Annotated in this window: 16 protein-coding genes; 3 read left to right on the forward strand and 13 right to left on the reverse strand. The window is 70.6% G+C overall.

All coding sequences use genetic code 11. The annotated features are described in order from the left end of the window. Window positions 1–181 precede the first annotated feature (181 nt). The 4 genes from glsA to G6O54_RS27635 all read right to left on the reverse strand — a co-directional run bounded on the left by glsA (window position 182) and on the right by G6O54_RS27635 (window position 4,072). On the reverse strand, window positions 182–1,216 hold the full coding sequence (gene glsA, locus G6O54_RS27620; protein WP_205679061.1) for a glutaminase A: 1,035 nt from the start codon (window positions 1,214–1,216) through the stop codon (window positions 182–184). Window positions 1,217–1,335: 119 nt separating this feature from the next. Beyond that, window positions 1,336–2,103 (reverse strand): MinD/ParA family ATP-binding protein, encoded by a 768-nt coding sequence (locus G6O54_RS27625; protein WP_165230698.1) that lies wholly within the window; start codon window positions 2,101–2,103, stop codon window positions 1,336–1,338. A gap of 72 nt (window positions 2,104–2,175) precedes the next feature. Then, complete coding sequence (locus tag G6O54_RS27630; protein WP_165230701.1) at window positions 2,176–2,727, reverse strand: FHA domain-containing protein; 552 nt, start codon at window positions 2,725–2,727, stop codon at window positions 2,176–2,178. A gap of 286 nt (window positions 2,728–3,013) precedes the next feature. Further along, a complete protein-coding gene (locus G6O54_RS27635; RefSeq protein ID WP_165230704.1) occupies window positions 3,014–4,072 on the reverse strand; it encodes a bile acid:sodium symporter family protein in 1,059 nt (352 codons plus the stop codon). Between the two features lie 198 nt (window positions 4,073–4,270). Here G6O54_RS27635 and G6O54_RS27640 point away from each other — a divergent pair, with 198 nt between their 5' ends. Beyond that, window positions 4,271–5,158: a hypothetical protein gene (locus tag G6O54_RS27640; protein ID WP_165230707.1), complete on the forward strand. Its 888-nt coding sequence runs from the start codon at window positions 4,271–4,273 to the stop codon at window positions 5,156–5,158. Between the two features lie 117 nt (window positions 5,159–5,275). Here the strand turns inward: G6O54_RS27640 and G6O54_RS38575 are convergent, their stop codons facing one another. From G6O54_RS38575 to G6O54_RS27655, 3 genes are all read right to left on the reverse strand, one after another. Continuing rightward, window positions 5,276–9,238 (reverse strand): hypothetical protein, encoded by a 3,963-nt coding sequence (locus G6O54_RS38575; protein WP_165230710.1) that lies wholly within the window; start codon window positions 9,236–9,238, stop codon window positions 5,276–5,278. 100 nt (window positions 9,239–9,338) lie between these two features. Further along, the gene (locus G6O54_RS27650) at window positions 9,339–9,887 is read right to left on the reverse strand and encodes a KdsC family phosphatase (RefSeq protein ID WP_165230713.1); all 549 of its coding nucleotides are present in this window, start codon (window positions 9,885–9,887) and stop codon (window positions 9,339–9,341) included. Between the two features lie 4 nt (window positions 9,888–9,891). Then, on the reverse strand, window positions 9,892–10,914 hold the full coding sequence (locus G6O54_RS27655; RefSeq protein WP_165230716.1) for a KpsF/GutQ family sugar-phosphate isomerase: 1,023 nt from the start codon (window positions 10,912–10,914) through the stop codon (window positions 9,892–9,894). Between the two features lie 548 nt (window positions 10,915–11,462). Between G6O54_RS27655 and G6O54_RS27660 the strand changes: the two genes are divergently transcribed. Next, window positions 11,463–12,284 (forward strand): PEP-CTERM sorting domain-containing protein, encoded by an 822-nt coding sequence (locus G6O54_RS27660; RefSeq protein ID WP_165230719.1) that lies wholly within the window; start codon window positions 11,463–11,465, stop codon window positions 12,282–12,284. 77 nt (window positions 12,285–12,361) lie between these two features. Here G6O54_RS27660 and G6O54_RS27665 read toward each other — a convergent pair whose 3' ends face one another. Beyond that, window positions 12,362–13,273, reverse strand: a complete 912-nt coding sequence (locus G6O54_RS27665; protein WP_165230722.1) for a hypothetical protein — start codon at window positions 13,271–13,273, stop codon at window positions 12,362–12,364. Between the two features lie 282 nt (window positions 13,274–13,555). On the opposite strand from G6O54_RS27665, the gene G6O54_RS27670 reads away from it, so the two are divergent. Then, window positions 13,556–15,127, forward strand: a complete 1,572-nt coding sequence (locus G6O54_RS27670) for a hypothetical protein (RefSeq protein ID WP_165230725.1) — start codon at window positions 13,556–13,558, stop codon at window positions 15,125–15,127. 199 nt (window positions 15,128–15,326) lie between these two features. On the opposite strand, the gene G6O54_RS27675 is transcribed toward G6O54_RS27670, so the two are convergent. The 5 genes from G6O54_RS27675 to G6O54_RS27695 form a co-directional block, all read right to left on the reverse strand. Continuing rightward, entirely contained in the window at window positions 15,327–15,695 is a 369-nt protein-coding gene (locus tag G6O54_RS27675) for a ribosome-binding factor A (RefSeq protein WP_165230728.1), read from the reverse strand. Between the two features lie 509 nt (window positions 15,696–16,204). Further along, window positions 16,205–17,878, reverse strand: coding sequence for an alkaline phosphatase family protein (locus G6O54_RS27680; RefSeq protein WP_250847122.1), 1,674 nt, complete (start codon window positions 17,876–17,878; stop codon window positions 16,205–16,207). A gap of 1,255 nt (window positions 17,879–19,133) precedes the next feature. Then, window positions 19,134–19,862, reverse strand: coding sequence for a hypothetical protein (locus G6O54_RS27685; RefSeq protein ID WP_165230734.1), 729 nt, complete (start codon window positions 19,860–19,862; stop codon window positions 19,134–19,136). 444 nt (window positions 19,863–20,306) lie between these two features. Next, on the reverse strand, window positions 20,307–21,089 hold the full coding sequence (locus tag G6O54_RS39100; protein ID WP_165230737.1) for an IS66 family transposase: 783 nt from the start codon (window positions 21,087–21,089) through the stop codon (window positions 20,307–20,309). Window positions 21,090–21,292: 203 nt separating this feature from the next. Beyond that, complete coding sequence (locus tag G6O54_RS27695) at window positions 21,293–48,913, reverse strand: beta-sandwich domain-containing protein (protein ID WP_165230739.1); 27,621 nt, start codon at window positions 48,911–48,913, stop codon at window positions 21,293–21,295. Between the last annotated feature and the right edge of the window lie 21 nt (window positions 48,914–48,934).

Raw genomic sequence — 48,934 nt, forward strand, 5'->3', positions numbered from 1 at the left:
TCGCTCCCAGCCCGGCGCAAGCCGAGGCTTGCCGACGGGCCTCGTTCCCGCGCAACAAATCCCGGACAAGACGCCCGGGTCGTCCGGGCCAACTTTTCATCGCGCCAGGACGAGGCTCCTCTGGACAAGCTTCTCCCCGCACCCGCGTGAAAGCTCCGGGGGTCTGGGAGCCGGCGTGGGGTCAGGTCCCGCGTCGGGGGGGATGGCACTCGTCGTGGAACGAGGGGCCGCTGAACCGGGCCTCGAAGGCGTGGAGCCCGAATTTCCGGGACAGGTCCTGGCAGACGCGGATGCCGCGGACGCTGTTCCCCTTCGGGTCCAGGAGGGGCGAATAGACGCCGATGCCCGCGACCCCGGGGACCACGGCGACGATCCCGCCGGAGACGCCGCTCTTGGCGGGCAGGCCGGTCCGATAGGCCCATTCGCCCGCGAAGTCGTACATCCCGCAGGAGAGCATGATGCTCAGAACGTCCTTGACGTACTGCGGCTCGAGCGCGGTCTCCCCGGTCAACGGGTTCTGGCCGCCGTTGGCCAGCGTCGCCCCCATGATCGCCAGGTCCCGGCAGGTGACCAGGATGGAGCATTGCTGGAAGTAAAGCTCCAGGGACTCCTCGAAGCGGTCGCCGACCATGCCGAAGTTGCGCATCAGGTGGGCGATCGCGCGGTTGCGATGGCCGGTGATCCGCTCGGAGAGGAAGACGGCGTTGTCGATGTGGATGTCGCGGCCGGTGAAGCGGCGGAACATCGCGAGCAGCCGCTTGAACCGCTCGCCGGCGTCCGCCCCCTCGATCAGGTCCGTGGTCGCGATCGCCCCGGCGTTGACCATCGGGTTGAAGGGCCGGTTCGTCGCCTCGTCGAGGACGATGGAGTTGAACGCCTCGCCGGTGGGCTCGACGCCGACCCTCCGGAGGACCTGGTCGCGGCCGTGATCCTGGATCGCCATGCCGAAGACGAACGGCTTGGAGATCGACTGGATGCTGAAGGGGCGGCCGGAGTCGCCGATCTCGAAGACCAGGCCGTCCGCGGTGGCCACGCTGATCCCGAACCACGAGGGGTCGGCCAGGGCCAGCTCGGGGATGTAGGTCGCGACCGCGCCGTCGAACAGGCCCGCATAGCTGCGGTGCAGCTCCTGGAGGGTTCTCCGGAAGGGGGCCGCGGCGGCCCGCATCTTGCCGATCAGGGGGTCGATCGCATCGGGGTCGGACTCGGCGTGCATGATGGACCCGCTCCTCTCTTCACATCCGGCCGCGGTGCGGCCGTATCTTCCCTCGAATCTGGACTCGGCCGCGGGATTTCGGTTCGTCTCGGCATGGCTCGCGCGGACAGCGGGATCGGTCAGCCCAGCATGCGGGCGGCGACCTGGGCCAGCCCCTGGGTGATCGAGTGGGTCGGGTGGCGGACGGCGAAGATGCTCTCGCTGGCCAGTCGTGCCATGTCGGCGTCCAGGGGGAGCATCCCGATGACCGGAGCCCTGAACGCCGACTCGGCCTGGACCCGGAGCCGATCCCAGTCGACGCCCGGGGGCACCTTGTTGATCAGGAGCTGGAGCGAGGCGACGTCGAGCTGCCTGGCCAGCTCGACCGTGACCGCGGTCCCCTGGAAGTCCTGGTTGTCCGGCCGCATGATCAGGAGCACGAAGTCGGCGATGGCGATCGAGAGCAGCGTCTCCTCGTTCACCCCCGGATGGGTGTCGATGAGGAGGAGATCCAAGTCCAGGGTGGCGATCAGCTCCCGGAGCCCATCGGTGAGCAGCCCGATGTCATATCCCTCGCGGAGGATCCTCGAGATCTCGCCGGGCTTGACGCTCGAGGGGATCAGGAAGATCCGCGTCCGGGGCTGGGCCAGGGCCACCTCGCCGAGCGCGGCGGTGACGTCGTGGGCCGCGTCACCCACCTTGCACCGCCCCCAGAGATAGTCGTTGAGCGAGTGCCTGACCTGATTCACGTTGAGCCCGAAGATCACGTGGATCCCGGGCGAATGGATGTCGGTGTCGATGACGCCGATCCGCTTCCCCGCCCCGGCCAGGAGCGCGGCGAGGCTCGCCGTGACGTTCGATTTCCCCGTGCCGCCACGGAACGAGTGGATCGCGATGATCTTCCCCATTCGCAGACTCCTCGCCCCAGATCGTCCTGTCCCGTCCCGTACTCAATCGCCGCCGCCGCGCCCCGCCGGGCTTCACCTCGCCCGGCCCGGAGGGCCCGCGGGGCCATCCGTCCCCGACGATCCCAGGATCGGGAGCTCCCGCGTCGTCGTCTCGTGCACCGACCGCCGCAACCGGCCCAACTCGGCCTTCAGCTTCTTGAAGTAGGGATCGCCGATGATCTCGTCGACCTCCTGCATCATCCGCCCCTCGTCCAGCTTCATCGACGCGGCTCCGGGGGCCTCGTGCGCGAGGGTCGTCGCATTCGCCTCGCCGACCGCCGCGTCGGAGAACTTCACGTACGGGCCCGCCGGTCCGAGCCGGAAGATCAGGCCGTCGAGCAGCTTCAGGGTCCGGAACTTCCGCGAGCTGCAGAGGATCCCCTGTTCGGATATCGAGGTCACATACCAATCACCCGAATCGAAGTGAATATACGCATGGGCCCTCGAGACATAGGGAGTCGACAGCACGACGTCGTTGTCCCAGGACCGGCCGATCCGCACCAGATGCCCCTGTTCGAACGCCCAGTATTGCAAGGGATGCGATTGCGGCGACTCCAGGAGGTACAGCGCGATGTGTTGGTTCATGCGTTCGAACTCTCACCCGCGACCCCGATTCGGCCAGGCGGCCCCGTCTGCCGCGCAGACCATCCTCCACGCCGGCATCGAGCCTGAGAATCGATCTGCGATACCACGCCGGTGCCTCGATCCGTGCAGTGGGTGCGCGAGCCTTGGGCGGCGAGAGCCTCCGCCTTCGCTGGAGGCCGCGATTCTCCCCGACGAGAATGACCTGGACGGCCGGAATTTGCAACTGGTATGCCAGCATCAATCGACCGCCCCGGGGGAGCCTGGGCCTGGTCGGACCCCGGTCCGTCTACACCCCCTGCGGATCGCGGGTCGAGGCGGTCGTCACCTTCGCCCCGGGGATCTCCGGTGGCGGCGGGGGCTCTCGCCGCGACCAGCGGCCGGCGAGGACGCCGCAGACGACCAGTTGGAGCGGGTGGTAGATCATGATCGGCAGCAGGATCAGGCCGAGGTCGGGGTTGAGCCCGAAGATCAGCGACGCCATCGGCACCCCCGAGGCCATCGTCTTCTTCGACCCGCAGAAGACCGCGGCGATCCGGTCCGCCTCGTCGAAGCGGAGCAGCCGGCAGGTGGCGGAGGTGGCCGTCAGGGCGATCGCCAGCAGCACCCCCGCCCCGGCAAGCGTGCCGAGGATCTCGCCCCAGCCTTGCTCGGTCCAGACGCCGCGCATCATCGAGTCGCAGAACGACGTGTAGACCAGCAGCAGGACGGTGCCGCGATCCACCCGGTTGATCGCCGGCTTGTGCCGCGCGGCCCAGCCGCCGAACCAGGGCCGCACGAGCTGGCCGGCGATCAGCGGCAGGATCAGCCAGAGCACCAGGTCCAGGATGACTCCGCCCAGCGGGAGTCCGCCCCCTTCGGTCTCCAGGTAGCCCGAGATCCAGAGCGGCGTGACGACCACGCCCAGGAGCGACGAGAGCGTCGCGTTGAAGACGGCCGCCGCCACGTTGCCCCGGGCCGCGGCCGTCAGGGCGACCGATGAGGAGACCGTCGACGGCAGCGCGCAGAGGTAGAAGAACCCCAGCCGCAGCCCTTCCGGCATGTGGCCCCCGACCGCGGCCAGGAGCCCGATCCCGAGCAGCGGGAAGAGCAGGAACGTACACGCCTGGACGGTCGCGTGGAGCGGCCATCGCAGCGTCCCCGCCCGGAGCGCGGCGAACGGCAGCGCCAGGCCGTGGAGGAAGAACACGAGCGACACGCCGAGCTTGGTGAGCAGCTCCGGGTGCATCCAGCCCCCGTCCGCCCCCGGCTCCGGGAAGAGCCAGGCGAGCCCGACGGCCGCGGCCATGCCGACCAGGAACCAGTCGACGCGGCGGGCGACGGCCGAGGCGAATCGTGCGAATGTCATGGTCGATCCCGATCCTCCCGGCCCGCGATCCGGCCGACCATTCGACGCGACGGCGCCCCGCCGACGCCCCGCGACGTCTCGACCCGAGAGACCATCGTACGGCTGGAGACGCCGCGACGGGAATGTCGATGTTCTGAAACGAAGGGTCCGCAAGACGGACCGGGATGGCGAGTGCTCCGCGATGATGCGAGGGGGGCCGTGCACGACTACGACAGGAGCAGCAAGTGGCTGATCCAGCACCACGGCGGCGCCATCCTCCGGCTGGCCGGCGTGAGCGGCATCGTGCGATGGAAGGCCCTCCAGTCCGAGGTCGTCCAGCCCCGTGCCCTGCCCGACAGCCTGATCGCGGCGACCCTGGCCGGTGAAAGCGATCCCCGGATCTTCGTCCTGGAGATGGCGACGTATCCCGAGCCGCGGGTCGTCGAGCAGGCGATCCGCGACGCGGCCCTGGTCTACCTGGACCGCGGCGAGCTGCCCGAAGTCGTCGTCGTGGTCCTGAGCCCGAAGGGCCGCTACCGGGTGCCCCGCGAGGCGGAGGTCGTCAGCGGCTGGGGCCGGACGATCTGGAATCTCCGCTGGCATGTCGTCGAGCTCTGGACGATCCCGGCCGAGGACCTGCTAGCGGTGCCGGAGGTGGGCGCGGTTCCCTGGGCGTTGCTCGGACACATCGACGGTCCGCCCGAGCCGTTCTTCCGCCGCTGCCGCGAGCGGATCGATCTCGAGGCGCCAGCCGACGAGCACGAGAACCTGCTGGCGGTCTCGCAGATCCTGGCGCGGCTGCGATATGATGACGAGCGGCTCTTCCGGTTGCTTGGTGGAGAACAGGCCATGCTCGAGCTACCGTTCCTGGACAAGTTCAAGGAAAAATGGGTACGCGAGGCGACCCATGAGAACCAGGTCCGCAACATCGTGGATTTCCTGACGGCCCGGTTCGGCTCAAGGGCGTCCTCGCTCCGATCGAAGCTGGCCGCGATCGATGACGAGGCGAAGCTGAGCGAGCTCGTGAAGGTCGCGGCGGTTTGCGAGAGCCTCAAGGACTTCCGAACCCATCTCCCCACCCCTTCCGGTCCGGGCAAGAAATCCTGAGAGTGGTCGTCTCGGAAAGCGCCCGAGTTCACCTCGACGACCGCGGTGCCATGGCCAGACGTCCCGCCTCCGCCCTCTCGGGCCGAGCCGGGCGTCTCTCGCCGACGGGCCGACCGCTCAGCGGCCGGTGAAGCCCCGCCGCTCGGGGTTGCTCTGCGGGAGCCGGTAGACCGGCTTCTTGGGCTTGGCGGGCTTGGCGTTGGGATCCGGCGGGGCGACCGGAGTCGGACGGGTGCCCGTCTTGCCGTCGACGAGCTGCATGTCCCGCGGGCCGATCAGGGCGACGTCGCCGGTCTTCGGGTTCACCCGGAGGGCCTGGGCGCCGGCCGGCGAGAACGACTGGCCGGTGCCGTCCTGCTTGACGATGACGACCTGGCGGCCCTCCTCGCCGGTGGCGTAGATCAGGTCATTCTGCGAATCATACGTGATCTGGTCGGCCTGGATGGTCGAGTCCACGGTCCGGGCGTAGGCGTTCTCCCAGGCCTTGAGGAAGTTCCGGGCCGGGGCGTTGGCCGGCGAGCCCGGCGGAGGCGGCTCGGTGACGACCCGCATCGTCTGCGAGGTCAGGAAGTAGGCGTCGTCGGGGAGCCGGTCGAAGTCGAGCGGGATCAGCTCATTGCGGACCCTGGCCCGGGCGGCTTGGATGTCGCCGAAGAACTCGGCGTGACGGGTCGCCACCTGGTCGTCGGACTTGCCGGTGCCGAAGCGGCCCTTCATCTCCTTGGTGAACTCGATCTTGGTCAGGACCAGCGGGCTGACGGCGGCCTTGTCGTCCTGGGCGGGCTTCGCACCCTGGGCGGGCTTCGCGCCGGCGGCGGCGGCCCGGTTCGCCGGGGCGGGCCTGGCGCCGGGCTTGTCGCCGGCCGGGCGAACGGTGTGGCCGCCGGCGATCACGCCCCCGCCGGCGGGCGCGGGCTGGAAGGCGGACTTGTTCTCTCGCTCGTGGAGCAGGACGATCCCCTTGCCGGGCACCTGGAAGTCGCCGGTGCGGCGGTCGTAGAGGATCCGATCGCCGGAGATCTTCTGGCGGCTCAGGAGGATGGGCCGGTTCTCGTCCACCTTGCGGCTGACGGCGACGGCCTTGCCCTGCATGTCGATGAAGGCGAGGTCCGGCTTCGGCTGCTTCTCCGCGGCGTCGTCGCCCCCCTGCCCCGGCCCGCCGACCGCGTCCTGTCCGGCCGACTGCTTCAGCTTGCCGATCTCGGCCAGGGGGATGGGCTGGTCCGTGTACGTGGTCATGACGTCGTCGCAGCGGAGCTCTCCGTCTTCCATCAGGGCCCGCACGTCCTTGAAGAACCTGGCCCTCGCCGCCGGTCGGTTCTCGGCGTCGACGGTGCGGCCCTGGAAGAGCATCTTCTCGCCCCAGGTGATGATCAGCGGGACCTTGTCGGGGAGGACCTTGCCCGCCCGCATCCGGACCTTCGGCGGCGCCTGGGCCTTGTTCGCAGCCTCGCTGCCGTCGCCGGGCTCGCTCCGATCGGTGAGCATGCCGCGGTCGGTGAGCTGGATCAGCTTGCCCGCGCCGTAGACCCATGCCTCGTCGGTGACCTGGTTGACGCCGATGACGTTCCCCTCCACGGTCATGTCCTCGGTGATGACCAGGGCGCGGGGGCGGATGATCGCCTGGTCGCGGGCCTCCTTCGGGGTTCGCGGGTCCTCGTGGTAGAGGTTGAAGATGGCGCGGCCCGGGCCCTGGTTGCGGAGGATCAGGCACTCGCCGCGGGCGTCGGAGGCCTTCACCTTGCCCGGCGCCGGATCCTGGTGGAGGCGGACGCCGCCGAACATCCGGACGTCGCGGATCTCCTGGCCGGAGCCGGACCCGCCGGGGACGCCGATCCCGGACGTCGAGGCCGTGGTCGTGGCGGCCGCCGTGGCCGTGGACTTCGAGGCGTCCGCGGGGGCGTCGGGATCGAGCAGGACCTTGGCCTCGACGGTGTCGGCGATGGCGGTCATCGGGGGATCGGCGGGCTTGGCGGCATCCGCCTTCGGGGCGTCCTTGGCGGCGGGGTGGCCCGCGTCGGCGACGATCGTGTCCCGGGGCGCGGCGGAGCTCGGCGGCGCGGAGCCGCCCGACGGCGGCGGGGTCGTGCCCCGATCGTTGCGGATCGTCGGCCGGGTGAGCTCGTCGAAATCGACGTCGAGCCGCTTGCGGGCGGTGAGGAATCGGGACGGGGCGATCAGCCGGGCATTGCCGAGCGCGAGCAGGTGCTGGATCCGGAAGCCGGGGGACGACGCCGCGGCGGTCCCGCTCCCCTGCCCGGCCGCCCCGGCCGCATTCGGGGCCGCCGGCTTGGGGATCAGGCTGGCCACGATCGTGTCGGTCGCGTCGAGCGACGACTGCCGGAGCCGATCCTCGATGAAGGGTCGCCCCTTGACGATGATCTCGCGACGGGCGATCAGCTTGTCCGGTCCGAGCAGGTTCTTGATCTCCAGGCTGTCCTGCCAGCGCATGGTCCGCTCGGGGGGCGTATCCCCGACGACCACCTGCCCGGCTGCCGGGTACGGACGCGTCTCCAGGTAGCCGGGGCCGCGGGCGAAGAGGTTGGACGCCTCCATGCCGCCGGCCCCGTTGTCCCGGAGGGTGGCGTCCACCGCCCAGATCCGCGTGATCGACTGGGGCGTCCGCTTGACGCGGCCGTCCGCGGCCTTCGCGGTTTCCACGGCGTAGTCGATCTTCTCCACCTTCAGCCTGGAGGAGCCGGCGGCACCGGCTTCGGTCTTGCCGGGGCTGTCGCCGCGGAAGTAGGTCAGGCCCTCCTGGTCCGGTGCGGCGACCTTGTGGATCAGCTCGTTGCAGAGGATCTTCGCCCCCTGGGAGGGCAAATACAGCCAGACCGCGTGTCCGGTCGCCTTGACGCGTCGGAGCGTGAGGTCTCCGAAGACGCCGTCCTCGGTCCCGCCCCCGTCCTGCTGAGGGGCCGAGGCGGCGGGCGATCCGCCGGCCGGCTTCGCGGGCGGTGCTCCGGCGGCGGCCGCCTTCTCGGCCTGGACGAGGGTGAGGTCCAGGTTGTCCGAGTGCATCCGATCGGGCTCATCCGCGGGCTTGCCTCGGGTCACGGTGACGTTACGGCTGAAGTTGACGAGCGTGGGCCCCTGGGGCGACGGCGGGCCGACCTTCACCGCGGTGACCGGCCGGGGCATCTCCACCCGCATCGGCCCGTCGGAGCGGATGTCGAGCGGCGTGGGTTCCGCCGCGGGCCTGGCCGCCTTGCCGGCGGGGTCGACCTTGACCGTCGCCTCGATTTGGCCGGGTTCGCCCTTCTTGGCCTCGGGGGCGGCCGGCATGACGCCGGTCTTGCTGACGTCCGTGAAGCTGACGTGCGGGTTCTTGAAGAGCCAGGCGGTCTGCGGTCCGTCGAAGCCGGTGGAGCGGGCCGTCGCGTTCGCGGCCGGGATCTTGGGCCGCAGGAGGATCTTCAGGCCGCCGTCCGCGCCCCCTTCGCTGGTGACGCGGGTGTCCCGGTCCACGATCAGGACGTCGGACTGGCTGGTGACCTGGAGCTTGTCGTCGTCGTAGTCCACGTGCGTGAGCGGGCCGATGAGCAGGTCGTCGCCGAGGTCGCCGGGCGTGCCCCGGTCGTCGCGAATGAGGACGTTCCCCTCCAGCCGGGCGAACTTGACCACCATCGCCTCGGAGTCCGCCTTGTTGTTGAATCCCAGCGGCTGGTTGAGTTCCAGCCGGGCGTGATCGGCGAGCACCGTCTTGGTGCTCTTGCCGTCGGCGGCCTTGAGGATGATGGCCATCGGCGTCAGGTCGATCCGCTTGCCGTTGTACTTGACGCCATCCTCTTCCATGACGCGTTTGTAATGTTGGGAGAAGATCCAGAAGCCTCGGCCCGCATAATAGTAGCGAAGGCCCAGGTCGTCCGCGGTCGTCCAGTGGCCCGGCCCGAAGGCCTCGAGGGCCAACCGGATGGCCTCCTTCTGGGACTTCGACGCCTGGAGGACGAAGGGGACCTCCTTGATCTTGCGGGCGGCGGTGAGCCGGCCCGCGACCAGGTCGAAGGCGCGCGAATAGCCCGAATAGGCCACCAGGAGGATGGCGAACACCGTCGTCAGCTTGAAGAGTTTCTTGAGCACGTGACGGGTTCCAGGTCCGCGACGGCGGCCGCCGAGAGGCGGGGCGCCCACTGTTCATCCTGTGATTCCGGCCGGGGCCATCCCCGGTGATCGCTTCGGCCTACGTGGCTGGTGCCTCGTAATTTTCGCAAAGGTCGTGCCACAGCCCTTGCGCCTTGAGGATCGTCTCCACCACCTCCCGGACGGCGCCCCGGCCGCCGGGGACTGCCGTGACCACCTGGGCGGACTCGCGGACCTCGGCGATGGCGTCGGCCGGGCAGGCCGCCAGGCCGGCGGCCCTCAGGACCGGCAGGTCGATCAGGTCGTCCCCGACGTAGCAGACCTGGCGGGCCTCGAGGCCGAACCGATCGAGCAATTCCCGGAAGGCCCGGCCCTTGTCGGCCAGCCCCTGGGCAACATGACCAATCTTCAGCTCGATCGCCCGCCGCTCCACCACCCGCGCCGCCCTCCCGGAGAGGATCGCCGACCGCTTGCCCGCGCGGTGCCAGAGCGCGAAGCCCAGGCCGTCGCGGACGTGGAAATGCTTGGATTCGATCCCGTCGTCGTCGATCGCGATGACGCCGTCGGTGAGGACGCCATCGACGTCGACCGCCAGGAGGTCGATGCTCGCGCAGCGGTCGGCCAGCTCGGCCGGGGACGCCTGGGCCATGCGGTCACTCCTCGAAGTCGGCCGGGACCAGGCCGATCAGGTCGGTGACGTCGATCAGGCCGACGAGGTGATTGCCCCGGTCCACGACCGGCAGCTCGCTGATCTTGTGCGACTGCATCAGCTCGACGGCCTCGCTCAGCATGGCGCCGACGCGGACCCGCTTGGGGTCGACCGTCATGATCTCCGCGATCGGCCGGTCGAGGACGGCCTCCCGCCGCTTCTCGAAGATCCGGGCGAGGTCGCTGTCGGTGAAGATGCCCAGCAGGTGGCCCTCCTCGTCCTCGATCAGGAGCGCCCCGGAGCGCCTCCGGGGGCCGGCCAGGCGGATGAAGACGTCGCGGGCGGTCTCCTCGGGCCGGGCCCGGCGGATCATCCGCCCGGTCCGCATGACGTCCTCGACCCGCGAGAGCTGCCGCCCGAGGCTGCCGCCGGGGTGGTAGACCGCGAAGTCCTCCGGGCTGAAGTCCCGCATCCGGCTGACCAGGAGCGCCAGGGCGTCTCCCACGGCCATGAGCGCCGTGCTGCTGGCGGACGGGGCCAGGCCCAGCGGGCAGGCCTCCTCGATCCGGCCGATCGCGACGCAGCAGTCCGACGCCTCGCCCAGCGAGCTGCTCGCCCGCTCCGTGATCGCCACCAGCGTTGCGCCCAGCTTCCGGACGGCGGGTAGGATTCGAAGCAGCTCCTCGGTCTCGCCGCTCTGCGAGAGCGCGATCACCACGTCGTCGGCGCGGATCCGCCCGAGGTCGCCGTGGATCGCCTCGCCCGGGTGGAGCGGATACGCCCGCGTGCCCGTCGAGGCCAGGGTCGCGGCCAGCTTCGTCCCGACGTGCCCGGCCTTCCCCATCCCCGTGACGATCACGTTCCCGGGGCATCGGTAGACCAGGCCCGCCGCCCGTGCGATCGACGGGCCGAGCCGTTCGCGGACCCGTTCCAGGGCCTCCGCCTCGATCCTCAGGACATTGCGAGCGAAGGCGACGCCCTCGGCTTCGGTCTCGAAGCCCAGCGTCGCGTCGGTGATCATCGCCATCGCGGGCCTCCCTGCCCTGATAGGCTGCCAAACGTACCGGCCCCCCCGACCGGAACCGCCGGCGCCGGGACCATAGCCCATCCCCCGGAAACCGTCAACGGAAACCCCATCCTCCACGACCCTCCCGACGACCCGGAGCCCGCCACCCCGCCACGATGTCTGACTGCTTCTATCGGCAGGTCCCTGTCCTGGGTTTGGAGGTATTGAGAAAACTGTGAGAGGCAGGGTGTTTTGCGACTATGAGCAAACGATTCGCTCTGGGGTGAATGTGCGGGCTATGGCTCGCCGATCAGGTCGAGATCGGCGACCCTCGCCGGGGTCGGCGCCGGGATGGCTCCCCTTGCCGACGCTCCAATCCTCGCAATCGCCGGAAAGGCGGTTACCTTTCCGGCCGTTTCGCATGATTACAGGTAGATCGCGATTCGTGAACGCAGCGGGCACGTGGCCGCGGCGGTCTTACCCTGCGCGCGGAATGGGTCCCCGGACGGCCGTTGCAGCGGGGCCGGGTCTCCCCTCAGGACCGACACATCTTCCAGGAGTCAGACAACATGAGGACGAGCGGAAGCGGGATCATGACCGTGGGTTCTCTCGCCGGCCATGTCGGGATGGCGGGGCGGATCCGGAGCCTCCTTGGGGGGGCCGGCCGCGGATGGATGCTCGGGGTCGCGTTGCTCCTCGGGCTGCCGGCGGCGGTCGTCCAGGCCGACCAGACCAGCTTCACGGTCGGCATCCAGGCCGATTTCGAGTTCAAGCTCCTGGGGAACACGATGCTGAACCCGGGGAAGGACGACACGCCGTTCATGGCGTTCCGCGCCATCGGCAACCTGACGTTCGATCTCGCCGCGTCGATCGACGATCCGTCGGCGACGACCGTGGCCTTCACGGACGTGAAGGGCGTGCTCCAGGGCGTCCCGCCGTCGCCGGGAAACACGCTCCCGTTCACGCTCAGCCCGAACCTCGAGTTCCTGGGCGGCGAGCTGACGAACATCCAGCGAGACGGCACGGGCCACGTGGTCTCCGCCGACGTCACCGACCTGGAGATGCGATGGTACATGACCAGCACCAACCCGGCCTTCCCGGTGACGCTCTACACGAAGGTGGGACTCCCCTTCGGCGCGACGAACGTTTCGGTCCCGTTCGCCTATGGGACCTTGCTCGCGGGCCCGGAGCCCTTCGACGGCTATCTCGCCCTGGGCGGCGACCCGGCCAATGACCCGCTGGTCGCGGTCGGCCGGAATCGGACGCTCACGGTCATCCCCGAGCCCTCGTCGCTCACGCTACTCGGCCTGGGACTGACGGGGGCCACCTTCTTCGCCAGGAGGCGGACGGGCCGCCACGCGCCCGCAGATCGGATTGGGCGCCGCCGCTGACCGGCGGGATACCGGGCCGGCGAGCCCCCGGGGGACATGCCGATGGGGGCTCGCCTTGCCTGGACTGAAGGGATGGCTCAGGTGATGTTGGACCAGAAGTCCGGGTCGAGGCTGATGATCACCACGGTCGAGCCGTCCGAGTAGACCATGGTGTTGCTGGGAGGCGTGGCGTACTCGGAGGGGAGATAGCCCTGCAACTCGGTGCTGGTCATGCCCGTGATCGTGACCAGGTACGTCGTATCCACGTCGATCTCGGTGGAGGTGAGGATCCAGGACGGACTCTCCGTCACCGAGATCGAGTCCTTGCCCAGGCCGCCATCGACGTCGGTGTGCGCGACCAGGTTCGCGTTGACGCTCACGAAGATACTGTCGTCTCCCTCACGGCCGTCGATCACGATCGACTTGACCTTGGATGCGTCGAAGACCGAGAGCGGGAACCCGCCGACCCCCTCGACCCAGATCGTGCCGAAGAGCTCGTCGACGTTGATCCTGTCGGCCTGCGAGGTCCCGTTGATCCTCAACACGCCCTGGTTGTCCAGAGTGACCGAGCCGTAGGCGATGTCGCTGCCGCTGGAGTACTCCACGCGGTCCTTGCCGGTGCCGCCGTCGACGCTCGTGATCGATTTCAGGTTCGACTCGACCCGCACCGTGTCGTCGCCCGCCATGCCCTTGATCGAGATCGCCTTCACTCGCTGGGCGTCGAACGTCCCGACCCCGCGGACCACGATCTGAGGGTTCAGCACGTCATCACTGCCGAATGGCGTCTGCTGCCGGTAGACCTCGATCGTGTCGCTCCCGGAGGTGCCCTTGACCGTGAGCGTCCCCGCCGCGTCGAGCGCGGCCGAGATGCCGGCGGCCAGCAGCAGGCGATCGTCGAGCCGATCCAGGCCGGGCCGGGCATGGCGCGTCGTCCTCGAGACGCGAGCGACCTGGCGTCGATCATCGTTCGGTCGATTGTTGATGCGTCCCAGGAGGCTGCGAAGGATCATCGGGCTCCCCTTTCAGGTCGTCTGCACCCGGACCCCGGGCGGATCTCCACGCGATCACCGCCGCGACGAGTCCTGCGTGATTGGCTCCCGTTCCCTTTACTGCCCGGCGCCGCGGAAACTTACACGGGATTTTCGCGGGACCGTTTCGCGATCGGGGCCGCGACGAGACCGGCCGATCTCAAGAGTGAGAATCCGCGCGTGGCCCTTGCCGCCGCGACCCGGTAGGATTGGAGACGTCGCATGTCCGGGCACGTCACCATCGACACTGGGAGGGCGAGGGCGATGAACACACGGGGTTCGCGTCGGGAGTTCCTGGGCGAGGTCGGTCGGGGGATGCTCGTCGCGAGCGTTGGGCTCGGCACGGCCGCGGAGCTGGGCCTTGCCGCCGCCCGTGGCGCGGAGGACGGCGGCGGGCCGATCAGCTTCGGCGGGCTCGAGCCGCTCGTCGGCCTGATGCAGGAGACGGAGGTCGGCAGGCTGGTGCCGATGCTCGTCGAGCGGCTTCGCGCCGGGACCGAGCTCAAGCAGCTCGTCGCCGCCGCGGCGCTGGCCAACGCGCGGACGTTCGGCGGCGAGGATTACGTCGGCTTCCACACCCTGATGGCCCTCGCTCCCGCCTATCACATGGCGAGGGAGCTGCCCGAGGGCGAGCGCGCCCTGCCGGTCCTGAAGGTCCTCTACCGCAACACGAACCGCATCCACGAGCACGGAGGGGGCTCCTCGGCGGTCCTGCACGAGGTCGCGCCGGGGACGCTCTCGAGCGGGCAGGACCAGGGGGAGGCGCTCCGCGAGGCCGTGCGTCGGAAGGACATGGACGGGGCGGAGAGGACCTTCGCCGCCATCGCGGCCGGTCCGCCCGACGACGCGTTCAACAGCCTGCTCGTCGCCGTCGAGGACGAGACCGAGGTCCACCGCGTGGTGCTCCCCTATCGCGCCTGGGAGCTGCTCGACGTGGTGGGCCGGGATCAGGCCCACACGATGCTCCGCCAGTCGGTCCGCTACTGCGTCAAGAGCGAGCGGAGCCGGAATCCGGCCGCCGGCGCCGACGAGCCGCGGAGCTTGCTGCCGCGGCTCTTCGACCGGCACAAGCTCCCGCGGTCGTCCCCCGGGACGACCAAGCCCGGCGACGCGTGGGTCGAGTCGATGTGCCGGACGATCTTCGAATCGAGCCCGTCCGCGGCCGCCGACGCCGTGGCCGCGGCGCTCGCCGAGGGGATCGACCCGGCGGACGTGGGCGAGGCGATCGCCCTGGCCGCCAATCAGCTCGTGCTCCGCGACGCGGGCCGCCCCGAGCGCTGGGCCGCGCCTGGCAAGCCGCCGGGGAGCGTCCACGGCGACTCCGTGGGCGTCCACGCCAGCGACGCGGTCAACGCCTGGCGGAACATGGGCCGGGCCGTCAACCCGAGGAACGCCGCCGCCTGCCTGATCCTGGCCGGCTACGAGGTCGCGCGTGACCGCCAGCAGGCCCGAGGCGCCGAGTTCCTGAAGTGGGCCCCGCGGCCGCTCGGCGAGTTCCTCGACGCGGTCAAGGTGACCGACCCGAAGGCGCTGCTCGCGGAGGCCGAGGCCGCGATCCGGGCGAACCAGCAGGAGATCGCGTCGGCCCTCGTGCACCGCTACGGCGCGCTCGGACACGACCCCGAGCCGGTCTTCGCGCTGATGCGGAAGTACGCGATCAGCGAGGACGGCGCCCTCCACGCCGAGAAGTACTACAACACGGTCCGCGAGGAATTCAGCTCGACGCGCCCGGCCTTCCGCTGGCGGCAGCTCGTCGCGCTGGCCCGAGTGACCGCCAGCGAGTGCGGCCGGCCCGCGCCCGGCGTCGCCCAGGCGAGGGAGCTGCTCAGGGTCTGAGCCGGCGGCCGGGCGGCGTGACGCCTTTCGCGGTTCATCGCGGCGGTCCTCCGGCCATCCGAGCCATGGGCAAGAATGCGGCCCTTCGATGGCCAGGTGGTCTCGACCTGGCGGAGCGTCGATGAGTCACGGCCGTCTCTCGGGTCGAACCCGATGCCCGGCCCATCGCGCGATGGGCCGGGCATGGGCGGCCGGCCGATCAGCTCGCGGCCGGGACGATCCGGTAGACGAGCATCGGCGCTCGCTTGCGGGTGATGGCGCCGGCGACCTCGCTCCGGAGGTGGCCGGCGGCCTTCGCCAGGTGGTCGTGGATCCGCCGCGGGTCCATCGGCGGGGTGTCCTCGGCCGGCTCGTCCAGGGCGACCGTCACCAGCAGCCTCGAGACGTCCGGCGCGGGCTCCACGTCGACGACGCGGAGGCCCTGCAGGAGCGGGTCGGCACACTCCGCCAGGATCTCGTCCAGGGTCTCCGCCACCTGGTGGCAGAGCTGCAGGGCCTTGCGCCCGGGGAGCTCGGCGCCGTCCGAGACGGGCGACGTCCGATTGTGTGAAGACGTATGGTGGTTCATGATTTTCTCACGAAGTTAGATGTCGTGCCAGGGGGCCGTTGGTCGCGGGCGTGCGGGCGCAGGCCCGCCGCGGCGGCCGGGCGCCCCGGATGGAGACCACCGCGGCCGGCCGGGTTGACGCCCAATCGAGCGGGAGAGCCTGGCACCGCGACGGGCCGGCGCACGGGAGCCGTCGCCGGACGTTCCGCATACGGATCCGCATCGCGATGCACGGCGTCGCCATGCATCGAATCGCGACGCGGCCTGACGCATTCGGATCAGTCGGGCACCGCCCGGCGCGGGCGGGGACCGGGGATCAGCCCCGGAACGTCCCAGGAACGGGGTTAAGGCTCGACGACTCGATCGGGTGGGGAGTACTCGTCATCGTCGGCCTCCTTCGCGATGCATGAGGATGTGGCACGCCCGGGGCGACGAGCGCCGCCGCGGGGCACGATTCATGCTGCTCCAATCATAGACGCGCGCCGGGCGGCGATCAACCCGGCCTTGCGTCCGGTTTGCGGGCCCGCAGGTCAGAGGTAGCCCAGGTTGGTCAACCGCTCCCGGATGCGAGCCTCGTCGTCGTCGCCGTAGGCCGCCGCGGGGACGGGCTCGGCCGGGGCCGCGGCCTCATCATCCTCGTCGATGATAGGGGCCGGGGCATGAGACGGGTCCAGGACCTCTTCCAGGACGCGACCGTCCATGTCCGCCGGGACGGGGACGCCCAGGAGGCGGAGGACCGTGGGGGCGATGTCCAGGAGGTCCGCACCGGCGGGCGCGGCGCCGGGTCGGAAGGCCGGCCCGTGGCCGATGAAGATCCCCTCCATCCGGTGGTCCCCCGTCGGGCCGAAGGCCGGCGAGATCACCTTGTTGGTGGTGAAGTCGTGGAGGCCGATCGTCCGGTACTTCCAGTCGCGGAGCACCACCGTCAGGTCCGGCGCGAGGTGGGCATGGGGGCCGTCGTAGAGCTCCTCGCTCTCGTAGACCCGCTCGACGAGCGGCTCGCCGGTCTCCGGATGGGGGATCTCCTTGAGCGCGGCAACGATCTCGCGCCGCAGCGCGGGGGCGTCCGACTTCGCGACGCAGCCCTTCGGCTGACGCCCTTCCAGGTTCAGGAAGATCTGGCCGAAGTTCCCCTGGGCGAAGGCCCGCGTCCGCGACCAGTCGATGTGGCGGCGGGACAGGAAGGCCGATTCGCCCAGGCGGTCGAGCGCATTGGACTGCTTGCCCCGGAACCGGCTGACCCGGAAGTTCGCCATCCCGAGCTTGCTCATCAGCGCGAAGATCCCGGCCGGCGTCACGCCCCGCCTGTAGAACCAGCGCTTCTGCCTGACGTAGAGGCTGTCTTCCAGCGCGATGAACCCGTTCTCGAGCAGCCAGACGTTGAAGTTGACGTACCACTCGATCGGGCCGAAGCCGTGGTCGCTCATGAGCAGGAGCGAGGCGTCCGGCGGCAGCGCCTCGCGGACCTTGCCGATGCCGCGGTCGAGCGTCTGCCAGAACGCCAGGAGCTTCGGCCGCAGGGCCTTCAGCTCGGCCTCGCGGCCGCGGGCGGCGCGATGCGCGGTGTCCCAGACGTGCCAGAGCTCATGGCCGAACCGATCGGTGGCCATGAGGTCGAAGAGGAAGAGGTCCCATTCGCACCGCCTCGCCAGGAACTCGACCGTCTTCAAGTGCTGGTCCAGGAACGCGGTGAGGTCGTCCAGGACGGCCGCCTCGTTGCCGCCCTCGTGGACGCTCGTGGACCACGCCCGATACGGGCCCACCGCCTCCTGGAGCTCGTCGAAGAGGGCCGGGTCGCTCGAGAAGTCGGGGGCATTCTCGGGGCTGAGGAAGTCCCCCAGGTAGAAGCCCGGGAAGTCCTTCGCCGGCCGGGGCGGATAGCTCATGGGGACGCCGCCGGCCACCGTCTTCTTGCCGTGCCGCGCGGCCGTCTCCCAGATCAATTCGGTCCGGATCGATCGCGACGAGTTCACCCGGACCTGCATCGGGTCGTGGCCGTAGTCGAGGAACTCGTAGACCCCATGCTTCCCCGAGTTCCGGCCGGTCATCACCCCCGTCCAGGCGACCGGGCTGAGCGGCGGGAAGACCGAGCCCAGGATCCCCGCCGGCCCCTCCGCCCGCATCGCGGCCAGGTTCGGCAAGATCCCCTCGTCCATGAGCGGGCCGAGGATGTCCCAGGTCGCCCCGTCCAGCCCAAGCACCATCACCTTCATCGAAGATCAACCCTTTCGCCGCCGTCCCTGGATCCGGCCGACATGTCCCTCTGATTCTCGCCCCATCCTAGCCGATCCCGCCATTTTCCCGCGACCGCAAGTCCCCTCGAGAATCCGAACACACCAGCATACCCGAAGGATCTCCGTCGCGCATCCGCCGCAACAGTCGGCCGTCGTCTCACTCCCAGGAATCCCGGGTGCAATCCCTATACCGCGAGGATTCTCCAGATTCCCTCGGGCCCAGAGTCATTCGAAATTGCTTGGAGTCTTGCTGTGATTGCTCGATCTTTCGGCAAAATCGGATTTCGCTCAAGAAACCGACAGGCATGCCACACAAATGAGCCAGAACTGGGGTCTGGGCGTCTTCTGTAGAGCGTATCGAAAAATCTCCGCGTTTCTTAATCTCTTTGAGAATAAGATCTTACTGTCATTGATAATGCCCCTGTGGGGCCAGTTCTCGAGAGTGGCACCGCGTGTGCTTTAGGAGGATTCCGTCGAGGTGAGAGACGAAGATGAGAGTAAGGGGAAACCCACTAGCTTAAATTTTCGGCTTATGTTGCCTCAAAAGGGATCACGAGCAAGCGTCGTTCTCCCTGGCTGTGCCCGGGCCCCTCGGGGGGGCCCGGGCTTTTTTTTGCGCGCCGTGATTGATTGGCGACCCTCTTGCCTGTGCGGCCACCATTCCCATAGATTGCCGCCCATCACCGACGCCCACCTCGCCAATCTGGGGCGCGATGAGCTGGTGGCCCTGATCCTCAAGCAGGCCGCGGCGATCGAGGCGCTTCGCGCCGAGGTCGAATCCCTGAAGCGATCCGGCAAGCGGCAGGCCGCCCCGTTGTCCAAAGGGGGCGCGCGTCAAGGACCCCAAACGGCCGCAAGCCCGGTCAGGGGATGTTGAAGACTCGCGAGGCCCCGGCACCGGGCCAGCTCAAGAACGAGACTTCCGAGAAGATCGGCATCAAAAGCAAGCGCCTCGCCGCCGCTTGCAAGAGTTGCAATGGGGTTCTGGTCGCAGTTACGCCCATGGCCCCGCCCCCACCGGGGCATCTCCCTGTGGTGCCTCCCGTTGTGCTGGGCATTCTTCGAGTTCGTTCAGGACGTCCGGGCTCGCGGGAAGAGGCGGAGGGGGCCAAGATCGGCCAGCTATTGGCCCCCCCGGGATTCCATCTTGAGCCTCGAGGTTCTCCGCGCGATGTTGGACGGCAAGGCCAGGGCCGCGCAGGTTGCCGGACCACGACTCGCACACTTACGGACGTCGGCGTCGCACGGCGAAGGAGCCGAGGAAGACCGCCCCGATCGATGCGGAAACGAGGGCCGAGGGCTCGGGGATGGCCAGGGCCACCCCGGTCACACCCATCGAGAAATCGGCCGGGTAGCCCACGTAATTCTGGGCGGGGTCGAAGTAGATCGAGTCGAACGTGCTAGTCAGGTACGAGTTGTCATCGTCTCCGGGAGGGGCACCGATCGAGTTCGCGCCGCTCGTCGTCGTGATGAAGGAGACGGGATTATCCTCAACGACGGGCGCCACGGTCAGCCAGTAAGTCCCCGAGGTCAGGCTGATGCCCAGGCCCGTCACCGAAACCAGGTATTCATCCAGGCCGAAGCCGCTCCGTCCGGTCGCTGCGAGCGTGGCGTCGTTGGTGCCGGAAGCAATCAAGGTGCCGCCGTCCCCAGAGCTTACGCCCGAACGGATCTCCCAGTAGGCGGACGTCGATGTCGTCGTCGTCATCAGGTTATTGGAGAAGACCCCCTGGATCAGCCAGGTCTGCCCGACGGGGATGATGAAATCCTCGTAGACCAGAGAATACAGAGAGGAGCTGTACAGTCCATTGTTGAGCGCATTGGATTCATTGAAATCTCCATTGTACCACAGGATCGAGTCGGCGTGAGTGGACCTCACGGTAGCCGACACGCCAGCGAGCGCAACAGCGACCACGAGGAACCTTCGAATTGCGGCGCGCAACGACAGCATCATGAGAAACTCCAGGAGCCTGCAGGGATTGGATGAGCACGGCGCAACGACCGACCTGCGTCGGCGGGAGTCGATCCCCGGACTTTCGGATTCAGGAATTTGGGGCTCGCCTTCGCCCTCGGCAGGTCTTCAAGCTCATGCGTCGAGTCGTCGAAACGCACGAAGAACCGCGATAGGTATAAAAGGTAGGTTGGGCTGCATGGCATGGTCAATACGATTCTGCTGGCTTGAGCTGAGCGTTGAAAATGAGAGACCGCTGATGACTTGGTTATCTGTAGTTCCAGAAATGTGGACGAGATACATCACGGAGTGATGCGCATTTGAATCAGTGTGTTTACCATTCTGATCGGCTCCTGAAGAATCTCATCCCGATAGGTCACAACGGTCGAGCTGGCGCGTTGCCTCTTCCCGATCCGGACCTTGCTGCCCGGCATCGAATGACGCAAGTCACAGTAGTACTCGTGTTTTCGAAGTGGAGTGTCGGCGGACGGGGGCTGTTGCATTCGGCCGAGCCCGGGGTTGACAATTCAGGCATGGGCTGGATAGCACTTCGATTCCGTGCAAGGCCCACCAACCCTGCGCGTTACGCCTCTGCGGTCGCCACGGTCGCACCACCGGAACGTAATTGAATGGCGCCCGGGCGGCTTCAGGCCGTCTGGGGGGTGGCGGGATGGACGAGGCGGACGATGGCGTCGAGCAGGGCGGGGCTGGCGCGATGAAAGGTTGGTATTGACTGCCCCACACCCGGGATGCGGACGTGACGGTTTCTGTTGCGCCTGACGCGGCCCGCGATGCCGCTGGGAGCCAGGCCGCGGCGCGATCGCCAGCCGGCGCCTGGCTCGGCAGGAGCCGGCTGAGGCATGCCGACAGGCCTCGTTCCCGCGCAACAAATCCTGGACAAGACACCCGGGTCGTCCAGGCCAACTCCTCATCGCGCCGGGCGGGGCCGGCGAGGGTCCGCGCCAGGCTGGTGATGACGCTCGTCCGGGCCTCGAAGGCCCGCGTGTCGGTGGCGGCCTTCGTGCGGTGCGATACCTTCCGCGCGATCACCGCCGGCCGCAAGGCCCGCTCGGCGCGGTCGTTCGTCGGCTCGATCGACGGACCGTCCAGGAACCGCTGCAGCGACCCCTCGGCGTGGTATCGGCCCAGCCCGACGAGCAATCGTTGATTGCCGGGGGCGGTCAAGTCCCGATCCCTCGGGTGCCAGCCGGAACCGTCGACTTCGTACACCCTGGCCAGGCCTCGGGATGCGACAATCCCGAAGGTCGACCATGGCGGGCCGCTGGCTCACCGCGGGTCAGAGACGCCGAGCGCAGCGGCGATCCGCCGCGGAGGCCATCCCTGGCGCCTCAACTCAACTCCACCGCCCGGATCCGCCGCCATCGGCCCGCGCCGGGCCGATGGGCGCGAAAGGTCGGGGTATCGGACATCGATCAGCCATCGCGGCGTCGGGGGCGCCTCTTCGAGAAGCCAGGGATGGCCCACCAGTCGTTCGCCTCGTCGTGGAACAATTGCCCGACGACCGAGCCATCGAGCTGGGAGGCTTCCTCATTCGCCTGTGTCCAGATGATACGGACCGACTCGGCTCGGGCGGACCCCGCGGCGATGATCCGCTTCGGCGACCTGGAGGTGATCAGCGTCGACCGGGGAGGAACAGCCGTGGACCCACCCCCGATGGCGCGTTCGCTGGGGGAGGAGAGTGCGGCGTCGATGGCCGATGCGGAGAGGGCCATCGTCGGGATGGCTTCCGTTCCTGTGGCCATCGCCGCGAAGCTCGTCAGGTTGATCGGGAGCGGCCCGGCCTCCCGGTGAGTCGGCGAGGCCGCCGCGTGGAGCGTTGGGTTCGACCACGCCGTGCGGCCGCCCAGGTCAACGCTCTCGACGCTGCTGCGTCCGGTCCCGGTCCCGATCGCCGCCCCGTCGTGCCGGGCCGACCTGGCTGCGAAGATGCTCAGCGCGGCGTTCCGGAAGTCCTCCAGCGACCAGCCGGATGCCAGGGAGGCATCCTCCAGAGGGCCGACCTTCGGGCCCTCGTACTGAGTGGCGGCGCCCCGGTACGAGGCGAGATCGGGCACCAGCCGCTCGGCCACGGGCGACCCGAGGCCGGTCACGAGGTCATAGCCGGCCGTCGCCCTGTATCCGTTCGACCCGGCGGAGACGGGGTGATAGTCGGCCGCGGGCAGAGCGTAGATCGCCTCCAGCGTCTCGGATGGGCGCTCGCTGTTGAGGACCGGCAGCCCGGATGCGACGCGTGCCCCGTTGACGACGGCGATCAGGGCGGACCAGGTGGGGGCCGCGAGGCTCGTGCCGCCGACGACCTGGAACGGGTTCTCTTCCGACAGATTGTAGGGATCGGCCATCCAGACGCCCGTGGCGGGGTCGGCGATCATGGAGACATCGGGCGTGCTCCGCCTGCCGGTGGACTGGACCGCGGTCTGGTAGGCCGGCTCGGGCTGATACAGGCTGAGTCCGCCTCCCGAGCCGACCGGCGAGCCCGTCGACGCCAGGTCGTCGCCCCAGCCTGTCTCCCCGATGTACTTGCCGTCCGGCCCGATCTCCAGCCGGGTCCCGCCGACCGCCACGACGTTGGGCGAGAAGGCCGGATACTCCGGATTCGCCGCCCCGTTGTCGCCGGTGCTGGCCAGGAAGGTCACGCCCGCCACCTTGAAGATGGCCTCGTAGGCGGCCTCCTCCTCCTGGGAGATCATGAGGGATTCCGTGAAGCCCCAGCTCATGGACACGCTCGTGACGCCGGGCTGGGCCGCGGCGATGGCCACGCTCGCCATCATGTTGGGCAGGGACTGATTGTCCGCCTCGACCAGGAGAAGGCGTGCGCCGGGCGCGATGGCGTGGGCCCATTCGAGGTCCAGAGCCGCCTCCGTTGCCCAGTTCGACGCCCCCGGACCGCTCGGGTCGGTCGCCGGCGGAGCATCGGTCCGGCCCCGCTGGTTGAGGACCGTCAGGAACGACCCCGCGGGCCCGTACTGTTCCAGGAGGGTCGGCCCGGACGTCGTGAGGCTGAATTGTGCGTCGAAGGCGTCGAGCGCCTCCAGGATCTTGGGAGCGTCGTATGCCGTGACAATCGCGATCGTCTGGCCGGTGCCATCCCAGGATACGGCATCCAGGCCGTACGCCGAGCGGACCTGCGACGGGGAGAACGCGACCGTCCCGTCGGGCACGGCCAGCGAAAGGGCGTTCGCGACCGAGGTGCCGCTGGCCTGGAGGCGGTCCACGACGATCGCGTCATTGAGCTTCACCGATCCGCTGACCGACAGGAGCGCCGCCGGTGCGTAGATGATGCCGCTGAATTGCTGAGCGGCGCTCCCTCCGAATGTGAGGACGTTGGTGCTGGCCCGGTCCTGGAAGATCAGCACGCCGGCGTAGGCCCCGGTCGAGGCCGGAGAGAGGCGGACATTGCCGCTCGTGTTGAAGGTGATGCTGCCATAGGGGCCCCTTCCGGTGCCGTTCGATCCGGTATTGTAGATCAGCACGCCGGCGCCGGTCAGGCTCGCGGAGTTGGTCACCGAGAGGCCGCCGCCGGCGATCACGTAGATGCCCGGGTTGAGCGTGAGGCTCGCTGTCCCGGACACCTTGATCTGGCTGTAGACGCCCGGATTGATGGTCAACGACCCCCCGGTCAAGTTGACCGATGTGCGAGTCCCGTCCACGGCCGGAGCGACCATGCCGGCGAGCGGGTCCGGCACGGGCGTGATCCCCGTCCTCAGCGTCGGGCTGATCGTGGCCGCGCCCGAGCGGCTCACCCCTCCGACGACCTGAACGCTCGAGGCGATGAGCTGGGAGCTGCCGGTCAGCGTGATCGCCTGCGACAGCGGCGAGTTGACGACCACCCGGCCGGGGATGTTGATGCCCGCGTTGCCGCTCAGGTAGAGGGAACCCGTGATGGTCGGCAGCGAGGTCGAGCTGTTGAGCACGTAGATCGAGACGACCACCGACTCGGTGATCGTCCCGAGGCTGGAGATGAAGTTGTTGTCGCCCGAATAGGTGACCTGGATGGTGTGCTGGCCCACAGGGAGCGTGCTGAGCGTGAGGGAGGCTCCGCCCCCCACGAGGGCGACACTGCCCAGGTCGTTGGCCGTGCTCAGGTCATAGAAGTCGACGGAGCCCCCCGGGGTGCCCGACGTCGGGGAGTTCGCCGCGACCGCGGCCGAGAGCGTGAGTGCCTGGCCGAAGTTGGAGGTGCTCGCCGAGGTCGTGCCCGTGGTGGTCGTCTGGACCTGGCCGATCGTGAGGGTGCCGGCGACGATGTTGACGCTGTAGTTGGCCAGCCGCCCGGCCGGGTCGATCAGGGTCGGTACGATGGCATAGGGTGATCCGGGGCCGTAGACGCCGGCCGGAGTGGCGGAGCCTGCCGCCGACGAGAAGGTCGCCGTGATCGCGTCATGATTCACCAGCCCGGCGATCGTCCCGATGAACTGCGGATTCGCCGCCCCGTAGGGTCGCGAGGCGGCCGACGCGGTGACGGTCAGCGGGGCCGCGAGGACGTCGATCGTCGCCGTGCCCGAAGCATCGGCGAAGTCGATGGGGTTGCTCGGGACGAAGTGCACGGACAGGACCTGGCCGCTCCCGGCGTCCAGGATCGTCCCGGTGCCGGGCGTGTAGACGAAGGTCCCGGCGACGGCCCCGGCGGTCCCGCCAACCGTCCAGGTCGTGGAGGCGTTGAGCGCGGCATCGCCGAGCGGCGTGCCATAGACGATGCTCGCCGGCTGATTCCAGACGATCGTCGGCGTGGCCCGCAGGACATCGATGGTCCTGGTCGCCACGACGGACGTGTAGTCGTCCGAGTCGGCGGGGGAGAAGGAGACGGACAGCGACTGGCCGACACCTGCGTGGAGGATGGTCCCGGAGCCAGGGGTATAATCGAACGTACCCGCAACGCCTCCGAGCGCCCCGCCGACCGTCCAGGAGGAGGTCGCATTCAATTGGGCCGCGCCCAGGGCCGTCCCATAGACGATGGCCGTCGGGGCTGCCCAGTTGATAGTCGGCGTTGCTCGCGCCACGTCGATGGTGACGGTGGTGTCGACGCTCGCGTAGTCGGCCGCGTCGTCGGGGACGAAGGTCACCGACTCGATCTGGCCCGCCCCGGCGTGGAGGACGGCGCCGGCGGCGGAGGTGAAGCGGAAGGTGCCCGGCACGGCCACGCCGGTGCCCGCCACGACCCAGGCCGCCGAGCCGGACAGCAGCGAGTCGCCCAGTGCCGTCCCGTAGGTCAGGTGGAGCGGGGCGACGCCCACCGAGGGGCTGGCCTGGGAGACGTCGATGGTGACGGTGGTGTCGACGCTCGCGAAGTCGGCCGCGTCGTCGGGGACGAAGGTCACCGACTCGATCTGACCTGCGCCGGCGTGGAGGACGGCGCCGGCGGCGGAGGTGAAGCGGAAGGTTCCCGGCACGGCCACGCCGGTGCCCGCCACGACCCAGGCCGCCGAGCCGGACAGCAGCGAATTGCTCAGGGCGGTCCCGTAGGTCAGGTGGAGCGGGGCGACGTTCACCGAGGGGCTGGCCTGGGAGACGTCGATGGTGACGGTGGTGTCGACGCTCGCGAAGTCGGCCGCGTCGTCGGGGACGAAGGTCACCGCCGCCACCTGGCCCGCCCCGGCGTGGAGGACGGCGCCGGCGGCGGAGGTGAAGCGGAAGGTGCCCGGCACGGCCAACGTCGAGCCGCCGACCGTCCAACTGGCCGAGCCGGACAGCAGCGAGTCGCCCAGGGCGGTCCCGTAGCTCAGGTGGAGCGGGGCGACGCCCACCGAGGGGCTGGCCTGGGAGACGTCGATGGTGACGGTGGTGTCGACACTCGCGTAGTCGGCCGCGTCGTCGGGGACGAAGGTCACCGACTCGATCTGGCCCGCCCCGGCGTGGAGGACGGCGCCGGCGGCGGAGGTGAAGCGGAAGGTGCCCGGCACGGCCAACGTCGAGCCGCCGACCGTCCAACTGGCCGAGCCGGACAGCAGCGAATCGCCCAGGGCCGTCCCGTAGGTCAGGTGGAGTGGGGCGACGTTCACGTTCGGCATCGCCTCGGCGACGTTGATCGTCGTCGTCGCCGCCGCCGCGGTGTAGTCGCTGTCGTTGGACGGGGTGAAGGTCACCGAGAGTGTCTGGTCGTCGCCGATGCCGAGGACCGTTCCGGGACCCGGCGAATAGGTGAAGATGCCGGCGACCCCCTGCGTCATGCCCCCGACCGTCCAGGAGGCCGTCGCGTTGAATTGCGCGGTGCCCAGGGCCGTCCCGTAGACGATGCCCGCCGGTGCGGGCCACGTGATGGTCGGGATGGCTTTTTCCACGTTGATCGTCGCCGTGGCGGCGGTGGGCCGATAGTTCGTCGTATCGCTGGGCGTGAAGGTGACCGAGAGCGTCTGGCCGGCGCCGGCATGGAGGATCGTCCCGGCGGCCGGCGTGTAGGTGAAGGTCCCGGCGACCCCCTGCGATACGCCCCCGACCGTCCAGGAAGCCGTCGCGTCGAGCTGGGCGGCGCCCAGGGCCGTCCCGTAGACGATGTCCGCCGGGTTATCCCACGCGATGGTCGGCGTCGCCTTCAGGACATCGATCGCCACCGTGGCGGTGACCGACTCGTAATCGGTCGTGTCGTTCGGCACGAAGGTCACCGACAGCACCTGGCCGGTGCCCGCCCGGAGGACCGTGCCGGCGGCCGGCGTGTAGGTGAAGGTCCCCGCCAGGGTCGTCGCGGCGTCGAGCTGGGCGGCGCTCAGCGGCGTCCCGTAGACGATGGCGGCCGGATTGGCCCAGGTGACCGTCGGCGTGGCGCGGCTGATCGTGAAGGTCGCCTGGCCGCTCGCCGAGTTGTAGTTCGCGCTCCCTGCGAAGGTCGCGACCACCGTATAGGTCCCGGCGGCGGTCGGGGCGCCTGGCAGCGGCTGGCCCACGGCCGAGCCGCCCGAGTAGTAGGTCAGCGTGACGCCCACGCCCTCGAGGCTGCCGGCCGCGATCCCGTCGATCCCGGCCACCGTCGCCGAGGCGACGAAGGGGGAGCCCGAGTACGTCCCACCCGCGGCCCGCACGCTGACGGCGGGCGTGGCCGCGGTCACCACGACTTGCACGGTGGAGGTGACCGAGCTGTAGGTGGCCGTGTCCAGCGGCGTGAAGGTCACCGAGAGGGTCCGCTGGCCGGCGCCCAGGATCGTCCCGGCGGCCGGCGTGTAGGCGAAGGTCCCGGGCACGCTGGCCGTCGCGTTGAGCTGGGCGGCGCCCAGCGGCGTCCCGTAGACGAGGCTCGCCGGGTTGTCCCAAGATAGCCTCGGTGCGCTGCTGGGGATGGTGACCACGCCGTCGGAGGCGTCCGTCGGGGCATCGGTCACGGCCGGGACCGGCGAGACGGCCAGGCCGTCGCTGTCCACCAGGGCCAACGCGGTGCCGCCGAAGTCGCCCTGGAGGTTGAGCACGGTCGGCCCGTAGGGGGCGTTCCCGGCCACGGTGAACGTCAGGGTCGCGACCTCGACCAGGGTGCCGGCCTGGATCCCGAGGGTCCCCTGCGCCGAGGCTCCCGTGATGATCAGCTCGCCGGGGTTCGTCGCGTCGACCGAGACGGTGAACGGAGCGCTGGCGGCCACGAGGTTGCCGAGATTGGAGAGGTACGAGCCGAGGGACACCGTCGGATTGGTGAGGATGCTCGGATCGAAGCCGATCGGGATCGCGAATCGGCCGAGCCCTGCGGAGAGGCTTCCGGGATCGGTCACGAGCAGCTCCACGGGCACGGTCACCGTCGCGCCCGGCTTCGCCTGGATGTCTGTTGGCATGAAGAGCGTGACGCCGCCCGACGACGGGGTGCCGGCGAACGTCACGACGACCGAGACACTCGAGGAGGTGCTGCCGAGGAAGCGGCCGTCGCCGCTCGTGAAGACCGCCGTGAGGGTGTGGCCGCCGGCGATCAGCGAGCCGGTCGTGAACGTCGCGGAGCCCCCGGCGTCGACCGCCAGGTCGGCCACGGGGGTGGTGCCGTCGTAGAAGAGGATGCGGCCCGACGCCGAGAACCCGGGGACGTCGGGCGTGACGACGGCGGTCAGCGTGACGGCCGTGCCCGCCGGGACGCTCGTGTCCGACGCGGACAGCGCGGTCGTCGTGCCGGCCGGCGTCACCGACTCGACCACGGTGGCGGAGTTGCTCGGGTTGCTGCCGCTGCCGGAGTAGGTCGCGAGCAGGGTGGCGTCGCCGACTCCGAGCGGGATGCTGGAGATCCCGCTGAACGTGGCGACTCCGCCGACCAGGTCGGCCGTCCCCAGGGGGACCCCGCCCTCGCTGAGCGTCACCTGGCCGCCGGGCACGGGGTTGGCCGAGCCGGCGGTGACCGTGACCGTCACGTCGAACGACTGGCCGAAGACCACCTGCGGCGCCGAGGCCGAGATGCTGACCGGGGCCACGACGCTGGTGCTCGCCTGGGCGCCGGCCGGCGTCACCTGGCGATTGCCGCCCGTATCGGACGCGACGCTGTAGAACCCGTAGCTGTGGCCCGTGGCCCCGTCGAAGATCGCCGAGGTCTGGGTGGTGGCCAGCAGGAAGGGCGTGAAGGCCCCGCCGTCGACCGACACATAGACGTCATACGACGCGACGCCCGGGGTGCCCGAGCCCGACCAGGTGAGGGAGAAGCTCGGCGTGACGACCGTCGCCGGCAGGGCCCCGACGGAGCTGGTCGGCGGGCTCGCCACGATCTTGGTCGCCGCCTGGGCCGAGGTGGGGGCCGCCTGGCGATTCCCGGCCCCGTCGGTGGCCACGGCGTAGAAGCCGTAGGTGTGTCCGGGCTGGCCGGCGAAGGTCGCGGCGGTCGAGGCGGTGCCGGTCAGGAAGGGCATGAAGGCCCCGCCGTTGTCCGAGACGTAGATGTCGTAGGAGGCGATGCCCGAGCCGCCCGCGTTGTCCGAGCCGGTCCAGCTCAGGGCGATGGCGGGTGTCGTGGTGTAGACCGGCAAGGGGTCGATGCTCGCGGCCGGCGGGGCGACGTCCCTCACCGCGACCCGGAAGGGGGCCGAGACCGAGCCGCCGTGGTTGTCGACGACCGTCAGGGTCGCCGTGAAGCTGCCGGAGAGCGAGTAGGTGTGACTCACGGCGATCCCGCCGGGGGAGGCGAAGGTCGGCTCCGTGAGGAGCGGCACCTGCCGCCCCTGGCCGTCGGTGTACGTCGAGTTCCGGTCGAAGGTGGTCGACGTCCCGTCGCCCCAGTCCACCGTCGCGGTGTGGCCATCCAGCAGGCCGGGGTCGCCGAAGGCCGCCGCGATCGAGGTCGTGTCGCCCTGATCGATGACCCGGTCCGAGGGGGCCGAGATGAGGACCGGGGCGGCGTTCGCGACGGAGACCATCGTCGTCGCCGACTGCTGCGACCCGTCGGCGCCGACGATCGTCAGGGTCGCGGCGTAGGTCCCGACGTCGGCGTAGGTGTGGTTCGACGAGATCAGGGCCAGCGACGGCACGCCGGGGCTGCCTGCGGACCAGGTGACCGCCACCGGGCTGATCGCCCCGTCGCCCCAGTCGATGGTGGCGGACTGCAAGGCCTCGGCCCCGGTCCCGAACCGGAAGCCGGGGTTGGTGATCCGGCCGGAGAGGGTGAACGAGCTGCCCTCCAGGCCGTCGGCGGTCGCCGGCAGGGCGATGGTCGGTGCGACGGCGAGCGCGTTGACGTTGAAGGAGCCGGATGCGCTGGTCACCCCGTCGCCGACGGTGACGGTGACGAGGTAGGTGCCCGGGGCCCCGTAGGCATGGCGGCCCGAGACCGAGCCATACGCCCCCGGAGAGGCGGGCTCCCGGATGTCGGAGGCGGGGACGGCGACGGTGCCGGTGCCGTCACCCCAGTTGATCGTGGCCGTGTGGACGCCCGACGCGGCGCCGCCGGTGAACAGGACGGGCACGCGGGCCCCCGGGTCGACGGGGCTGAGGTCGAGCGTGTCGCCCTCGTTGAGCGTCACGTCCGGTCCCGCGTAGATCGGGATCGGCACGGCCGCGACGGTCACGCCGAAGCTCCGCGAGGCCGAGCCCCCGTAGTTGTCGGTCACGGTGATGGTTGCCGTGAACGACCCCGCAGCCTGGTACGTGTGGCTGCCGCCGATCGTCCCGACCGTCGGGGCCCCCGGGGTGATCGTGCCGACGCTGGTCGTCCCGTCGCCCCAGTTGATGACGCCGGTGATCGTCTCGGTCCCGTAGGTCGTGTTGTAGCCGGGGCTGCTGAACGTCACGGCGGGCAGGGTCAGCAGGTCCCCCTGGAGGACGGCCTGGGGGGCGGCGGAGGCGAGCGTGGGGGCCACATTCGCGACCGTCACGGCGGCGATCAGGTCGGGCCCGTAGGCCCCGTACTGATCGGCGATCCGGCCGCGGACGACCACGACGCCCGGATTGGCCAGGAGGGCCGCCGGGATCGATGCGGTCGGGGACGTGCTGTTGACGACGGAGAACGTGCCGGTGTTGCCGAAGTCGAAGCTGTAGAGGAATCCGGCGGCGGTGTCGGCCGGGGAGGGATCCGCCGGGCTGAGGAAGCTCACGGTGGCCGTGCCGCCGACGGGGACGCTGGCCGGGGCGGAGAGGCTCGCGGTCGGGGGCGTGTCCAGGACGGTGAGGGTCGACGACGCGGCGAGGGTCTGGTTGAAGGCGGCGTAGTAGACGCTCACCTGCACGTTGTAGGTCTTCGGCGCGTCGACGGGCGAGGACAGGGCATTGAGCTGGTTCCAGGTCAGGGACTTCGTGGCGGAGCTCCCCGAGCCCACGGCGACGCCGTTGACCGTCCAGGTGTAGCTGGTGGGCGAGCCGACGGCCGTGGCCGAGAGGGTCAGGCCGCTGCCCTGCGAGATCGTGTAGGGGCCGCCGGCCCCCACCGACGCCGCGCCGAGCTGGACGGCGACCGGGGCCTGGGCGACGGACGTGGTGTTCGTGACGCGGACCTGGATCGTGTAGTTGCCGGCGGTCGCGTAGGTGTGGGTGTCGGCGGAGACGCTGCTGTCCAGGACGTCCGTGGTGCCGTCTCCCCAGATGACGGTGTAGCCCGGGATCGGGTCGTCGCCGGGCCCGGCGGCGGAGAATCGGATCGTGAACGGCACGCCCGCCGTGGCCGTCGATGCGGCCTGGAGGGTGACCGTCGGGGGCGTGTAGGCGATCGTCAGCGTCGTGTAGTCGACCGCCACGGCCGAGCCGCTCGGCACGCGGACCGCGATCGTGTAGGTCCCGGCGACGTTGAGCCCCAGCGACTTGAGGGTAGCCCAGCTCACGGTCGGGGTCAGGCCGACGGCGTCGCCGAACGAGCCGTCCCCGTTGAGGTCCCATCCGACCTGATTCGGGTCGACCGTGGAGTTGGTGGCCGGGGTGGCGACGGCGTAGAGGGAGAGGCCCTGGCCCTCGCTGATCCCGTACGTGGCGGGGTAGGTGCCCGAGTCGCTGGTGATGTGGACCGTCGGGCCGGAGAAGCCCGGGACGTTCCCGAAGTTGTTGTAGGTGATGCTGGCATACTGCGGCTGGTTGATGCCGATCGTCCCCGAGGGGATCGTCGGGTTGGCGGGCGTGATGGCCTGGCCGCTCGCGTCGAAGAGCAGCGTATTGACGCCGGCCCCGCCGTCGAGGAGGACGCCGGCCGTGGCCGCGATGCCCGTGCCGCTGACCTGGGCCGTGTCATTGCCGGCGCCGAGGTTGACGTTCACCGAGCCGCCGGCGGCCGCGCCGGTCAGCCAGACGTAGTCGCTGCCGGCCCCGGTCGTGATGGCCAGCGACTGGCCGTTGCCGACGGTGGCGACCCGGGCCGTGATGCGATTGCTGCCGTCGCCGGTGGTCACCGTGGTCCGCGTCGACACGTCGGTCAGGTTGATCGTGTTCGCGCCCGAGCCCGTCGCGATGTTGACGGTGCCGGCATTGGCCGCGTGCACCTGGCTGATGGTGTTGTCGCTGGAGCCGGTCGTCACCGCCAGGGTCTGGATGCCGGAGTAGCCGACGTCGTAGCTCCGCGGCACGGCCGTGGACGCGTTGGAGACCGCGAACGAGGCCAGGCCGCCGTGGTCGAGGCCCAGGCCCGCCAGCGAGGCCACGTAGACCTCGCCCGGGTTGACGGCCGCCGAGGACGGCGCGACGGCGAGCCCGGAGGGCTGATCGAGGCCCGGCCGATTCCGGACGACCTCGGCGAGCGTCAGGTCGCCGGTCGTCGCGTTCCGGGTGAAGGAGGTGACCGAGTTCTGGGACTGGCTCGCGACGAAGACATAGTCGCCGGCCGCCGAGGCGGCCACCGCGCTGGCCCCTGTCAGGCCGCGGATGCCGTTGACGCCCTCGGTCAGCACGTCCACCCCGGTCAGGGCGCCGGTGGAGGAGTTGTACCGGAAGACGGCGAGCGAGCCGCCGGCCGGGTCCGTCACGTAGACGAACGTGCCGCTCACGGCCACGCCGGCCATCGAGGCCAGGCCGAAGGACGAGCCCGACAGGCTCGTCCTCTTCGCGAGCGTGCTCGAGTTGAGCACCTCCAGGGTGTTGCCGCTGACCGCGAAGAGGGCCGAGCCGTCGCCGCTCTCCGCCAGGCTCGTGAAGCCGGTCAGCCCGTCGGGCGAGGCCAGCGTGAAGTTGCCCGGGCTGCCCGTCGTCGTGCTCAGCGTCGCCACGGCCACCCCCTTGCCCTGGGCGATCGCATAGAGGCGCTGGCTGACGCCGCTCGGCAGGATCGACGTCAGGACCAGGCTCACGTTGCTCGACGTCTTCGGCTGGACGGCGGCCTTGTACGTGAGGTTCCCGGTGGCCGCGTCGCGCTGGAACACCGCGACCGCGCCGACGCCCGCGGTGTAGACGTAGGATCCGTTGGCGGAGACGGCGACCGAGGTCACGCCCGTCAGCCCGTTGGCCGGCACCGCGCCGACGCCCGACTGGAAGGATTGCCGCTGGTAGAGGTCGGACGCGTTGGCCACCACCAGGGTGTTGTCCGCGGTGTTGACCGCGTACACGTTCCGGCCGTCGGGAGAGACCGCCAGCGACTGCAGGCCGGAGAGGGCCTGGCCGGAGACCCCGGCGGTCGACAGCCCGCCGATGTAGACGGCCGAGATTCCTCCGCCGGCCAGCGAGGCGCCCGAGAGCGGGGCGGTGTCGCCCGCGAACGCGGCGTTCACGGAGTAGGCCGCGTTGCCGTTCTTGGGCACCCAGGTGGCCCACACGGCGTGGCCCGCCAGGCCGGTGATCGGGACGGCGCCGGTGCCGCCGAAGGTCGGGCTGCTGAGGGCACCTCCCTGCAGGAGGCTCGTGAGGAACCCCGTCCTCCCGGGGACGAGGCCGATCCCCAGTTGCGGGTCGGCCAGCGTGCTGTCGGTGAGGTTGACGTAGAGGACCAGGTCGTAGCCCGCGAAGCCGCGGGTGAAGCCGGCCGGCGGGGTGCTCAGGCGGATCACCGCCGCGGCGGCTCCCTTCGGGACGTTGGCCCCGCTGAGGTACGGCGCGATGGTGGGCACGGCATTCAGGGCGTCGTATCCGCCGTGGAAGATGCCGTAGATGTCGGCGCCGCCCGCCGGGCCGAGCGTCGTCGGCGCCGGGCCGGGCAGGACCGGCGTGAGGTCCTCCGAGGACTCCGGCCGGAGTGCCGACGAGGGGATGAGGACGTCGGTCCCGTTGACCCCGGGCCCGCTCCAGTAGAGCCCGGCGCCCGAGCCGCCCTGACCCTGGAAGAAGTCGAGCCGGATGTCGTACCACTGGCCGGCCTGGAGCGTGATCGAGCCATGGTCGATCGTCCCGAGCGGGCGATCGTTCCAGTCGTCGATGAGCAACTGGCCGTTGACCCAGAGGCGCACCCCGTCGTCGGTGTTGGCGCCGAACGTGTAGGTCCCGGTCTGCGGGGCCCGGACCTGGCCCGTCCATCGGACGTTGAACCGGGTGGCGCCGACGCCGGCGATGGGCGTCGTGTTGGTCCAGTTGAAATTCACCGTGCTGTCGACGCGCGAGACGGTCGCGCCGGTGAAGTCGTAGCTGTTGGCGTAGTAGGTCCCGAGCAGGCCCTGGGACGGGACGGCGGCGGCGTCCATGTTGCCGAGGACGCCGTCCCGAGACGGGACCAGGTTGGGGCGGAGCTGGGACGTGGGGATCGTGGCCAGCGACCCGGGTTGGGCCGGCGTGGTCCAGAGCAACTGGGCCCCGGCCCCTCCGCTGCTCCCGGAGTAGCTCGTGTCGAACTCGAACGACATATAGTAGTCGCTGCCGAGGCCGGACAGGTCCAGCGATCCCTGGTCCACGACACCGAAGCCCTGATTCGACGTGTGGTCGATGACAAGGGTGCCGCCGATGTAGAGCTTGGCGGTGCCGTTGGTGATCGCCCGGAAGGTGTAGACGCCCGCGGGGCCGATGTGGATCGTGCCGGTCCACCGGACGCTGTAACCGGTGCTGCTGACGCCCGCCGCCGGCGAGGCCTTCCCCCAGTTGAAGTCGACGGCGTCGTCGTAGCGGGTGACGGGCGTGCCGGTCCAATTCGTGGAGTTGTAGTAGCTCCCGACGGCGCCGCCGAACCCGGAGTCGATGTACGGGTTGGGGCCGACGGAGCCGGTGTAGGTCTCGGTCGTGGCCCCGGCGATCGAGCCGGGGGTGCTGGCGCCGTTGTCGTTGGAGCCGACGATCAGGCGGCCGCCGCCGCCGGCCTGCGAGCCGGCCCCGCCGGCACCGCCCTGCGCGGAGACGCTGGCGCCGGAGGCGGTGACCACCGAGCCGTAGAGTTCGACGGTCCCGCCGGCCCCGCCGGCACCCGAACCGCCGGCCCCGCCGCTCCCGCCGGCCCCGCCGGCCCCGCCGCTCCCGCCGCTGCCCCCCGAGCCGCCGGTGCCGCCCACGATGGAGCCACCGGTCGAGTTCGTCCTGGACTGGCCGCTCGCCCCGGCGGCCCCGGCCTGGCCGCTCGCCCCGGCCGCTGCGGCGCCGGCCGCGGCCCCCGCGGCACCGCCGGTCCCGCTGCCGCCCTGGGCGAGGAAGCTCGATCCGCCGGCGACGATCACGTTGCCGCCGGCCATGATGGCGATGGCCCCGGCGCCGGCCCCGCCGGCCCCGCCGGACCCGCCCGCGCCGCCGCTGCCGCCGGTGCCCCCCGTGCCGCCGGCCCCGCCGTTCCCGCCGGCCCCGCCGTTCGACGACCAGGTCGTCCCCGCGAACGTCTCCGAGACGCCCCCGCCGCCGCCGCCGCCGCCGCCGCCGCTCCCGCTGCCGCCGCCGCCGCCGCCGCCGCCGGCCCCGCCGCCGCCGCCGGAGCCGCCGGCCCCGCCGCCGCTGAGGAGCAGGCCCGTCGACGAGTTCGATCCCGCCGTGCCCGCCGTCCCCGGGTCGCCGCCGTTGGCCGCGGCGCCCGTCGAGCCGCCGTTGCCGTTGGAGCCGGAGCCGCCGCTACCCCCGTGGATGTTCTGGAGGACGTTGGCCGTGCCGCCCCCGCCCGGGATGCCGCCGGAGACCGAGTTCCCCTGCGACCCGCCGCCGCCGGGCTGGCCCCCCACGCCGGCCGTGCCGCCCGTGCCGCCGCCCGAGGCGTTGTTCACGGCCGAGGTGTCGCCCGAACCGGCCGCGCCCGACGAGCCGTAGGCCCCCGCGCTGCCTCCCTGCCCGCTCCCCACGTTGCCGGGCGTGCCGTCGTTGCCGAAGTTCCTGCCGGCGGTCCCCCCGGCCCCTCCGGCGCCGCCGGTGCCCGTCCCGCCCGCGCCGCCGCTCCCGACGGCCGTCGAACCCGCCCCGCCGGCCGTCCCCAGGCCGCCGCCGGCGCCGGCGGTCGTCCCGACCGCCGAGACGTTGAAGGTGACATTCGCCCCGATATTGACGTCGTTGGCCGCGGACAGCGCCAGGGCGCTGCGGCCCGTCGCCGTCACGGTCGAGTTGCCGGGGATGACCAGGTCGCCCTGGAAGCGGAAGTACGAGATCCCCTCGGCCGTGTAGGCCATGTAGGGCGTCCCGTTGAACGTCCCCCGCGACACGCCGATGGACGCCGGCACGTAGTCCGTCTCCGTCATCGCCAGGATCTGGACGCTCGCGTTGCTGGGCAGCGTGACGCTCACCACGGTCTTGGAGGGGTCGAGCTTCAGGCTGTAGTAGTACACGTTGATCGTGCTGACGACCTTCGTCCCGTCATACCTGTCCCGGTAGGCCATGCCGACGGTGACTTCGCCGGAGTAGTTCTGCGGCGTGGCCCAATCGCTGATGCTCTGGGTGTAGGTCTGGGTGGAGCCGTCGCTGTAGCGGACCGTGAACGTCTGGCCCGCCTGATTGCCGTTGACCGCGGCCGCGAGGATGTCCAGCGAGGCGGCCTGGCCCGCGTTCAGGGCGATCGTCTGGCCGGCGGCGGCCACCACGTTGCTCCCGGCCGTCCCGAATTTGAACGGGAGCGAGTTGGGGAGGACGAGGCTCGAGAGCAGGTTGGCGGAATACGCGTTGCCGCCGTTGTCCAGGCCGCCCGTGGAGGAGAAGGTGCTGCCGTCGGTGACGATGCCCGTCCGGTTGAAGCTGCCCGCCAGATCGACCTCGCCCTGGGCCGTCGTCGCCGGCGGCGAGACGAGGGTCATCGCCACGACCTCGACGTTGCCGTTGGTCGGCAGGGTGATGCTCTGCACGGTCTTGGCCGGGTTCAGGGCCAGGCTGTGGCCGTACAGGTAGGCCGCCTGGGATCTCTGCGTCCCGTCGGCGTTGAGCTGGTACGACATCGCCAGGGCGGTCGACTCGCCGGAGTAGTTCTGGGGCGTGAGCCGATAGCTGATGCTCTCGGTGAAGACCTGGGTCGTCCCGTCGGTGTAGCGGACGGTGAAGACCTGATTGGGCTGGTTCGTGCCGGACGCGGTGACGAGGAAGTTCAGGGCCGAGAACTGCCCCGTGGGCAGGGTGACCGTCTGGCCGGCGGCCGAGATCACGTTGTTCTGGTTGGCGGCCCCCAGGGCGAAGGGCGAGTTGTTCCAGGTCCTCGATGCGCCGATCAGGTTCGCGGAGAGGGCCACGCCGTTGCCGTTGATGCCCTCGGTCGACCCGAAGGTGCTGCCGTTGGCGACCAGCCCCATCCGGTTGTAGGAGCTCGACAGGTCCACCTCGGCCGGGGCGTCGTACGTGGACCGGGCCACCGTCGAGATCGCCAGGATCATCACCTTGCTGTTGTTGGGCAGGGTGATGCTCTTGACGACCCGGGTCGGATCCGTCGAGAGGCTGTAGCCGTAGAGGTTGAAGGTCCGGTTGTCCCTGGTCCCGGCGGCGAGGTCGCGGTACGGCATGGAGACGGCGACCGACTCGCCGGCGTAGCTGCCGGGCGTGAGCCAGTCGCTGAAGCTCTGCGTGAAGGTCTGGGTCGTCCCGTCCGTGTAGGTCACAACCAGGGCCTGATTCTGCTGGTTGCCGTTGATCGCGGTCCCGAGGATCCGGATCGCGGAGGTCTGGAGCTGCGGCAGGCTGATGGCCTGACCGCTCGCCATGACCACGTCGCCCGAGCCGGCGGCGCCGATGAAGAAGGGCGTGTCGCTCCAGGTCACGCTCGACCCCAGGAGGTTGCCGGAATAGGCCGTGCCCCCGCCGTCGAGCCCGCCGGTGGACGAGAACGTGGCACCGTCCCTGTAGATGCCCGTCCGGTTGTAGGCGGTGGAGAGGTTGGCGACGAGCGGGTAGCTGGTGCTGACCGTCAGCGTGTCGGTGTTGAACTGGACGGACATGCCGTTCGTCGCCCGGACCCCCGGGGCCGTGGGCGCCGAGACCTCCGGGGTGGCCGCCACCATCGGTATGCCGGTGACGATGCCGTCGAGCCGGAGCGAGGCGGGCGCCGTGAACTTCACCTGGGAGACGGCCCAGAACGTGCTCGGGAACTGGATCGTCGTGAATCCGCCCGTGGCCGGCACGGTGTAGGTGAAGGTGGCCGTCTGCGTGCTGTGGAGGATCGGGGCCGTGAAGGTGACCGTCTGGGGGGCCGACCCGGTGTTGGCCAGGTTGAGCTGGTAGAGGGCCAGCCCGGCGTTGGCGGTCGTGATCGTTAGCGTGTCGCCCGCGGCGGCCGCGAGCGACGGGCTGATCGTGTTGTCGAGGGTGAGTTTGCCGGTCGTCGTCACGCTCACGCCCGACTCGGTGTACGTGCCGCCGGTCGTGGACTGGCTGATCAATCCGTCGAAGTTGACGGCCTGCCCGGGGTCATAGTAGGACGAATCCACCGAGCCCGCGATCAGGACGACCTTGCCGGTCCGGACGGCGACGTCGCTGGTGTCCAGGGTGGCATCCACGGAGCTGGCGGTCTCCGCGACGGTCAGCCCGTTGCTCCCCGAGCCGCCCTTGACCTGGACCTGGCTGGCGCCGTCCAGCGAGACGATCGCCCGGCCGTTCCCGGAGAGCGTCCCGTCGGCGGCCACCCAGGCGACGGCCCCCGCATAGCCGGTGTCGTCCACGATCAGGTTGGCGACGTTGGCGACGTGCAGGTAGCTCGCGAGGTTGGCGAACTGCGAGTTCGCCGGATCCTTGCCCGAGAGGTTGACGGCGACGGTGTTCGTCCCGCCGTGCCCGTCGATCGTGGTCGACGCGCCGAGCCGGGTGACGTTGACCGTGTCGTTGCCGGCCCCGCCGGAGATCACCAGCGCCATGCCCGGGTCGGCGAGGCCGATGTTCAGGGTGCTGCTCACGTCGCCGAGGTTGAGGTCGGCCTCGGCGAGGCCGGACAGGTTGAACGTGGACGTGATCGCCGGCCCGAACCCGCCGAGCTGGGACGTGCCGGCCGAGCCGCTCAGGGTCGCGGTGATTGCCTGGCTCGACTGGGCCCCGTTGAAGACGACCCGGTTCCCGCGGGAGGCCGAGCCGCCCTGGATGGTCGCCTGCGAGGCCGAGGCGCCGTCGACCCGGATGACGTCGGACGTGCCGGCGTTGACGGTCAGCGACGACCCGGAGCCGGAGACCGTCCCCTCGATGTTCAGGGTGTTCCCGAGCCCGCCCAGGTTGATCGACTCCGTCCGGATCCCGGTGAAGGAGATCGAGCCGGCATTCCCGAGGCCGGCCACGGAGCCGGCGTCCAGGACGATGTTGGAGCGGGGGCTGACGTCGTTCGCGTCGTCGATGATCAGGGCGTTCGCGCCGGCCCCCCCGACGATCGTCAGCGGGGCGAGGATCTGGTCGAGGCGGGCGGCCGAGCCCGCGGGGTCCGCCGAGCTCGACGCCAGGGCCGTCGTGGGGAATCCGCCGACGTTGACCGTGACGTTGCCGGTGCCGGTCTGGAGCGTCGTGGGCACCGACGTGCCGTGCACGAAGACCGTGTCGTTGCCCCCCCCGCCGACGAGGCTCAGGCCGGCGACCTGGCCGAAGTCCAGCCACAGCTTCGTGCCGGCCACCTCGCCCACGAACCCGGGCATGGCCGAGACGTTGCGGACCAGCAGGGTGCGGGCCGCCGTGGTCGATTCGGTCACCGTGATCCGGTCCGAGGCGTTGCCGCCCTGGTCGATCAGGACCCTCGCGGTCGTGTCCGCGTCCACCGAGAACGTGTTCGTGCCCCCCAGGCCCAGCAGCGACAGCGACGCGAACCCGCCGTAGCTGACGGGTGTCCCGTTGAGCCTCACCTGGGACGGGGCGACCGTGAAGGAGTCCGACGATGAGGTGCCGTCGACCTGGAGGGTGTCCCCGGCCCCGGCCCCGGTGGCGGTCGTGGGGGACGTCGGGATGACGTGGAGGACGACCTGGTCGCCGTTGCCGTTGACCCGGAACAAAGTCGAGCTGCCGCCGATCGTGGCGCTGGTGGTGATCGCGGCGCCGCCGACCTTGCTGGTGTCACCCGTCACGGTGATCGCGCCGGCCGCGGAGACCACGCTGCCGGGCTGGAGGGTGAGGTTGTCCGCGGATTGCAGGGCGACGCCGCCGGTCGTGCTCACGACCCGGACGCCGGCCTGGACGGTCAGCGCCGACCCGGCCGGGTTGCCCATCGACGTGCTGAGGGCCAGGTCCCCGGCGGCCTGGACGTTGCCCGCCACGGAGAGGGGGCCGGAGGTCGAGACCGACGCCGACGTGCCGGCGCCGACCCCGGGCAGGCTGCCGAACCCGCCGAGGGTCAGGGCGCCCGCGTTGGACACGTTGATCAGCCCGGTGCTGGAGGAGAATTCGGCCTGCGGGGTCGAGGTCCGGAGCGGGGCGCCGGCCGCCCCGATGGCGACCCCCGCCGCGAGCACCGTGCGGGGCGACGTGATGTTGGGCAGGGCCGTCCCGAGGTCCAGGATGCTGCCGGCCGAGGTGAAGTAGGCCTCCGTGCCCGCCGTGACCACGCCCAGGTTCAGGTTGCCGGCCACCTGATTGACGTAGATCCCCTGCCCGGCATTGGCGTCCAGCGGCGCGGGCTTCAGCAGGGACGAGCTGATGGACAGCGGTCGGGAGGTCGTGCCGATCGTCCCCTGGGTGGATCCGAGGGTGATCGCGTTGCCGGACACGGCGGCGCCCTGGCCCGAGCCCACGTCGAGGATCGAGCCTCCGCTCGTCCTCAGGACGACGTTCCCGGCCGACGAAGCGACGGTCGCGACCCGGAGGTCACCGGCGGACGTCAGGGTGATGTCGCCCGTCGCCTTGACGTTCAGCGAGCTCGCCGCGGGCGTCGTCACGCCGGCCGTGAAGCCGACGGGCCGCAACGAACCGGCCTGCACCCCGATCGCCCCGCCGGCCGCGAGGATCGAATCCACGAAGAAGCTGCTGGGCGTCGAGACGGGCGTCGCGCCGCTCTCGTCGGAGCCGTCCCGGATGAGCACGTCGAACTGGGCCGCGGACCAGTCCCCGCCGCCGACCGTGAGCGGGCCTCCGCCCTTGGAGACGCCCTGCAGGCTGAGGTGGACGACCCCGGCCGCGTGGAGGGTCGAGACCGAGGGGGTGCCGGCGCCGTCCAGCAGCCGGGCGGAGAGCCGCCGCGTCGAGGATCCGACGTTGCCCCGCGCGCTGATCAACTGCAGGTCGCGCGTGTCGATCCGCTGGCCCGCGCCGCCGGAGAGGATGTTGCCCGAGCCGGTCGCCAGGTTCTGGATGATGGTCGTCCCCGCCGGGTTGTTGATGAATCCGTCGAGCACGACGTCGCCGCCGGCGCCGAGGATGGTCAACGTCGGGTTGGCCACCTGGCTCCCGTAGACCGGCGTGTACGTCCACGAACCCTGCGGGCTGACGCTCGGCGTGGGGGGCGACGAGGTGTTGAGCATCGACACGTCGCCGACCCGGAGGCTGTAGTTGGGGTTCCTGTTGACCAGGCTGACGGACGCGAACCCGGCGTCGTAGGTGATCGTCGAGTGCCCCGTGACCGACTGGTTCTGGGCCGACGCGGCCAGGCTGATCGCGCTGCTGCCGTTGGTGCTCGCGACGCTGTCGACGACGACCGTGTTGTTGCTGATGTGGTATGTCACGCCGGACTGCTGGAGGACCTGCCCGGTCGGCCCGATCTCGAGGACGGGCGACGGGCCGAAGATCGTCACGTCGGCGTTGAAGTCCACGAGGCCGGACTGGGACTGCGTGCCGTGGTGATTCGAGGAGCCCGTGTCGATGACGGCGCCGCTGCTCGAGGTCCTGCTCTCGACGTTGCCGGCCGGCGAGGAGGCGCTGACCGCCAGCCGGGACGTCCTGATCGCCGATCCCGAGGCGGCCCGGATCCGGGCCGCCGCGTTCAGGGTGTTGGTCGAGTCGACGTCGGTCTCGCCGCCCAGGGCGTAGGTGGTCGCCGAGGGCTGGGCCGAGGCCGTCAGCCCGCTCCCCGTGGACGCGTTCAGGTTGACCTGGTCGTAGCCGACGAGGGTCGCGCCAGAGGCGATGTCCACCAGGGCCGTCAGCGTCGGGTTCACGGCCGAGGACGAGGAGTTGGTGACGCCGACGCCCTTGAAGGTCGAGTCGCTGGACGACGTGAGGAAGTAGGGCCCGGACGACGGGACGCCGGCGACCAGGTTCACCTGGCGGCCGGTAAGCGACGCCCCCGCCCCGACCGTGACGGTCGGGGTCGACGTGACGGTCGTCGTGGCGGTCGCGCTCATCGGGGCCCCCAGGCCGTCCGCCTCGGCCTTGGCGTCCGTCGAGGAGGTCGAGGACGTGAGCGCCCGCACCGTCAGCACGCCGGAGGACGTGAGGCTCGACGTCAGCGTGTCGTCGCCGATGCCGACGTAGACCTTGTTCGTGACGGTCGTGGTGGCTCGCGACGAGGCCCCGCCGACCACGCCCTGGAAGGTGGCGCTGCTGGTCGCGTCGGCCCCGGTCTGGTCGTCCTGCGCGGTGATGGTGACGTTGTTGCCGCCGATCGTGGCGTCGTCGGCGAGGTCGACGTGGACCGCGGTGTTGACCGTCGTGTTGGCCCTCGCGCCGTCGTTGCCGAAGGCCGCGCCCGTGTTCCCCGTCATCTTGGACCGGATCGAGCGCGTCTCGTAGGCGGTGATCGAGACGTCCTGCCCCGCCGTGATCGAGGTCCCGCCCTGGAGCTGCACGCTCGTGTCGGTGTCGCTGATGTTGGCGCTGGCGCTCGTCGACGCCGTGCCGGCGATGATGCCGCTGCTGCCCGGGCTGGCATAGGCGTAGATGTAGGGCGAATTCCCGGCGACGTTGTTCAGGTTGCGTTCGGCCCCCACGGTCACCTTGCCGATCGTGGCGGCCAGGGTGGCCCCGGCCTGCACCTGCGTCAGGACGTCTCCGTTGTCGCCCGCGGTGGCCTTGGCGCCGCCGACCCCGACGGCCCCGTACGTGTCGCCGGTCACGGTCGAATAGCTGTAGACGCTCCGGTTGGCGTCGATGGCGAGGTTCCCGGCCGTCGTCTTCAGCGAGGCGTTGGTGCCGATGATCGTCGACGCCGATCCCCTCACCTCCGCGTCGGTCGTGGCCCCGTTGCCCGAGAGGACGCCGCCGGTGGTCGCGGTGGCGGACGACTTGGCGTACTCGAGGGCGGACGAGGTGACCTGGAGGTCGCCGGCGCTCTGGAGCTTGGCGTCGGAGCCGACCTGGGCCAGCGTCTGCCCCCTGGTCGTCGCCGAGCCGAAGGTCACGCCGACGCCGACGCCGTAGACGCTGAACCCCGTGGCGATCGAATCGGCCTCCTTGTCGGCCCCGGCGGAGACGGTGATCGAGCCGCCGGCGGACTGCGTGGCGGTCGTGCCGTCGGCGATGTAGCTGTTGGCGTTGCCCGACGCCACCGCGTGGCTGAAGGCCCCCTGCCCCCCGAGCAGCCCGCCGCCGGGCGCCTGGGCCCGGCTCTCGGCGGTGTTCTTCAGCGTCGTGATGATGCTGAGGTTGCCGCCGGCGGCCACGTTGGCCCCGGACCCGAGGTAGCTCGAGCTGGTGGCGATCGTCGCGTTGCCGTCGGTGCTGTCGGCTCCCGAGACGGCATCCGCCTCGAAGTTGCCCCAGCCGACGACGTTGGCCGTGACGCCGTTGCCGTGGGCGAAGGCGTCGTTCGTCACGGTGGAGGTGACGGAGACGTCGCCGGTCGTCGTCACCTTGCCATCGAGGAACGTGTTCGCCACGCCCTTCGCGGTGGCCGTGACCTGGTTGGACAAGGCCGTGGCGGCCCCGCCCCCCGACGCGTTCCCGAAGGCGTAGGCCGTGTCGTTGCTCGTGCCCGAGATCGACAGCTTGCCCTGCACGGAGAGGGTCGCCCGGCCGACGTACGCCGTGACCTGCGGCGCGACCGTCGCGGTGGCCACGCTCACCCCGACCGCGAGCCCGGCGCCGACCGTGACGCCGAGGGCATCGCTCTCGGCGGCCTTCGTGCTCGCGTTCGGCGTCTGGGCGGTCGCGGAGACCGAGACGTCGCCGCCGGTCGTCAGGACGACGCCGTCGCCGATGGTCGCCTTGACCGTCGGGTCCACGGTGGAGTGGGACAGGTTCCCGCTCACGGCGAACGCGCCGCCGGTGCCGCCGTAGGCCTTGGAGAGAGCCTTGTCCGTGGACGTGGACGTGACCGAGGCGCCGCGGGTCAGGGTGATGGCGGTCGCCTGGCCGCTCGGGGCGACGCCGTCCCGGGCGCCAATATAGGCCTCGACGTCCATGTCGACCTCCGTGGTGGAGTTGATCCCCCCGCCGGTGATGAGCCCGGCGACCACGCCGATCCCCTGCGCCTGGACGTTGCCGTTGCTCGCCCCGGCCTGCACCGTCAGCGCGCCGGCGGAGACGGTGACCCCCTCCGCCACGTGGGCGTCGGTCGCCCCGTGCTGCTTCGCGGTCGCCAGCAGGACGCCGATGCCCAGGACGCCGCCCGCCCCGCCGTCGCTCTCGGCCTTCACGGTCGCGGACGACTGGGCCGCGACGCTCAGGTCGCCGTAGGTGCCGGCCGTCTGCTGGCCCCAGCCGTGGGTGTCGATGTTCGAGCCGGCGCCGACGGAGGCGGTGGTCGTCGTGGTGTTGGTCGAGGAGGCGTTGGCCCCCGCGCCGGCGGCGCCGATGGAGATCGACAGCGCCGTCGAGACGGCCAGGGCGGTCAGGCTGTCGGTCGACGTGGCCTTCACGTCGATCCCCTGCCCTCGCGTGGCCACCGTCGCGTGGTCGATGGAGGCGGCGACCCTGTCCGCGAGCGTATTGGTCGCGATCGAGGTGCCGACCGAGGCGCCGAACTTGGCCGCCGTGACGGCGCCGCTGCCGACCTTCGCCGTCAGCGTGGGCGAATCGGCCGCGAGGACCTGGACCTTGCCGCCCGCGGCGTGGACCGTCGCCCCGTTGTCGATGAAGGCCCCGATCGTGTTGCCGATCGTGTTGGTGACGAAGGCCCCCGCGACCGCCGCGGCGCCGACCCCCAGCGATGCCGCCACGGCCACCCCCAGGGCGCTGATCGACGAGGTCGACGCCGCCGAGACCACGACCCCGCCCGAGGACGTCACCGTCGTCGAGTCGGTCCCGACCCCGGCGCCGGGGATCTGGCCGATGTACGCCTCGACGACGTTGGCGATGGTGTTCGTGGCCCGGATCACCCCGACGGCCAGGCCGCCGCCGGTCCCCACCCCGACGGCCAGGCTGCCGGCGCCGCTCTTGGCGGTGATGCTCGACCGGTCGATCGCCGACAGGTAGACGGCGTTGCTGCCCGTCGCCGCGGAGGTGACCTGGCTCCCGTTGCGGATGCCGGCCTCGACGTCGTAGTGGATGTTGTTCACGGCCCCGGCGCCCGAACCCGCCGCGGCCGCGGACGTGGCCGCGAAGCTGGCCGCCACGGCGACGCCCCAGGCCATGCTGTTGATCGTCGGGATCGACGTCGCATTGAGCGTGACGTTGCCGGCCGCCGTCACCGTCGAGCTGTCGATCAGGGCGACGACCTGATTGGGATTCGAGGCGCCGCCGAGCGTGTTCGACGCGGTGCCGGCCCCGATCCCGGCGCTCAGGCCCAGGACCGAGCCGCCCGCGGCGGAGATCGAGGCGCCGCCGCCATCCGCCGTGATGGTCGACGTGTCCTGCGCGAACAGGTTCACCTCGCCCGCATTGCGGGTGGTCACGGTGCTCCCGCTGATCAGGGCCCGGATGTCGCCGTCGATCGTGTTGTACGAGCCGGCTCCGGCGCCTCCCAGGGCGATGGCGTTGTCCTCGCCGCCGACCGCGTTGAGGTTGCCGGCCACCGTGATCGCCGTGATCCTCGCGGTCGACGTCGCGTTCAGGGCCAGGCCGCCGTCGGCGCCGACCGTCGAATCCTCGACCGTCGCCGAGACGGTGTCGCGGATCGTGTTGACGGCCACCGACACCCCGACGCTGGCCGACAGCCCGTTGGAGCTCCCGATGAACGAGAACGCGGCGGCCCCCGATCCCGACTGGATCGCGGAGTTGTCCGTGGCAAACACCGTCACCGAGCCCCTGTGCCCGGTGGTGATGCTGCTGCCGCCGGTGACCGAGGCCTCGACGTCCTGGTAGATCGAGTTCCCCGAGCCCGAGCCGGCCCCGACCAGGGCCAGCCCCCCGGTCGACCCGCCGCCGAGGCTCCCCGCCACGCCCGCCGCATACGCCGCGATCTGCCTGGTCCCGGACTTGCCCGCCGAGGTGGTCAGGATCACGCCACCGTCCGACGTGACGGTCGAGTGGTCGATGTTGGCGATCACCTGGTTGGAGTGCGTGCTGTCGCCGATCGTGTTGGTCGCGATCGCCGCCCCCAGCACGAGGGACTGCGTCCGGTCGGGATTCAGGCTGACGCCCAGCGAGATGCCGCCAGCGTCCGCCATGATGCTCGAATTGTCGACGGCGCTCAGGCTCACCGCCTGGCCGTTCGCCGTCGTGACGGTGCTGCCGTCCTCGATCAGGGCCCGCGTCGACTGGTAGATGGAGTTCCCCGAGCCCGCCCCCGCCCCCGAGAGGGCGAACCCGCCCGTGGAGCTGGAGCTGACGCTGAACGCGCCCGAGACGGTGTAGGCGTGGATCTTGGGCGCGGAGGAGGCACTCAGGGCGACACCGCCGGCGGACGCGACGGTCGAGTGGTCGATGGCGGCGAGGACCGTATTGGGCCGGCCCGCGCCGCCGATGTTGTTCATGGCCGCCGAGAGCCCGACCGCCACCGCGGTGTTGGAGCCCGAGCCGGCGGCCACCTCCAGCGAGACCACCCCGGCCACCGCGTAGATGGTCGAGGTGTCCTCGGCGGTCAGGCTGACCGCGCCCCCGTGGCCGCTGCTGACCTTCAGGGCGTGGCCGCCGGCGTCCGTCCCGATGCAATCGGTGATCGTCGCCTCGGTCGTCTGGTCGATGCTGTTCCCCGAGCCGGAGCCGGCGCCGGCCCACGAGAACCCGCCGGTCGTGGTGTTGAGGGCCGCGGCGACGCCGATGGTGATGGACGTGATCGTCCCCTTCGAGGTCGCCGAGAGGGTCACCGCGCCGTCGGAGAGCACGGCGGAGGCGTCGATGTTGGCCGCGACGGTCGACGAGATCGAGTTGACCGCGGCCGCGGCCCCGTTGGTCACCGTCGCGCCGCCGTTGGCCCCGAAGGTCCCCGCCAGGGCCAGCCCGCCGCCGTCGGCCTTGATCGTGGCCGTGCTGGTCGCGGAGAGGCTCACGGCCCCGGAGTTGGCGGTGCTGACCTGGCTATCGCCCTCGATCAGCGCCTCGGTCGTGCTCGCGACGTAGTTCCCCGAGCCGGCGCCGGCGCCGTTGAGGCCCACCCCCCCCTGGGTCGAGACGCTCCCGGTCCCGGCCATGGTGACCGCCAGGATGTCCGGGCTCGAGCTCGCCGTCAGGGTGAGGGCGCCGCCGGAATTCACCGTCGAGCCGCCCTCGATCGCGGCCGTGACGGAATTGGGCGACGCCGAGGTCCCCATGGTGTTGACCGCCAGCGACAGGCCGACGGCCGCGGTGACGCTGGGGTTGCTCCCCTTGTTGATCCCGACTGCCAGGGCCCCCGACCCCGCGACGATGGTCGACGTGTCGGTCGCGGAGAGCGAGATGCCATTGTTGTCGGGCGTGCTGCCGCTGGCGGGCTTCCCGGATGTGACCGAGCTGGCGTGGCTCACGCCGTCGGCATCCGGGCCATCCTTGATGAGGGCCTCGGTGGTGGAGGAGATCGTGTTGCTCGAGGCCGAGCCCACGCCCGTGAAGGAGAACGAGCTCGCCGAGCCGCCGGTGAGCGAGCCGGCGAGGCCCGCGGCGTAGGCGTCGATCTCTTCGGTGGAGGTGGCGGAGAGCGAGACGGCTCCGGCGGCGACGACCGTGGAGCCCTCGACGTTCGCCCGGACCGTGCTGCCGATCGTGTTGAGCGCCGCGGCGGCCCCGTTGGTCACGGTCCCCGAGCTCGTGGTGCCGCCGGTGGCCGTCAGGGTCAGGCCGCTGGCGTCGGCGAGGATGTACGGCGTGTTCTTCGCCGACAGGGAGACGTCGCCCGAGTTGCTCGTGCTGACGGAGCTGTTGCCGTCGATCAGCGCCTCCACGGCGTACTCGATGGTGTTGCCCGAGCCCGCGCCGGCGCCGTTGAGACCGAGGCCGCCGCTGGTCGACGTCGATTCGGTGCCGGCGAAGGTGATCGCGATGATGGAAGGGTCCGAGGTCGCCTTCAGGCTGACGTCGCCTCCCGAGTTGACCGTCGCCCCCCCCTCGATCGCGGCCTTGACGACATTCGGATGGCTCGCGGTGCCGATGTCGTTGATGGCGGCCGACAGGCCGACCGCCGAGGCGACGGTGATCTGGCCCCCGCCGACGGCCCCCAGCACGTCGGCGCCCGAGATCGCCTGGACCAGGGACGTATCCTCCGCGGTGAGCGAGACGCCCTCGTCGGCGAGCGAGCCGCCGTCGGCCGACCGCCCGGAGGTGACCGAGCTGGCGTGCCTGGTGCCGTTGGGATCGAGGCCATCCTCGATCACCGCCTCGGTCGTCGACTGGATGGTGTTGTGCGACCCCGAGCCGGCGCCGGCGAGCGCGGCGCCGATGTTCGTCCTGGTCGAGACGGCCGCCCCGGCCATGCCCATGGCGTCGGCGTGGATCTCCGCGTCGGTCGTCGCGGCGAGCGAGACGGCGCCGGCGGCGGTGACCGTCGAGCCCTCGATGTTCGCCCGGACCGTGCTCTCGATCGTGTTGATCGCCACGGCCGCCGCGTTGGTCAGGTTGGCGCCGCCGTTGGCGCCGCCGGATCCGGCGAGGGAGAGGTCGTTGCCGAAGGCGAGGACGTAGGGCGTGCTCGCGGCCGAAAGCGTAACGTCGCCGCCGTTGCCGGTGCTGACGGAGCTGCCGCCGTCGATCAGCGCCTCGGTGTCGTAGTGCATCTCATTGCCCGAGCCTCCTCCCGCGCCGTTGAGCCCCGGCCCGCTGTTGTCGGAGAAGGTGCCCGTGCCGGCCAGGGTGATCGCCGTGATGCTCGGGTCGGAGCTGGCGGAGATGCTCACGGCCCCGCCCGCATCGACGATCGAGCCCCCCTCGATCGCGGCGGTCGCCCGATTGGGCGAGCCGGACGAGCCCATCTCGTTGACGGCGATGGAGAGGCCCACCGCGGCCCTGGTGCTCGGGTTGCCACCGTAATTGGCCCCGACGGCGAGGGCGCCGGAGCCGGCGGAGATGGTGGCCTTGTCGGTCGCCGTGAGGGTGACCCCCTGGTCGTCGAGCGCGGAGCCGCTGGCGGGCACGCCGGAGGTGACGGAGCTGGCGTGGCGGACGCCGTCGACGTCCGGGCCGTCGCCGATGAGGGCCTCGGTGGAGGAGGAGATCGTGTTGCTGGAGGCGGAGCCCACGCCGGCGAGCGAGAAGCTCATGGCGCTGCCGCCGCTGAGGGA

Origin of the sequence: Aquisphaera insulae (assembly GCF_011064615.1) — a bacterium.
In the GTDB taxonomy this organism is placed as follows: domain Bacteria; phylum Planctomycetota; class Planctomycetia; order Isosphaerales; family Isosphaeraceae; genus Aquisphaera; species Aquisphaera insulae.

Coding starts and splice junctions, on each gene's coding strand:
- G6O54_RS27675 (WP_165230728.1), bottom strand. CDS start 15,695: ATGAACCACCATACGTCTTCACACAATCGGACGTCGCCCGTCTCGGAC.
- G6O54_RS27695 (WP_165230739.1), bottom strand. CDS start 48,913: ATGAGCTTCTCGCTCGCCGGCGTGGGCTCCGCCTCCAGCAACACGATC.
- G6O54_RS27630 (WP_165230701.1), bottom strand. CDS start 2,727: ATGAACCAACACATCGCGCTGTACCTCCTGGAGTCGCCGCAATCGCAT.
- G6O54_RS27680 (WP_250847122.1), bottom strand. CDS start 17,878: ATGGTGCTTGGGCTGGACGGGGCGACCTGGGACATCCTCGGCCCGCTC.
- glsA (WP_205679061.1), bottom strand. CDS start 1,216: ATGCACGCCGAGTCCGACCCCGATGCGATCGACCCCCTGATCGGCAAG.
- G6O54_RS27650 (WP_165230713.1), bottom strand. CDS start 9,887: ATGGCCCAGGCGTCCCCGGCCGAGCTGGCCGACCGCTGCGCGAGCATC.
- G6O54_RS27625 (WP_165230698.1), bottom strand. CDS start 2,103: ATGGGGAAGATCATCGCGATCCACTCGTTCCGTGGCGGCACGGGGAAA.
- G6O54_RS27660 (WP_165230719.1), top strand. CDS start 11,463: ATGAGGACGAGCGGAAGCGGGATCATGACCGTGGGTTCTCTCGCCGGC.
- G6O54_RS27670 (WP_165230725.1), top strand. CDS start 13,556: ATGAACACACGGGGTTCGCGTCGGGAGTTCCTGGGCGAGGTCGGTCGG.
- G6O54_RS27635 (WP_165230704.1), bottom strand. CDS start 4,072: ATGACATTCGCACGATTCGCCTCGGCCGTCGCCCGCCGCGTCGACTGG.
- G6O54_RS27665 (WP_165230722.1), bottom strand. CDS start 13,273: ATGATCCTTCGCAGCCTCCTGGGACGCATCAACAATCGACCGAACGAT.
- G6O54_RS27655 (WP_165230716.1), bottom strand. CDS start 10,914: ATGGCGATGATCACCGACGCGACGCTGGGCTTCGAGACCGAAGCCGAG.
- G6O54_RS27685 (WP_165230734.1), bottom strand. CDS start 19,862: ATGATGCTGTCGTTGCGCGCCGCAATTCGAAGGTTCCTCGTGGTCGCT.